Here is a 57,671-nt window from a genome sequence, read left to right as displayed (position 1 = left end):
AGCCTCCGAAATTTAAACAGATCAGCATCAAAGAGATGCTAAAACTTCTGGAAGTATTCGGTGCTAAATTTGTTATCAGGTCATAAGCATAGGGAATATAAGTGCCCGCCCCGATGCCCATGCAGATCATGGCGATGGAGACAGCGGTCATACTCTGAGCGTTTGCCATAATCAATAAGCCCGCACCAAGCATTACTGTACCGATAGGGCCGACAAATCTTTTAAATATCTGGAAGGAGTATTTAAAGATAAGTGACATAAACATATGAGCGGCGGACAGTACGGCAATAGCAACGGTCGCCGAGGAGGTATCGCCTAAACCTGATTGGACCATAAAAATTGCTGTATTTGTAAAGATTGCCATGTGTGCGACAAAGGCAAAAAATACAAACAGGCAAATTGCGATGACTGGGAAATTGATTTTATAAAAATCCTTCACTTTGGCTTTTGCGCCATTTACTTGGAGTTTAGGCGGCTCGGGAATATAGAAATATACAACCGCAAGAATAAGCAATCCGAACAGATATACCCAGAATACGTTTCTCCAGCCCGAAACAGCTAGAATCCCCATAAATATGGGAAAAATAGTTTGACCTAAACCGCCGGCTGTCGATTTAAAGCCAACCAATTGCGCACGGTCTGCCCCACCCTGAAAAAAGTCGCCAATCAGTGTCGTAGCAATGGGGTTCATTATACCGATTCCCGCACCCAGAACAGCCCTGGAAACCATCAGAGACGCAAAACTGCTGAAGAACAGCGGCCCTATCCCGCCTAATGTATACAAGGCAATACCCAATAATAACAGCTTTCGTTTGCCGACTATTTCCGCTGTAAGGCCCGTCAGCAAAGTACCGAACACAATGGCAAGCGCGGATATTGTAAGAACGCTTTGTACAACTGTAGGATCAACATGGGGAAACGCTTTGATCAAATCAGCCATAATAACCGAAATCGAGCTGTACGTCATTACCAGTAATGAAACAGAACTGATGGCCAACTTCAATGTAAAACCGGAATTTTTCATTTTCATAGAATCATCTCATCTCCTTTTTTATTAATCCGCCTGCCAAATTTCTTTAAACTATCACCCCCCATCTTGAGCACGACGTTCGGAACATTGCATTACTATTCACATAGGTGTTTGTTGTTCCGGTCCAAACACCCATATTGAGAACATGACAAAGAAAATCAAAAGAATTTCAATCTCTATGTTCTTGTGATAACTATAATCTACTAAAGGCAAAAACTCCGTTGTATTTACAACAGGTTTTACAGGATGTGAAAGATTTTATTATCGCTTTAATTCAGGTATCCTTATTTAATTTTCAAGCAGCCATTGTGAGTACTTTTGAGCAGATGTAAAAGCTGCCCCTTTGTCCGAGACCTTTCGAATAATGGGCGGCCTTACTGTAAATCTTTTGTTACTGTTGTAAATACAACAGCGTTTTTGTCTTTGATATACTATAGTGCAGTCAGGAAACCAAAGAGGGTTCACCAAATTAAAGTCGGAAAGAGGCGACCTGATGGATTCACAAACGCTTAAAGAGCAGGTAGAAATCAATGTATTTCATGTTCCCAAGGAAAGAAAAGTAGCCATGCATAAGCACCCCCAGCAAGTTGAGGTTTTTTATTGTTTTAACGGCTCGGGGGTTGGGGTTCTTGAAGACTCTGAAGTTGCCCTGGCGGTAGGCGGGGTATTTATTGCCCCTGCAGGAGCTATGCACTCTATACGGTCTGACGAATGTATCGATGTGTTATCATTTCTCATCCCGGTGATTAATAACTAGGAAAGCCGGGCGATTCTCTTTAAACCATTAATTGATGTTAGCCGACCAAAAAGTGACAACTCCTGGTCGGCTGAATTATTTATCATGCACACCAACACCTGCCCATTCTTTTGCGGCAGGTGTTTTTCACCTTTTTCTATTCGTTTGGTGCCAATACGAATGTCGTATTCAGTATGCTCTTGTTTTTCCGGACTGTATTGTATTATATTAAAGGCAACTATATGTTGTTTTTACAACATGGGGAGGAAACTATGAACGATCTATTGCCGTTTTTAACTCAGGTGTCCTTATTTAAAGGGATTCAGATGGCAGAATTGCCTGAAATGCTGACCAATCTGAATGCCCGCAAAGTCAGCTATAAAAAACAGGAGGTTATCCTGCGGGAGGGACAGTCAGTTTATTCTGTCGGAGTCATGCTGTCCGGTAAAGTCAAGGTTGTAAAAGTAGATTTCAGAGGAAATGCCAACATCATGGCCTTTATTGAGCCAGGTGAAATGTTTGCGGAGGCCTATGCCTGCACCCAGACAGCAAATCTGCCCTTCACAGTTCTCAGTGTGACGGAAAGCGAGATACTCTGGATAAACTATCGGAAAATCATTTCTACCTGCACGTCTGCTTGTCGGTCTCACGAAAAGTTGATCGAAAATATGATGAGAGCTCTGGCCTCCAAAAGCATTCTGCTCAATCAGAAAATCGAGCACATCTCCAAGCGGACAACCCAAGAGAAGTTGCTTGCTTATCTGTTTGACCAGTCAAAAAAACTGGGGGTCAATGAGTTTGATATTCCGTTAAGCCGCCAGGAACTGGCCGATTACTTATGTGTGGATCGCAGTGCCATGTCGAACGAGTTGTGCAAACTTCAACGGGAAGGCGTCCTGAACTTCCATTTGAATCATTTCAAGCTGTCAAAATCGAGTTCCGAAGAGGCACACAACCTGCCGATATCCCCCTGATCGTTACGGTCATCCCCTTGCACCCTCCACAAGCGCGGCGACTAAGCCGTCAATCGTGCTCCTGGCGGCTTCTTTATGGATCGGCAAACCCAATTCCCGGGCTGCCGCACTGGTAAGCGGGCCAATCGAAAAAAGCTTCACCCCGTCCAATAGCTCGGTTTGATTGTCAATCAGCCGGCAGAAATTGCGGACAGTGGATGAGCTGGTAAAGGTCACCGCCTGAATTTGCTTATCTTCCAACATGCTTTTTAACAGGCCCTTATTGGCCGATCCGCTCACCGTCTTATAAACGGGCACATCCCAAACCTCCGCGCCTAAAGTCTGCAAAGATTGGGGCAGTACATCCCGGGCCTCCTCCGCCCGGGCCAGTAAAACACCCTCTCCCGGCAGAATTCTGCCTGTCAATTCTGCAAGTATTCCCTCGGCCCGGTATTCTTCCGGCATACAAGTAACGCACAACCCCCGCTGCTCCAGGGCAGCCTGGGTGACGGGTCCGACAGCCACGATTTCCATCCCGCTCAAATCACGAATATCTTTCCCGGAATCTTTCAATCCGCTCAGAAATCTCTCCACTCCATTGGCGCTGGTAAAAACCAGCCACTTAAAGCGCCGGAGATCTTGCATAGCCCGGGTGAGAAGTTCGGGATCGGAGGGCTCCCTGATCTCAATAGCCGGAAATTCCCAAGGCTCACCGCCCAAGTCTTCAATGGCCTGCGCTAAAACACCGGCCTGGTGTCTGGCTCGGGTGACCACAATCCGGGAACCGAACAAAGGCTTTTTCTCAAACCATTGCAGCTTTTCCCGCAAAGAAACCACTTCACCAACAATTATCGTGGCCGGATTCGTAAAGCCCTGTTCCTGAACCAGGGAGGCAATAGTGTCCAGCCTGCCTACCAGAGTCCGCTGCTCCGGGCGCGTCCCCCATTGGATGATCCCCACCGGCGTCGCCGGATTCTTCCCATGCTGGATCAAGCGTTGGGCAATCAGAGACAAATTCTCCATACCCATCAAAAAGATCAGAGTGCCGTGGGCCGGCACCAGATGCTCCCAGGCAATGGCCGAATCATTTTTTCCGGGATCCTCATGCCCGGTAATCACGGCGAAGGAAGATGTCATCTCCCGGTGCGTCACCGGGATTCCCGCATAAGCCGGTACAGCAATGGCCGAAGTGATTCCAGGCACGATTTCAAAAGGAATCCCCACGGCCAGCAAAGCTTCCGCTTCCTCCCCTCCCCGTCCAAAAACAAAGGGATCCCCTCCCTTAAGACGGGTTACGACCTTGCCTGCTAAACTCTTTTGCACGAGCAGCTGATTGATTTCATCCTGCCGCAGGGTATGCCGGTCGGGTGATTTACCGACATAAATCATTTCGCAGTCCGGCCCGGCCAGACTGAGCAGGCGCGGTGAAGCCAGACGGTCGTAAATTAAGACATCCGCCCTGGCGATACATTCCGCTCCTTTGACGGTCAAAAGTTTGGGCTCCCCCGGACCTGCTCCGACTAAGTAAACGTATCCTTTGGCCAAAATGAACACTCCTGTTCTCGCTTATCTTATCTCCGTGAGAATATCGCCGGCAGCGGCTAAGCCGGCAGCTTATCAGCTTATGCTGGTTTTGGACTTGCTTCTGCGCCGTAATATGTGCATTGGCTTTGACAAGGGAACTCCCTGATAAGGCCTTTCTAAGCTAAACGATAGCACATTAAAGACAAAAATGACGTTGTATTTACAACAGGAATGAAGAGAGTAATTCAGTTCTCAGATAATTTTCAACAAATTTCTTATGAATATAGATCCGATTGTGCTCCATCTTAAGTTTCTCAGTTTGTTTAAATCGATTAAACATGCGGCATACCGTGATCCTGGAGGTATCGATGATCTCTCCTATTTGTTCATGGCATAAGTTTACCGGCAGTGCATACCATTCCCCATCCTCTTTCACTCCCTCGGATTGAAGCAATGAGATGAAATAATAAATCAATCTCTGTTCCGGAGTCGACAATGATGAGAAAATATTAGCGCCCTCTAAAATCGACCGCACCCGCATGTTGACAACCGAAACCATTTCAATTCCAAAATTAACGTCCTCCTGCATTGCCTGAATCAAGTCGCTCCGGGAAACCCTATACATTTCACAATCTTCCACAGCAACGATGCTGACCTTAACCGGAAGCTGGTCAAGAGCCGGACCCAGGCCAAAGCTTCTCAGGGGCCCTACTAAAGAGGCAATTCGCGCTTGCCCGCAGGGATTGCTTAAGTAATAGGCCGCCCACCCTTTAAAGATAACATAGGCATGCTGTACTATACTTCCTTCCTCAATAATAACAGTGCGTTTCTTGAACCTGACTTTGGTTCCTTTGCTTAAGGTATGTCTGACCACAATGTCTCTGACCGGCCGTTCAATCCACTGCAAATCCATTTGAGAGTTGGAGATAAGCATAATCTTCCCTCCTGAAAAAGGATTACTCTCTTGCCAAGTTTTGCTCTAAGAGGAATTCCATGGCCTTTCTGCGCAGAAGTTGCGTCTCCGCTTTCTTTAACGCTGCAACCGAATCAAACTCTTGATCGCCTTGCCGGTTTTTCGCCAACTTTTCTTGTTCTTTCTCTAATCGTTCGGCGGGAATCCGGAATCCTTCCGCTTGGATCACAGCATCCATGATCGCTTCGCCGAGAATTTTCCTGGCCGACTCCTGTTTGCACTCGGCGAGCAGCTCATCACTGGACAGTTTCCTGTACATGAGGTAATTGATCAGCTCCACGCCGTGAATGGTTTTCAGCTCTTCCGCGAATTGGCGATAGAGGTTTTCCGCCGCTTGATTTAACACCTCCGGGTCAAACTCATACTTGCACCGGCCGGCAATCGCCTGAAATACTCGATCGATATTTGCCCCTTGTGCTCTGGTCTTTTTTTCCTGAGTGATTTCCGCCGCCAATACTTCTTTAAATTCCTGCAGCGTACTCACTCCCGGTTCAATCCTCCGGATCACTTCATCCGTTAATTCCGGCTCTTTCAGGGCAAATACGTTGACAATCTCCACCGTAAAGGTGACCCGGTGCCCCCATAAATCCGCAAATTCAAGCAAAACAGGTTTTAAGACAACGTCAAAGGTTACGGTTTGACCTCTCTTCCTGCCTAATAGGTTGCTTGAGAAATCCCCCAACACATTTTCATCGCCTACCCTGAACTTAAAACTCTTTTGTTTGACACTGGGGATGGGGATGCCATTTTCTTCCCCTTCAATATTAACAACGACATAATCTCCCGGCTCAACCGGGTCATTCTCTTTTTCAATCCGGGTTTCCGTCAACGATTCACGGACATAAGCCATAGCTCCGTTAAACTCGTCTTCCTCAACGGCGATATTAAATTTTTTAACATTCAATCCTGTGTATGGTCCAAGTTCGAATTGTCTCATTCTTCAAGGCCCTCCATGTTGACAACGTCCTGTTTCCTCCTGGATAAGCTTTTCAGCGATCCGCCCGGATAATTCCCACGGATTGAAGCATCACGATAATGTGTGCTGCTCCAAGGAGCAGGATTAAGGCGGCAAACAGCAGATCTCCGGTCTTTAGCCTTTGCTGCTTTTCCAATGATTCCCCATTTGAACCCTTATTTGCTGGCATGCTCTCACTCCCTTATTCCGCCAACGATTGAGCAAGGTTAACAAAAAGCCCACGGGGCAGAAGAATTGACAGTAAAACCGGCTGATAAACAAGCTGATAAAGATAAAGACCGGCAGCATTAACCACATGACCCATACTGCTTTAAACAGGAAAAGCGCACTGAAGGGCTGGTAGTCCAAGGTTCCATAGTCTCCTAAAAAAGTGCCCAGCATCACGGCCAGCCATAAAAGAGTCGGTGCAACCAGCTTCATTCTCTTGATGGTTTGCGGGGATATCCCCCAGGATTTAAAACCGGAAACTTTGTTCAGAGCCTCCTGAACTGCCCCGAAGGGGCAAATCCACGCACAATACATGTTCTTGCCGAGCAGAACAATAAAGCCCAACGCTCCAATGATCAGCACGTACCAGCCCAGATCGGTCAACCTGGGGATTTGCAGGGTAATCAAAGAGAACAGATTGCTGACTGCTATGAATCGTTTCACATAGAAGCCCATGACAGCGAAGCTTGCCAGAAGCAGCCAAAGCCGGAAACGGACTAACTTTTTGAGATAAGCTGCGGCAAGTGCAATGAGATAAATCATCATCATCGCCAAGTCCTTCACAGTAAATTGAAAACGATCATAAGGATTATCCCAATGGGTATTAAAGAATTGCGAAGCGACATAAGCTGTTGATTTGTTGACAGACTCGGCAACAGCGTGAGACGAAAGCGTTGAACCTGTTATGGCATCAATGTAATTATCCGTTTCTCTGTTGTCCAGGTCACCGGAATAGCCGGAAGCTCCTCCCAAATAAATGGGCTCTCTGACAGAAAGGCCCTCAAACCGTTCAAACAGTTTTTGGGTATAAAGTCTTTCAAAGAAGATGGGCGTCTCGCCATGTTTGGTCACCACAGCCTTGACCACGGATCCGGCTGAACCGACGATAGTCATGACCTCAATCCGGGATTGATATCCTACAGCCGAATCGCAAACGGCATAATATTTTTCTCCTGCGGCCTCGACTTTGTAAGCCCGTTGGGTTCCTATGGTTTTTTCAATGGCTGTAACGCCGGGGAGGTTCTGCTGAAGCACCGCCTCGTAATCAATGGTTTTATCGCCCCAAATAATACTGTAAAAAATAGCCCCCATCCCGGATAAAAACAGGATTATCAGATAATAGAACTCCAGGTCTCTCTTCTTCTTAGCCATTATTTCCATCCTTCTTTGTCTTAAGCAAATGACGCAGCAAAGAACGTCAGCCACTTATAGCCAAGGCGACAAGTGACTGTACCTATTGAGTAAATTGTTATTTCTCCAGTTTAGCCAAGTCCTGGTCACGTGGAGAGGGTTTCAGAACGATCTTTAGTCTTTTTTAACGAGGGATTCAATAGCCTGTAGGTGATGATGGTGGGAATCAAAGTCAATCCGCCAAAAAAGACAAACCCCATCGCCACGGCCTGATATTCATGTTCCAGCAGGCTGGCATACCCCCAGGCCAAAGTAAATATCAATAAGAAATTGGCTAAAAAACCGCAAATCTGAATCGGAATTGTGTCTTTTCCCTTGCTTTTCGAATAACGCCAAATGCCGTATTGAATCAGAAGCATCAGCATACCAAAGAACATAAAGACAATTTCCATTTCCGCTTTCCTCCTTTACTTTGTGGGCTCGGTGTCTTTCCAGAAATCTTTGACCATGTTGGCAATGTAGCCGGATTCGATCCGTTCTTCAGGATTAACCGGGCCATTGTAACCAAACCACTCATCGAACTTACGGGCCGCATCTTGAACCAAGGGAATTTGGGTGGCAATTCTGGCCACATCATGCTGCCAGGCATCGATTTTGTTCCAGGAGCAGACCGCGATACAGCTCCCGCAGTCCCCGCCGTTATAAGCGAAGAAAGAGAGGCAGCGCTGGGAGTCGAATTGCCATTTTTCCGTATAGGGATTTTCCGAAGGGGTGCAATCTTCAGGCTGCAAAACCCAGGGGTCTTTCACATGGGAGATCGCCTGAGCCGGGCAGACGTCCGCACATTTCAGGCAGAGGCGGCAGAACTCCCGGGCGCCGATGTTGATCGGCTTGTCCGGAACAAGTTCCAAATCGGTATAAACTTTGGCGATCCGCACTCTGGGCCCGTACTTTTGCGTGATGAGCTGCCCTGATCTTCCGGCCTCGCCGAGACCGGCCTGAACGGCAATGGGCACGCTCATCCCGGTGTCATTTCCAGAAGGAACGGCATTGTAGCCAATCTCTCTCAAAAAAGAGGCAACCTTATAGGCCACTTCTCCCATGTTCGAGTAGGACTTGCCCGGTGCCGCGCCTTGCAGAACGGACGGCGCTGTGCGGTAGGCTTCGTAATCCATCTCGAAGGTCATGGCAATGACGGATTTGGGCGTGAAGCCGGCATATTTTTCCCAATCCGCTTCCACAGATGTCGATCCGTAAACTTCCACCTCTCCTTTCATCAGTTTGAAAGGATCAGTCGGAAAATACTCCGTTCTGCCATTAGGCAGTTTAAAGGGTTTCAGATTTGGTCTGCACCAGGTTGAAAACGTCCAGCGATCGTCATAAGGGGCAATGCCGGCCATATCCGCTCCCAAAAAGCGGGCGGCTTTTTTCACAATCCGGCTGGCCTCTTCCACCGACTCGAACTTCCATTGCCGTCCTTGCTCCCGCCTTTCCCGGGCTTTGGTATTATCCCAGCTATACATTCCCGCCAGAAACACCGGTTCCGTTCCCGTTTCATTGGTCATGGGATTGAACGGATAATGGGCAATCACCCCGCCCGGACCGCTGCCGGGGGCGGTAAATCCGTTGTAGTGATATTCCACCGACCAGGACGCTACCACCAGGGCCATATCCAGGGCGCGCCACCCCATTTCCTTTTCGCGCAGGGGTAAGACGCTGCCGTCATGATGGGAGAAGAAAATGGCTCCTGTTTCACTAAGGGTCGCCGGACGCCCTTTAATGCCGAGAGATTCGGCGTTAAGCAGGGGCAGGTCCTTGCCCGTATCCTTCTTACCGGTGATCTTGGAAACATCGTCAAAATGAAACTTGATCGGGCCTTTGTTCTCTTCCGGATCAAACATTCTTAGGTAGGCAAGCTTTTCCGCCGGCAGGCGTTGGTATTTGGGATCGACTTGGTAAGGAAATTCCGCGGTCTCCCTGATCGGCGCGATTATCTCCGCGGCCTCAGCTGTCAATGGGGCAAAGGTTTCCTTGGCCGCCGCAGCCGAAGCAGCGGCAACAGCCGCGACGCTCACCAGAGATGCTTTAAGAAAAGATCTCCTGTCTAAATTCATCTTCACGTAGTCTAACCTCCCTTTATTCTGCACAATTTACGGTTTTGCTTTATTGTAAATTATTCAGACGTATTGCCCCTATATCCAGTGATACAGTTCCGCTAATTTTGTGAAGGCATACACGTATTGGTTCATTCCACGGTAAAGTTATGCATATCTATCGGCGTTTCAGGTTCTGGAGGGGCGGGAGATTCCATGATGATTTTCTGGGAACTTAAATCCATAGTGATGTTGGACTCTATGTTCTGCCCAATGATCAAAGCGATCAAGAAAAGTGCCGCAATACTAAAAAAACAGCTCATAATACTGAATTTAGGAGTGCTCATAGTAAACCTCCCGCAACTTTGTTACACTATAGAAATTACTGCTTGACCGGCGTCTGGTCAGGGGAGGCCGGCTTAGCTAAGTGCCTGAAAGCTTTCCCCAGCCTTCGCCTGATGTTAAGACAGATCTCCAGAAACGCCCCCACCGGACAAAGGCAATCACACCAGAACCTGTAGATAAAGATAGATGCCACGATAATTACAAGCAATAACAGCCAATTGAGAATCGTCCCGGAGAGTCCGAATAAGGTTCCAAACGGTTCATAACTGCCAACCGCAGGGTTCCGGAAAAAGAAGATCAGCAGCAAACCAAACCACAGCAGTACTTTCGGTAATAATTTCAGAATTGGGTTGGCCACTCTTCGCCGTTGGGGTTCACTTTTAAGCATACTTGTTAATTCCTGCACCCCTCCGAAGGGACACAGCCAATAGCAATAGAGATTGCGTCCGGAAAAGACCACCATACCGAGGCCGCCGATCACGATCACATACCAAACAATATTGGGGCGCACAGCAGGCCAATACCCCAGAAATAATCCTGAAACAGACGATAATGAAATTTGGATTTTCAGCCAGAACCCTAAAACAACAACGGACACCAGTGAGGTAAGCAAACGGGTTTGCGGCTTCTTCCATACCAGACCAAGCATCAATACAGCCAGATACAAAAGGACTGCCAGAGCTTCGGCAAGCCCAAACTGCCATGATTCGGTCCTTTGCGGAACATTTAAACCGAGTTGCCTTACCGCTGCTTCATAGCTCCCCTGCCGTACGGCATCAGCGATAGCTCTGGTACTCACTGTAGCCCCTGTGACGGAATCAATGTCCGCACCCAGTTCAAGGGGGGCATTGGCTTCTCTGCCCTTAAACTGATCCAGATAGTTTGCTTTTAAGACTTTGTTCAAAAAACTGGGCGTCTCTCGATTCTCCACCACCACAACCTGTTGAATCTCTCCCAGTTGATTGATTACAGTGGCCATCTTTATTGGACCGCCATATCCGTTGGCCTCACCAAATACGACAAAAAAATAATTGTTGCCATCGCTTTGAACCGCTTTGAATATTGGCGGGCTGTCACTTGTTTTTGCGAAATCTGTTTGCGGCAAAATCTGTTTCAAGTAGATAAGTTCATTCTTCTCTGCCGTCAAATTGGCGTAGACCAAAACCCCCATCAACATGACAACTGCAACAACCACCATAACGCGCTTCAACATGATTACTTCCTCCAGAGACTTCTACAAACTAGTACAGCAAAACCATATCGTGAGCTGCCGGCTCCCGTTGGAGAGCCGGCAGTCTTTGTCGTTCCGCTTACTTCCTGGTGCTTCTCGGATGAAACTTATTCGGGTTCTGGGCCCACCAACTTGCCACATCTTTAGGCTCTGAATACCCCAGCGTTTCATCCATTTTAACAAGTGCGGACCCCAGAACCGGCGCCATATGGGCGGCCATTCTGTGCATTGCCGTATTGGGCTTGTTATAGGGACAATAATGGACACAGTTGCCGCAGGCGCTTATATTGTGGTCATCCCAATAGGCTTTGCATTTGCTGGCATCGATCGGCCACTTTTTAACACCATAATTCGTGGTGTTATAAACAGCTTCGGCTGTACGATTATTATCTTTGGGAATAGACTCGGAAGGACAATTATCGGCACAAATTGCGCAGGTCTCACAAAATTTAGCCACCCCCATATCGATGGGTTTATCCGGCTGCATAGGCATGTCGGTGATCACGCCGCAAATGCGCAGGCGAGGTCCCAGCTCCGGATTGATGAGGAGACCATTCCGCCCCATCTCCCCCAACCCGGCATCAACGGCCATGGGGATTCCCAATCCCGGTCCATAGCTGCCAAAGGGCCAGGCACGGTAGCCCATATAATTGATAAAGAGAGCCAAATGCATAATCAAGAATTTATCAAAGCTGTAGGCACGATATGTTTCAGCTACTTCAACGCAGGAAAGGGTCCGCCGGTAGGCCTCATAGTCCATTTCAATGCCGCAGACGACCACATTATTCATCTCCTGGGGCAATTCATCGTCAACATGGGGCAATTGCAGCGTCTTTCTTTCCTCAGGCGTCATGACCGGTCCCAACAGGCCTTTTTCAAGACCGAAAACTTTCGTAAATAAGTCTTTGGCATCCGTCTTCCAGTTCTCGTTGTGATATCTATGGCTAAAAAGCCAATTCCGATTAAGCTTACATGTTCCAACAACGCTGGCACCAAAATGCTTCGCCGCCATTTTCACCGTCTGGGCTGCTTCTTCCGGAGTCGTCTGATAGGGTTCTGTTAATCCCGGAGGCAGTTCCGGCTCCCAAATATGCGAGGTCGCAAAGCTGCCCACCTTAAATAACAGGGCAGAACTCATAAATAATGATAAATCACGATGATCTCAACTTTCGCACCCCAGTTGAGGGAATAGAGCCTTGATATAACTGGGTAATGCAGCAATCCACTTTTGTAATTGACTGAGTGATTCGTTATTCTCTGGTTTATTGGGTAGTAGATTAAGAACAAACGTCATTAACTGACGTAGTGCTGTTTTCAAGTCTAAATCCATAACCTCATCAGCAAAAAGATAAAAGAGTCCCCCAAGAGAGCGTTCATCATTGTTTTCTCTTCGTTCCCACTCCAGGATGAGGTAACGGGTAAAGACTATGGTTGTGTGACTAACCATCATATCGAAGGATCGGCCCTGAAATTCAGTTCCTAGCTTCAAATGCGATTTGGCCATTTTGAAAAACGTTTCGATACTCCAACGCATCCCGTAAATTCTTACGACTTCAGTAGTTTCTAAGGAAAGATCGGTGGTTAAGATCGCTAACCACTCTCTTCGGTTGTTTCGATTCTGGACGAAAACAACTTTTAAAGCTAAGCCTGAAGGGGTATGAACACGCACTGAACCCAGTATTTCTGCTTTCGGGTTCTTTGGGACTCTCGCGTAGAGCTCTCGTAAACTGAGTGATTTTCCTTCAAAGAGATAACGCTGCTTAAGTTCTTTAACCATTCCAATAACGTGAAGCTCCTTATCCCTTAGCTTTTGCAAAAGTGGAGCATGGGTAAACCAACTATCCATTAGGACGTAATCCGCTGAGAATCCGGCTTTGAGAGCTCGTTCAAGCATTTGAACCACGGTGTCCGGTTTAGGGCTCATCGCTTCCAGGCGACGCTTATAGCCTACGGAGCGTTTGTCTAAGTCCTCTCTCATTTCACAAAGACGATTTTTAGCTTTTGCAGAACTCATCAATGTAAAATCAAGGGGTGCGAAGCTGAACCCGTCAGACCAGCCCAAGGTTAGTAAGGTGTAACCGCGAACAAAGCGGCCCGAAACATGGTCAAACACTCGGGCTAAGAGTTCAACTTTCTTGCTTCGTTCGCGCTCCATTACAGAATCATCTACGATAAAAACACGGATACGCTGCGCAGAGGTGAGCTTTTCAAAGCGTCCGACCATCTTGAGGCTGAGTAACTGGTAAAAACGCCTCCAGTTATACCGAGAGTCATTGAGAAACCGATAAACAACATCTTTACCTGGAAGAGATTCTGCCCGGCTTCCTTCTAACAGCCGAAACAGATTTCGACCTTGAAAAACGAGTTGGAAAATGATTTGGAAGACAACGAAGCTTGAAACCCCATAGGACTTGCGGATCCCAGCGGCTCGAAGCAGCTGACTAAGCTTAAGGGAAGAAAAAATTAAAGAAAGCTGATTTTGATGCTGTTCAGGCAGAGAGTTGTGTTGTAACATGGAGATACGCACCTTTCTGTTTTGGAAATTATGGTTGTTTGGTCACTTCCATTTTACCAATTCGAAAGGTGTTTTTCTGTCAATGAACAAAATATTTTTAGCCTAATCCAGTAGTAGACTGAGTTTGAACAGATTTTCGCGCTGCGAAAGTTGAGACGATGATCAAATCCCGGTTCAGGTGTGCCGGCGGCAATATTTTTCACGGTATCATGAAGTGCCGTCATCCCTTGGGGGCCAAACATGTAATAAGATTGGCTTTCATCCCAATACCCACGGGAGTGAGCATTATTCCGATTATCGAATCGCCCGACTTCACCGACTGTCTCATAGGTTGGTTTGTCCACTCTGCGATATTCAAGGGCATCCGCAGCACCGTCACCCATCAGCTTTTCCCTGGCACCCGGTGTAAATGTAAATAAACCGGTCAACGCTCCCGTTAATGCTGTGCCCTTGAGAAATGACCTTCTGCTTACTTTTACGTCCATCTTATGCCTGCCCCTCCTTTGTTGCCTTATGGATCATTTTTCTGCCCGCCAATTTATTGAACACGAGTTGGGCTATCGCCACCATTGCCACACCAATCGCGCCAAATATGAACAATCCTACTACCCCGGGTTTAGGCTGCCCTTCCCATACTCCCATATAGACCCAATATACAAGGAAGCCGGCATAGAGCGAAACAAAAGCAGCCATTCCCCAGTTCCAGGCACTGAACTTGCGGTTCTTCATCGTCTCCTTCTTTTTGTACAGTTGGACAGCAAGGACAGTAACGATTCCCAATCCATAGCCAATGAATCCACTCATATCACTATCCATCTCCTTTTCTCTGCCTAATTATTGAAAAGCTCTCCCCTACATACGTCTTCGTGTCATTATCCCCTCCTTTATTTTCCGTTTCGGTTCTCATTATACGTTGTTTAGACATATTGCCCCTATATCCAGTGATACAGTTCTTTGGCATATCTGTGGAGTACCCCTCCAGTGTGCTGAACGTTCCAGCTATGGAGTAAAATGAATCAGAGGCTGAAACATGGTTTGTTAATAAATCATGCGGCGGATTATACGCCGCATGATTTCTATATAGGAAAAACGGGAAGGGGCTCTCAATATCAATAATCGAATTTATACAATTCCGGCCATTCCAGCCACCATTTATGTTTATCGACAATCTCCGTGCCATAACCGAACATGTCATCAATCCCTTTTAAGAGCTTTGAGGCGGCCTCTCCTTTGCTCCCCACCCATATGCCGGCTTCATGGAACCAGGAATCCTCTTTGGAACTCCACGGACATACTTTGATACACCTTCCGCAGCTGACTCCTTCATCGTTGCCTGCTCTGAATTCAGCGCATTTTTTATAATCACTGTTCCAACGCAGATAGCCGTTGTATTCAACCATGTCTTTGTCATGGGTGATCGCTTCAGCAGGGCAGTTATCGGCACACTTATTGCACACACGGCAGAAATCCGCCATGCCAAAATCGATGGGTTTATCCGGGACTAAAGGGAGATCCGTGGTGATCGCCGCCACTTTGTTGCGATACCCCATGCGCGGATGGGCTACCGTGTCCCCTGTCCGGGTAAGTTCCCCCATCCCTGCCGCGATCATGCAAGGCGCCATTACAGCCCCATAGTTGCCAAAGTGATGCGCTCTGGCATGATAACCCAAGCCTCTGATGTATTGGGCTATAATCAGGGCAATATTGGCTGTGGCATGATAACTTCGAAAAGATTGGGAGTCTGAAATGCCATCATAACCGGTCGAGGCCAGATAGGTCTCCAAGTGCTGCTCGACCGCCACAACGATGACATAGGGCAATTTCTCCTCATAGGGTACATCTTCGAAAGGTGTCCCCTTTGGCACCATACCCGCGATAACCCCTATCATCGAAGGCTGCATTTTATGGGAGTAATAAGCGTATTCCGGCATATTTCCGATCCCGACCTCATCCGCTCTCAGATAATAAGCAACATCCTTAATATGCATGGACATCTGCTCGGGATCAGGTATCGGGAGTTTTTCCGGCCTGGTATGACCTTCCACCCACATAGTATCGGAAATGGGTGCAATAGCCATTCCCATGGCATCACTCAGGGGATGTCTGAGCCCGATCGTATAGAACCCCGCCTGGGCCTTGGGGCCTAATTTCCCCTCCATAGCCAGTGTAAACCCCATATCGCTTTCTTTGGACTTGTTTACCGTCCCTACAATCTTCGAGGTACCAAGCCATTGGTCATTATGTTCGGCGAGCCTGACCGAAGCGCCTCCATAATTAGGCTTGGGTCTCAGCTTAGACCATTGCCCTTTTCCGGGTGGAATGTACTCATAGTTGTTTACCGCGGCTGCAGCTACTTTGGATGGCGCCTTAACCGCGCCAAGAACACCCAGGGCAGCGGCTGCCGCTCCGGTTTTCAAGAAACCCCGGCGGCTTAACTGAAGTTTTTGTTCCGAAGTATTTTGGTTTTTTGAAGAATCGGCCAACCTGATCAGTCCTTTCATGAAGATATTGACTCCATAGTTTTGCTTTTGTTATTACCGATGAATCCTAACACGCGTGCCAGAATCACAGCGATAACAACGGTGAGTCCTCCGAATAAGAAGATAGCTGTGCTGGTGGCCTTGGTGTGACCAACCGCGGCATTCAGATAAATAAAGGAAACGCCCATCCATAAAACGGCGCTCCCCACCCCGTATAAAGCCCAAATAAGCACGGTTTTCCACATTACATTCTTTTGGGCATAGGGTTTAATAAAAAGTATTCCGGCCAGAAATAATATTCCCGCCAAAAAAATCAGGATAGTTCCCATTTTTTCACCCCCTTTTTAAGGATATTGTACCTGATTTCTCTTTCTGCTTTATTTGCCATGGCTACTTTTTGCTGATTCGCCAAGATAATCTCAACAAAAAAACTGCTTTCAACGCTGCGCTGAGAAAGCAGTTCCTATCAGTCAGTTAATAAGCTATCCCCTCTTCGAGAAGAGCTTTTAGTTTTTCCAGATCATAAATAATAATTTTACTTTTTCTTTTTTTAAGAATTCCTGCCTTTTTGAGACTTCCTAATATCTTGCTTACGGTGACATAATGAAGTCCGGTGATTTCCGAAATCTTTTTATTGGTCAGTTCTATCTCAACTTTCCAAACTCCCTTGTCATATTCTCCTTTGGAGTGGCTCAGTTCATAAAATAAGCGCAAAAGCCTGACCGAAGGGGAATACAGATTAATTTCACTGTTTAGATTCATAAAGTAATACACCTTGGAATCATAATGCCGTAAAACATCAATAATGAGTTCTTCATCTTGCTTAAAGGCTGCCAAAAGTTGTTCTTTGCTGAAAAGGCAGACTTTACTGTCTTCGATAGCCACAATCTGCATATGGTCATTTTCAAATGTAAATAATCTGTCCATAAAGCAAAACTGCCCGGCAGAATAGACAAATTTTTCTCTGCCGTCTTCGGTGATCTTGGAGACATTGAGTTTGCCGGAAAGCACAAAAATAATTCTGCCCAGCACTTCGTCAGGTAATAAGACGGTTTCCCCCTTACAGTAACTGCGTTGTGAGCCTAAATAGATATAGTCTTTAAATTTAGGCACCGGATAAAATGTATCCGGAAAAATATAATTTTTAAGAATTTCTCCCATTGTTTTATCCTCCAGACCAGCTATAGATGACTTTGTTAATTGCTTCACCAGGAAAGGCGGGGTAAAATGCAGTAATGAAAGAATTATATTTGGAATTAATTATAGCTGTTTTGCCTGGATATTTATTTAGCCTGGACTAAATTCGTCAAATTGAGCCAGGGTGTGAAAGTAATAAAGCTGCTCAGCCTTTTCGTTTCAGGCCGCTTTGTTATAGTTTGTTCTGGGCAACAAGACCGGCCAGACCTTTCCTGACCCGATCCAGGTTTTCTGCCGAGTGGTTGACGAGCTCCATCTGAGCAGCCTGTTTTTTCGCTAAACCGGATACCTCTTCAGTACTGGCGGCTGTTTCTTCAGCAATAGCACCGATGCTTTGGATTAAGCCGGTGGTCTGCCCGGTTCCGGCCGCCATCTCCCGGGACGCTGCAGAGAATTGATTCAGCTGCTCTGCCAGAGTGTTGATTTCCCGGACAATAACCTGAAAGGAATCGCCGGCCAACCTGACCGTTTCAACACCTGCCGCCACTTCATCCTTCGATTTCTGCATCACTGCAACGACCCGTGCCGTCTCTTCCTGCATCCCCTCGATCAATTGGGCGATCTGAGCTGTGGAAGACGATGATTGTTCAGCCAGCTTCCGCACCTCCTCCGCCACAACGGCAAATCCTCTGCCCTGTTCGCCGGCTCGAGCGGCTTCAATGGCCGCGTTCAGAGCTAATAAATTGGTTTGATCGGCTATCCCCTTGATTACATCCACGATTTGCCCGATCCGGGTGGAGTGCTCTCCCAGCATGGCCACTACTTCAACTGTCTGAACCGAAAGGTCGCTGATTTCCTCTATTTTTTGCATCATATTTTCCGCCTGGAGCAAGCCCGCTTCCGCTGCCTCCGCCGCTTTGGCACTGCTATGGCCTACATTCCCGGTGTTTTTTGCCACCTCGTCGGCATGGACCGACAGCTTTTCGATAATTCTGGTGGTGTTTTCCAGAGTCAAGGCCTGTTCTTTGGCTCCGGCAGCCAGCTGCTCCAGGATACGAGCAATATCCCCGCTCACAGCAAAGGCATCTTTGACCGCCGCCGTCAGTTCACCGCCGGTCATTTCCAAATCAGCGGAGGTGTCGGAAAGTTTTTTGACCAGCATCCGGCGCCCCTGAAGCATTTTGAATTGCACTTCAAAAGCTTCACCGATTTTGGCCCGATACTGGTTGGCCATCTGCTCCGTAAGATTGCCTGTGCCTATCTGCTGGTAAAAATCATTGCTCAGATTCAACACTCTGGAATGGCGAAAAAGCAGATTGACAGCAATTCCTCCCAGCAACAAACCGGCCAGGGGCAGGGCGATGTTGAGCACAGCCGTCAGCTGAGACAGCTCCTCCCGGTGGTCCACCGCCGCACGCAGCAGGGCGATATTAGCTCCTGCCAGCACCAGGAATACACATAGAGCAGCCAAAAGGAACCCGAAGATCTTCTTTGATAAAGATAATTTCATGGACGGCATCCTTCCTTTGTAAATATTGGTACCAGAATAGTATAAAGAAAAACCCTTTTGAAATATTTAGCGTATACTAAATTTTTGATAATCGCCAATTTGGAAAATGAGCTGAGCGCCCAGCTTTTGCACGTACTCTTCTTTTGGAGGAAGATAAACATCATAGCTGTTTTTACTTAAATTAAAAATATGGAAGCCTCCCCACAAAATACCGTTGAATTTTCGTATTAAAACAGTGAATACGATTAAGGGAGGTACAATCTAGTGAAACGAAAGTTTAAAGCTCTATTCGCAACGGTCTGTATAGTGGGTTTATTCCTGTCTTCCTCATTGCCTGTGCTGGCGGCACCCCCATCCTGGGCTCAGTCCCATGAAAAATCCATCCAAAGCAGCTCCAAGGATTGCAAAACTCATAAAGTATCGGCAATAATTTTGAAGAAACGGATGTTCCTTAAGGTCGGGGATAGTGCTACTCTGGCCGTGAAAATCGCTCCCTCTAAAGCGAATCAAAAGGTCACCTGGACATCCAGCAACACAGAGGTCGCAACAGTGGACGCCAACGGAAAGGTCACCGGTGTCAAGGCAGGCAAAGCCTATGTCACTGTGACAACGGAAGATGGGCGCAAGTCGGCAAAATGTAAGGTGACTGTAGCTGATCCCCGGGGAACCGGGAAAATCAGTGTAACGGGCGTCACCTTGAATCAATCCGCCATGAATCTGTCGGCAGGGGGAGCAACAGGGACTTTAAAAGCCACTATATCCCCCAGCAACGCCACGAACAAGAAGGTAACCTGGACATCCAGCAACTCAAACGTAGCCACGGTTAACAGCAAGGGTGTGGTGACTCCCTTGACCCCAGGTGTGACAACGATTACGGTCACAACAGCGGAGGGCTCAAAGACCGCTCACTGCACGGTCAATGTCACAGCCCAACCCATCATCAGCAATGTAAAGATTTCCTCCAATAACGCCGATACGACAAAAGCTATGCATGGCGATACCATTGTTCTGACCTTTACCGCCAGTGTGCCTGTGACACAATTAAACAACTTCAAGATCAATGGAAGCAACCCGGATCGGTTCACACATACCGGCAATGTCTATACCGCAACTCATTTAGTGGATTCCGGCGATCCGATTACAGGTGTCCCGGCAACCTTCCAAATCAATGTCAGGGACGCCGCAGGGATCTACTCTCAGACTATTGAAGCCACATCTGACGGAAGTACAGTCACGATCATTCCTAAGTACGCCAGAATCTCCAAGGTAGCGATTTCTTCTGATAATACAGATCCCACCAAAGCTACTATCGGCGATGTCATTACTCTAAAATTCACTACGGATGAAGCTGTGGCCAAACTCAGCAACTTCAAGATTAACGGCAGCAATCCTGATAGTTTCGTGGAAGTCAATAATAACGACGGAACCTACACTTATATTGCCAAACATTTAGTGGATTCTGGAGATCAGGTAACCGGTGACCCTGCAACCTTCCAAATCAATATCAAAAACGCTGCCGGGATTTACTCGCCAACGATTGAAAAAACATCGGATGGCAGCCGGGTGACGATTCGGTAGTTTCTCAGCAAGACCGCAAACAAGACCCCGGAGAGAGCAAACATCTCTCCGGGGTCTTGTGGTCCGCAGTCAGCGTTCATAACACATATACCCGCTCCCGCAAAGCAGCCTGGCTCCCTTAGTCCTCCTGGCATAATCCCGCACTTCATCGGGCAGATGCTCTTCCCTTTGATAGTCCAAGACCTTCTTTAGCAGTTGGACGCTCTTGATTTTCTTGCTCAGAGGGGCCTCTCTGCCCACAATTTTCAAGGAGGTTATCCCCATATCCCGATATTCGGGCAAGGTGCACAGACCGCACATGCCCAGCGGATATTTTGCGCCGATATAGCCGCCGCCGTTCTTAATTCCGAGCCATTGCCACCTTTTCCATTCCTCCACATTGCCCTCAAAGGTCTCCCCGGCAATTTTTAAGTTTCTTAACTTCCAGGTCTCCAGAATCCCGCCCTCTTCCGGCGGGATCAGCTTATACCGCCAGGCCGGATTATGACAGAAGGCACCGCCGAACTGATGACTGACATGGCAGTGGGATTCCTCAAACATACACCCGTCGTTGAGGATAAAGACTTCATATTCCAGATCCTCCCCCGCCCTGTCCATGATCTTCTTAAGGGTCTCCGCCTCCAGATAACGGGGAAAAACGATGCGTTTGACGCCCAGCTTCTTAAAAAACAGGACGGCGGAGCTGTTTAAAACCCCGGCCAGGCTGCTGACATGAATCACCATATCCGGTTCCTTCCCGATCAGCATCCGGATCAGCCCCGGATCAGCAACGATAAAAGCATCCACCTGGCAGCTCTTTTTGACCTCTCTGACAAAAGCCAGAATCTCCCCATAGAGATCCTGAGCATAGCCCGGTTGATTCAAGGTCAGGTAGACCTTTTTCCCTTGGGCATGGGCGTGATCAACCAGCAGCGACAAGCTTTCCAGGTCGGGGATGTTGGCGTTGCCTGATTCACGGCGGTTGATCCAGATTTCCCGGTCCGTGTTCCCCGGCCTGTTCTTCAATGCCCCCAGCCCTATTCCGCAATAAAGTTCGTCGGCGCCATGGGCGATTAATTGTTCCGCTTCCTTTACGGAACTTACCGGTGCCAGGATGTTCATTATACACCTCCCTGAGCGATCAATGACTCCGTTTAGATTGGCTCCGGCTGGAAGATCATCCGGCTGACCCCGGTTTTTTCCGCCTCGGTCAAAATCTCAGCCAGGAATTCTTTGCTTTGACGATAAAAGACAGTGTTTCCCTTCTGCATGATTTGCCAATCCTGATCTTTCTTAACCCGGCCACTGGGGTCGGACAGCTCCAGCCAGCCTAACCGGCATCTCCGGGGGCACGGCCCGGTGGTTCTGAACTTTTCCCCGGCAGCCAATCCCCAGGATTGCATCAGACAAATCCGGCCTGTCATAATCACGCCATAAGGGATAGATAAGGAGATGTCATAACCCCAGGCGGGCAGATTCGGGTCCAGTCCCTGAGGGGGATAATCCAGTTCAATCCGTTTTACCTGATACTGGTCAAGCAGGTCCTTCATCTCTCCCCCGGCCAGATTGCAGGTCCGGAACTTGTGCATCACCGTTTGGTCCGGCGAATTCCGCAGGGAATCCGGCATCCGGGGGTCCCGGATAATTTTATTCATCAGCCGGCCCAGAACGGGGGTAAAGGTGGGGTGATGCTCTGTCACCCAATCCAGCACACCCCAGTCATTGATCACCACCTCAGCCTCAGGTTTTGTTTGGGCCAGGATGTCCAGCAGCAGCCGGACTTTAGTCAGTCCGGTCTCAGTCAGATAGGGGGTGACGTAAGTAAATCCCCAGCCACGTTCTTCGGCCGCAGCAACTGCCTCTTCCAAAGCTTTTCCCGTGGATAACGCCCTTTCGCAGAATTCCTCGCCAAAATAAAGCCTCGTAAAATGTATCGGGCCGTAGTTTGCTTCCAGAGTCTCTTTGATCCCTGTCAGGTAACTTGTTTTTGCCCCGCCCCAAGGTTCCTCCATTCTTTTGAACGCCTGTTCATGGGGAATAGCCAGGACCCATTCCAGATCACTCACCTCCGGTAGAGTTACTTGATTGATACCCTACTATAGTATGATTTTCGGCAGGGATCTGAGCCCATTCGTTTTGAGAATTGTTCCTTAAACAGGCATGAGCAGAGGAAAAAGCTTCCCGGAGAGGCATCGCTCTCCGGGAAGCTTTTGTTGTTCTATGCTTACCGCGCCGCCAGGGTTTTGGCCACATTATAGCCGAAGGTAACGCAGCGGCTGTGGCTGAGGCAATTCTGATTGTGGGGATAGGTCCCGGAAAACATACTGCCCGAAACATTGCCGATGGCATAGAGACCGGGGATGGCTTGGCCGTCGGCAGCCATCACTTCGCTCCGGGGAGTGATCTGCAGGCCGCCGGCGGTGCACAGGGCCTCCGCCATTTCCTTGGTTGCGTAGAAGGGGGCCGTATCTATTTTATGCATCATCTTGCCGGGGAAGTGGAAGTCGGTGTCTTCGCCGGCGTCGCACATGGCGTTCCAGCGTTTGATGGTGGCTACAAAAGCATCCGCGTCCACGCCCATTTTCCCGGCCAGCTCTTCCAGGGTATTGGCCACCAGGGCTTTGTCGCTGGTGGCGGCGGCGATCCAGACTTCTTTGGGAGCGTAGCAGCCGGAGGACGGGGTCCAGATTTTGTCAACTATGGCTGAACAATTGGCGTCCACAATATAGTAGTCGTAAGCACCTGGCTGGGATTGGATAGCATTGGACAGATGGTTGTAGGCTTCATATTCGGCGGTAAAGCGTTTGCCTGACTTGTTGACGCGCAGAAAGGGCATCAGCTGTTGGGGGTCCAGCATCAGAGGATGGGGGTATTCATCCTCCATGGCCCCGACGGCTTTGGCCATTTCATGACCGTCACCGGTATTGGTCTTGGTGCCGTTCATCCAACCGCTGAGGGCAAGGTCCCGGGGACGGCAGCAGGCATTCAGCTTCACCGGGTTGAACTCGTAACCGCCTGTGGCCAGGACGACTCCTTTGGCGGTCTGATACTTGACATAGCCCTGCTCGGTCTTGACCACAGCGCCGGTAACCTTGCCTCCTTCCCTGACCAGCTGAACCACCGGTGTATTGAAGAGAACTTCCACTCCCGCATCGGCAATCCGCTGCTGCATGACAGCGATGATTTCAGGGGCGGGGATGGGGATGTTGATGGAGGTGTTCCAGCTGCGGCTCAGGCTCAGCTCATCATAAGCGGCGTTGAAATCCCGGAAATCCCCGGCATTGAAGGTCAGGAAGTAATCTTCATCCTTAAGGGCCAGTTTGTCCAGAAACCAGTTTACAGCCTCGTCGCAGGTATTGATATACTGCTGGTAGATTTCCTGGCTGCCCCGGTAAGAGCAATTGATCATGGCGTCATCCAGCCATTGCTTCATATCAAAAGTGACGCCAAACTTCTTATGGATGCGGTCGTTAAAGGCGCCCATGGTGGCGCTGCGCCAGGTGGGATTCTTGCCCTTCTCCACAGCGGTCACCTTCAGGCCTTTTTCGGCGCAGGCCAGAGCGGAAGCCATGCCTGCCGGACCTTGTCCGCACACCAACACGTCCACGTTCACCGTCCTGACAAAGTCGGTAATGGGAGCGGAAACGAAAGCCACTTCCCCGCTGTTGATGGCCGCGTTGACAGCGCTGAGATCTTCGCAGGCAGGAAATGGATTATCGATGTCGGCCGGTTGGGCTGCTTCCACAGCAATGCCGAGGGCTTGGTTGATGCAGCTGGCGGCAGCCTCCTTCACGGCATCGGAGGTCATCGTTGCGCCGGAAACGCCGTCGATTTCGGCACTCTGGGCAGCCATCAAGGCTTCCTGCAGCCCGTTTGCTGCCGCACCGCCAATCTCGGCGGTCTCATTGGCACAATCCACCTTAACATCGGTAATGGCCGTTTCACTGAAGGTCATGGTAACCGTGACCTGGCCCATCCCTTTAGCTGTGCCGGTATAGGTGCCGGGCTTATACACCGCTGCTCCGGGATTAGTGCTTCCCGCATCGCTGGAGCAGCCTCCCAAAAAGCCGGCAGCGGCAACCCCCACAGCGCCGATGGCCGTATTTCTCAGAAACTGACGGCGTGATACCTTTGCTTTTTCCACCATAGCTCTCCCTCTTTCTTTTATTGAACTTGGATTTTGCCCATAGTATACTAAATTAGTAAGTGAAATCACAAACAAACTTTTTGCACAGGGGAACAACCCATTGTTGTGCCCTTAAGGGAGGGTGACATGGAATACAAGCAGCTGCAGGTTTTCCTGAAAGTATGTGAGACGAAAAGCATAACGAAAGCGGCGGAGCGGCTGTTTATCAGCCAGCAGGCAGTCAGCCGGATTATCGCCAATTTAGAAAATGAGCTGAATGCCCGGCTTTTTATACGTACTCCTCAGGGAGTTGAACTGACGGATTGTGGGGGGGAGCTGGAACAGCAGGCCTTTGAGTTTTTGCATCACCATGACTCGATTGTCACCCGGCTTGGCAACCTGAATCGAGAGGGCAGGAAAGAATATAAAATCGGCTTTTTTATGGGAATGCTGCAGATGCTGCCTGCCCATTTTCTTCCTGATTTAATGGATGCCCATCCCAGGCTGCAATTCCGTTTGCAAAGCTATCCGGATAATGAACGCAGCCGCTCCTTTCAGAATTATGGCTGCGATCTGGTTATGACCACATCCCCTCTGACTTCGGGAAATTTTGTGCAGATTTTTCACTACGAAAGCCCCATCGGGGTCATTCTGCAGCGCAGCCATCCCCTTGCCCAAAAGAGGGAACTGACCATGGCGGATTTAAAGGGGCAACGGCTCATTACCCTAAACTCGGACAACCGGTCCCAGTCACGGCTGATGAACCGGCTGCGGGAATGGGGCCTGGATGCGCATTCGGTTGTGGGGGATACCGAATGGGGCCTGACCTGGGATCTGCTGCGCCGGGGCTATATCTCCTTTTATGCCGGCAAGCTCAGTGTCCTTCCCGATGACATGCTGGGCCTGCCCCTTACGGACTTGAATCTGGCTTGGGAGTTTTTCGTTTATAAGCGGCAGAGCAAAAAGCTGTCTGCTCTGGAGAAGGAGATTCTGGCTAAAATCCGCGAGAATATCTCGGATTGAGCTGTACAGATGCAGAGCCGCAGACAAAAAAGAATTGAACACAAAAAAGCTTCCCTAAGAGTGCAACCTCCTGGGAAGCCTTTGTGATGCGTAAAATGTAAAGCTCGGCGAACCGGGTTTTCTTTATAGGCAGGGAACTGTTGTATGGTTCAGATGGAGTAAGTGCAGCGTTCTAGTTGCAGCCGCCAAAAGAGAACCCACTCACTTTTTTCCTGAATCCAGGGCCATCCTCGGGAAAAGAAATATAGAGATTCTGCACCTTGGCACTTTGACAAGCGGGGCAGACAGCCTTTTCTATGTCCTCTTCAGAGGCTTCAAGCTTGAATTCATGGCGACAGCTCTCACAGAGCATGGTATACTCCGGGAAGCGATTGGAAGGCACTTCATCCAGTTCTTCCATTTCTCTCGGCATATTGACCTCGTTGCAGCCAGTGCATCCATTACATTCTTTCATCTTCTTCCTCCCGTCAGCTTTGTTTTTCGTATCAAACGGTCTCCGCTCAGAGTTCAGGTGTTTCTGCAACTATGTGAAAATAACGAGCAGACCTTTGCCCTAATTCTATTTGCAAATAGTGTGCCAAGGCCTTTAGGAGGCTTGATACCCATGACTGCCGGGTTGAGCACTTAATGAGCCGGCAATGTAACGGGTCAAATTGGGATTTCTGTCGCAAAATAATCTAAACTACTGCGGGCAAATTTTTCTTTGAGCTTGCCCTTGGCCGCGGTCCAGGTCTCAGGGCTGATGGTGAATACCCCCCTCGGCCAAACCAAGGGAGCTCAGAAAAAAGCAGATTATACAGGTTAAACCCGTCATTGATTGAATAAGCTTCGCCTGGAGACCGTTCTTCACCAGCAGTCCGGTGATCCGCAAGGCTTCGTCATTCTTTTTGGTCAAGACACAGGTGGTGCCCGCCGGCCCTTCCCTGAGCATGTCCTTCACCAGCGGGGTAAAAAGATGATTGATTGCTATGATAGCGTACCAGCTTGATTTTCCCCAGATCCGTTTGCTTGGGGATAATCGGCGTATCCTTCAAACGGAGAGGAATCCTGGCGGCGAATTGATTGCTGAACTGTACAAGATTGCTTTTACTACGGTAGTTTTCCACCAGCTCGTACAGGGTTGCCTGCTTCTCCAGGATCAGATTCACCATATATTCCGAACTGGCCCCTCTGAATTCATAGATATTCTGCTCGTCATCCCCCACGGCAATGACCCGCATCTCCTCGTTGTGCTCCATCAAGGCCTGGATTAAGGCGTACTCATGAGCATCCATATCCTGGGCTTCATCGATAGCAACCCATCTCCTGGGCCTGTTCATTCAGCTCTTTAATATGAAAGATCCTTTCCTGATTTTCGATCACCGTTAAAAGACAGACTTGCTTTATCCGTCTCTTTTAGGTATCTTTCCGTTTTCGATAATATTCTCCTGATTTTTGTCAATTCCTGCTTGAGGAAGGGAATGAGGAATATGGGGTTTAGTAAGGAATTGAGCTAAGTGATATTGCATGATATAATTCAGATAGATTTAACTCTGAGTCGGGAGTGATTCTATGGCATCCCTAACTAAAACAGAACAAACGGCCTTAGACAAAACAATTCAACATATACGCGATGTTTGTGGAGATAATTTAATTTCTGTCATTCTATACGGTTCCAAAGCCCGAGGGGATTCTTTGCCTGAATCCGATATTGATATTATGATTCTGGTCCGCAATCGCAATAAAGTAGACAGAGATAAACTTTATGATTTTCTTTTACTTGACGATGTGGGTTATGACATAAATATTTCGCTCAATATTTATGAAGGGGAATATTTTAACCAGCTGTCAACAATGCACGTACCTTTTGTTGAAAATGTTCTTAAAGAAGGAGAAACATTGTGGGCCGTGGTGTGAAAACTATTTAAATTCTCACTATGCCGACCTTCAATGAAGCAAAGGCTTCCCCGAGAGAAATAACTCTTGGGGAAGCCTTTAAAGTTCAATTGGTTTTGCCTTGCCATAAAACTTTCTCACGCTTACAATTTGCTCTTTTCGTAGTTCCCAAAAAGTCGCTTGTACAAAAGTCCACGGGCAGCAGGCTTTATCGAATACCTTCTTCCAAGATTCTCGTTTAACTTGCTCCTGCTCTTGTGCCGGCAGGCCAGCAAACCATTTGTCCGCAAGTTCCTCAGCTTCATCATCATCTTCCGGCGCATCAGAAAAATAGCTGTCGTTCAGCACCAAGTGCCAGTATTCCTCATCACTCAGCAAGATCTTTTCGTCGGGTATTTCGGCTTCGATGACATAGTGTTCGCCGACATAATTTCTGAACTCAACTCTCCGCAAATCGGGTTTTACATTTTTGCCAAGCAGGAGATACCAGGCCCATACCGGATACTCAACGCCTTGGGGCGGCTCTCCGACACGCCCTTTCATTTCCCCAACAAGCCAGTCGTAGGATTTCCTGAACAAGTCGTCTTTCAACCACCCGGCTAATGCGGCATCGCAATGCAGAACGCCCTTTTCACAAAGGTCGTCATATGCCGCTTTATCTTGAATCGTCCATAAGCGCATATCAGCACACCTCCGCTATCAAGTTCGCCTTAGGCATGGTGTTGCCAACTATAGCTGAGCCGTTACATCCGGACTATCTTCATAAGCCGAATCGATAAGGCATAACTGATTCAACACTTCGGCAAAAAGAAAATAGAGCGTCTTCAGTCTATCCATATCTTTAATTATTCCGGGAACTTGAAAGTACAGTTCATCAACGCCCTCCGGGAATTCGCTGCCAAACCACCCCTCATCATCTTTGACTTCCAAGGAGATATCCGGCTGTATTTCGATAAGCTTGCGTATTCTTGAGTTTGAGAATAGACTCACTAACTTATCGCTATCGTTTCCCTTAATGATGAACTGATCATCAAACTCCGGGTACCCCACCTCTATATCCTGTAATCCGAGAAGCTTCCCGATATTACTGAAAATCCCCTTGCGATATATCCTGAATTTAAACCCATCTTTGTTTAGGTAGGGCGCCCTCATTCGGGTATAGGTTGTGGATGTTTTCCCGGTCGACACGGTATAGGTATCTAAAGTAATGACCCATTCTTTGATTTCAGCAACAACTTTCGTTCCTTTAAAAAAGCCTCCGTCAATAAAGTCCGCACCAATTTCCTGACATAATGCTTCCCAAACCTCATGCTGACTTGGACCAAATATTTCCCGAAGCAACCCCATATTGATTCCTCCCTCCCCTAATATAGATAGTACATGCTGATACGAATCATTCCCCCGAAATCAAACAAATGTTCTAGTGGCATTTTACACCATAGATATCCCTTTGGCAATAACGCGTTAGTCCATTGCCATCGGCAAGGGATGTATGAACTGTGACAACGTGATTTTACGCACATCGCCCCTTCCTGCATCATGTTAGAATGAAAGTAAAAATCCCCGAGGAGGAGCCAACAATGATCAGAAAAATTATTAAAATCGATGAGCAGTCGTGCGACGGCTGCGGATTGTGCCTTACCGCCTGTCACGAAGGGGCGCTGGTGCTGGTAAATGGCAAAGCCAGCCTGCTTCGCGATGATTATTGCGACGGGCTTGGCAACTGTCTTCCTGCCTGCCCGCAGGATGCGATCTCTTTTGAAGAAAGAGAAGCGGTGGAATTTGATGAAGAAGCCGTCAAAAAACATCTGGAAAGCCACCACCAGCATGACGACAATGAACATCATGAACACCAAGGGCATACCCTGGCTTGCGGCTGTCCAGGCAATCATGCCGAGCTGCTGAGCCGTCCCGAATCCACCTATAAACCGGAAACCCAGCAGGAGAATAAATCTCAGCTGAAACAATGGCCGGTGCAAATAAAGCTGGTTCCCCCAAATGCCCCTTATTTCGATAATGCCCATCTCCTGATCGCTGCTGACTGTACTGCTTACGCCTATGGGAATTTCCACAACGAGTTTATGCGTAACAGAGTCACCCTGATCGGCTGTCCGAAACTTGATTCTGTGGACTACAGCGAAAAACTGACGGCCATTCTGCAGCAAAACTCACTTAAATCCCTGACCCTTGTCCGGATGGAAGTTCCCTGCTGCGGTGGTTTGGAAAGCGCGGTGAAAACCGCTCTCAAAAACAGCGGCCAAATCATACCCTGGCAGGTCGTCACGATCACAACCAACGGCCGGATTCTGGAGAATCAGATTCATAACTGAGCAAAAAAGGCTTCCCGAAGAGTGCATACTCCCGGGAAGCCTTTCCTTATATATGACATGCAGCTCCGAGATTTCCCAAACTACCATCAGCGAGTTAAAAGCATACACTCCATCATGTTTTCCTGATAGCCCGGCCGCTTATATTCCTTCAGCAGTTTTGCCAAAGCGATCAGCTTCTCGTCCCGCAAATGAGTCAGTTGCTTCAGTCTCCGTTCACTAAGGGTTTCGGAAGTCTATTGCACGATATACCCTGCTGGCTTTCGTGTTTTTTTGATTTTCTGCTCTGCAAGCGCCCGTTCAAGCCAGATTTTCATTTGGTTTCCATGGATATGCAACATTGTGCATAGTTCTTCTTTGGTTCTTGCTTTCTGCAATGCACTCTCCAGATACGGCCAAATGACTGGAAAAAGGTCGATTCTTTCCTCATGATCCGATTCACCTGAATCATTGGAGACCTGATAATCCGTCTCTTTCTCAAGTAAATTTGAAACTGAAAACAGCGACCCCTGTTCATAATATTGATCAGCAAGGGAAGACAGCCTGTTGGCATTAAAGGATTCCGAGAAAAGATCTTTTGCCGACAAAGGGTTTGCACCCATTTTAAGCAATTTTTCATTGCCCTCCGGCACAATATCATCTTTCCTCACAAACAGCGGGACCCATTTATTTCTTAAATTCTCTGTGGCACCAGCCCAAGTCCCACCCTTGCTGTAATCAGATGAAACTACCACGGCGATATGAGATAATGCATAGATGTACTTATTGCGCTGCATGGCATTATAAACGGTAAAGGGTGCCCGGGGATGAAACGAAGTAAGCAGCAAAAGTCTTTGTTCCATAATCGCTTCTCTTGCTTCTTTATGCTTGATCTTTTGCGCTAAACTATCAGCAAGGATGCTGATGACTTTCCCGCCTTGTCTAAGCGCTTCATTCTGAGCCACTTCATCGACCCCTTTTGCACCACCGGAAATTACCGTTAATCCTTGTTTGGCCGACTTTGACCCAAGTTCTTTGGTAAATTCCAGTCCTTTAGGATCAATATTTCTTGATCCGACAATACCGATGCCTTCCATTTGAGTTAATTCGATATCGCCGGAATAGAACAAAACCGGGGGAGAATCTTTCTTCAATACACTCTTGAGTCTTTGCGGATAGCTTTTTTCGGCACGTGTCGTAACAAAGATGCCCATATTGTTTAAGTTCTCCAACTCGACGACGGCCTGCCCTGCCCTGCTCAAAAGAAATTGGATCCTCTGGCTTTCCTCGTCACTCAGACCTAACCTCTTTTTCAGGTCCTCTTTCCCCACCTCAAATAAAGCTGCCGGATTCTTTATTTCAGCATTGAACATTCTTCTTAGAAACTGATTCCATTGCTTAATCGTTAACGGCCTTATCTCCGTATTATCTTTACTGAGGCCGACCGTCGTACATAATAACACCATAGCCAGACTGTCTTGACTTAACATATTATTCATTATTCCCCACCTTCTAACCCTGACGCCTTTGCTAAGGCAAATGGATATACCGGTCCAGATCTCTCTCCCCTTAATAATATCCCACAAACCGTTAAAGTCCAACCAGAGTCGATGATATCATCCACCAAAAGGACAGGAGACTCGGGGACCCTCTCAATAACTGAAAAACCATGCAGGGCATTGCTGCACTGTTGATAGCTGTTTTCCATTTTCTTTTGATATGGTGTGTCTTCAGTCTTTCTTATTGCATCAATGTAGGGTAAGCCTATTTTTTCAGCAAGTCTCATGGCAAAATCTTTAACGAGTAAAGGTCTGCGAAGCGATGGCACTGATGTTACCCATCCCAAGTCTTCTTTTAACAATGTGTTTTTTAATAAGGCCAAAGAAGCATCAACCAGTTCATCACTAAAATACTCATTGCGGTATTTATCTTCGGCAACTACCCTTCCCCATCCTGCATCGCCATATGAACATAGTGCCTTTCCAGTAAAGTTTTGCTCTTCTTCAGGTATTTTTTTAGTTGCTTCAGCTTTAATTCCAGCAGGCCATTGCTTTCTGGGCTCAATATCCAGATACTCTCCTTTTAAAAACTGAATTGCCTCCAATACATTATCCCGAGAGACGACTTCACTGAAAAATTGAGTATCCAGGCAGTTACGGCATTTACCACAGTTTTTTAAATAAGGATCATCAAGCTTGGCGGAAATGTAACGCATGTAGCAGTCTTCCGTATCGACGAACTTTCTCATATCTTCCAGTTCATTTATTCGGAGTTTAGTGATTGCACTGCTTTTCGTTGAATCCGGCAGCCAGCTGACCGGAGATCGAAAATAACTGCTCTTTTCTTTATAAATTATTCCTTCGATTTCTAATGTTTTCAAACACTTTTCTACCCTTCCGTAGGACATATTTAATTCTTTGAGGATTTTGTTTTTGGTCATTCCTAATGAAGCCTTCTCTATAGCATTCACAACCGCATTCATTTCTTTTGGCGTAGGAAAAGCAGATTGAATAAAGTACTCTTCTATCTCATCATCTTCAGCACCATTCAGCAAAATCGCATAAGCTTTATCCAAAGCTCTCCCCGCCCGTCCGATTTCCTGATAATACCGAACGATAGATCCAGGACGTTGGTAGTGAATAACAAAACCCAGATCGGGTTTATCGAAGCCCATACCCAAGGCTACTGTGGCGACCAGTGCCTTGACTTCATTATTCAGTAATTTCCGTTCCCGTTCCTCTCTCAATTTTCTTTTTTCTTTAGCATCTTTTGACAAGTCGGCATGATATTCCAAAGCATTGATTCCCTTGCCGCGCAGCCATTTCGCAACCTTATTGCAGTCCGCAACGGTTAAACAGTAGATAATTCCCGACCCTTCCATCTTGTTTATATTTTCATGCAACCACGCTAACCTTTCTGCCTGGTCAGCTAATTTGATCACCTGCAACTGAAGAGATTCCCTGGTCAATGGCCCCCTAATACTATTTAACTCATCCCCCAGCTGAGCTTTAATATCATCAACAACTCTTTGGTTGGCCGTGGCAGTTGTTGCTATCAAAGGAACATTGGGCGGCAATTGTTTAATGATTCTAACTATCCTTCGATAATCCGGTCTGAAATCATGGCCCCAATCCGAAATACAATGGGCCTCGTCCACAACAAGCATGCCGATCCCTCCTTCTATTGAAGGAAGGACACGTTCCGTAAAATCCTTGTTGCCTAATCTTTCCGGAGATAAAAGAAGAATATCGACCGCCTTTCTTTTCAGCTTCTCTTCAATCTCTGTCCATTCATCCGTATTATCGCTATTAATGGTTTCAGCGGAGATTCCGATCTTAACTGCATTCTCGATTTGATTTCTCATTAAGGATAGTAATGGACTGACGATTATAGTTGGACCCAAACCTCTTTCCCTTAATAATTTGGCACCAATAAAATAGACAACACTCTTTCCCCATCCGGTTCGCTGAACAAGCAGTGTCTTTTTTCCCCGAAGAACTGATTCGATAGCTTCCCACTGTCCTTGATGAAACTCCGCATCCCTGCCAATCATTTTTCTTAGAAGACTTAATGCCTGAGCCTGCATATTTATTCCCCCCTTATTTGCTTTTCGGATGTGAGTAACAGATCTCATCAATTAGCTGTTTTCGATATAATTCTTCCAAATTTTATCTATTCCTGCTAATTTTACTAATAAATCGCTTTAACCTATACGCAAGGCAGGATTTTTGACCCCAGCTGTAAGCCTTCCAGTTCCTTCTGAGAATATATTGAAGAAGCCGAACCCCGGCTTTATATGGCCGGGGTTCGGCTTCTATGCAAGGATCTTGTTCAAATAAGCAACCATCCCTTTCTGGTGAGGCAATCTCTTTCTTCACCCTAAATAGGGAGATTCGTTAGAACCTGAACTCTGGTTGTCCGCTTTTCGAGAAGAGGGTCAATACCCTTGCTATGGTGGCAATGAGATGCGTGGATATGTGAACAGGTATAACCGTGAGGGTGAGTATCCGCTAATTGGACGACAAGGCGCTTTACTTATTTAAGCATTTCAAATTCTCCTTTAAATGCCCTTTTTCTGGGATGCATCTTTGTATAATGCTCGATCAATATCCTTCTGCCATTGGCCATCCCATTGGATTCCAGGGTTTCCCCTAAGAAGGCGACCAGTGCGGCGGCCTTATAATAGCTTTTCCGGTGACCCCCTCCTACGACAGCCTCCGTTCTTATATCCACTTCTTTTTTGAGCCACTCAATATACCTTTCATATTCCTCATCGGTTAGAATCGCTTTTTCCTTCCATCTTAAAAACAGTTCCCGAAAATCCGCCCCCTCCTCTTCTTCGAAGCCCAGTCTATAGTCTATCCCGTTTATAAGCTTTTCTCCGGCTTTGGTGATCTCCTTATTTTTACTGAGCAACAGCACAAAAAGGGGCACAGCAAGCCCCTTAAAGTCGCTGCTCCAGCCTAATGCGGTCTTATTCTTTTTACACTCCTCATAAATAGCAGCAAACTCTCTGTTGAAAAACCGGATGACAGCTTTATGCTCCCGGGAAAGATGATTGACCAGCATCTGTCTGTTGTTATAACCTTCCGCCGTAGAAGGTCTTTCCGGTAAGGTCTTGGCATAGTTTGCCGCTCTGTCCGCTATATTCCGGTGATCGGGGAGTTCAAATAACTGCAGATAGTGATTCAAGGTTGGTTCAGAATAAAAAGCAGCTTCCCAGCATTGCCTAAGGATGTCGGGATGCTCCAGTTGTTCAGCGGCTTTTGCCGTTATAGCGGCGATTTTCCCCCGGACAATCAGCTGCTCAGGCAGCATGCCCAGAGCTTCCAGTCCTACCCGTTCGCACTCAAGCGCCTTATTCCCGTTTAATAGATAGTCACAGGCATATTTATATAAAATGGGATGCCTTGTGCAGACTTCCTTGGCTACGTCACATAAACGGACAATTCCCCCACGACATAGACAGGCTTCGATTAATAAATCCCCCGCTCTATCGCCAGGGATATCTTTGAGGAAGTCAAGCCATTCCTCCATGAATACGTCGAGCCCTTTAAGTTCTTCCGGCCCTGCAGTAAATAGTTCTTCTATACTTATGTTCTTACACATATCCCAGGCGAGATAGGTGTACAGCGCAGCTGATCTTTCTCTGCCCTCAGCAGCCTGATAGCGCGCATAGAGCAGATTCAGGGCAATCTGTTTCAAGTTCAGGCTTACCAGTCCTTCACTGACAAGCTCTTCCAGACTCAATTCGCTCCATTCTTCCGTTTCGTCTTCCAGGGTTGGAAAGGATAATCTGCAGAGCCGGTCATAAAGCGCTGCCGCCCGGCTATAGTCTTTTTGAAATAACAACCCTTCCGCAATCTTAAATGCTCTTAAAAGATCTTTTCCTATTTCAAAAATATCAGTATACTCATAGACGTCATCACTACCCCAATAGTCCCCGCCATATTCTTCATAGCTGCACTCGAAGTAGATTTCCTGATTATCTATCTTTCTGCACCAGGCTTCTATCCATTCCCTTTCAGAAATGACCGGAAAATGCTCTTGTTTTCCCATTAACGAATTTAAAAATGCAGCCCGTTCGTGCTCTGACCTGGTCCGGGCCATATTATGTATCCATCCGCTTTTTTCTGCTTCAGACATGAGGGCTAATTTCTTATCAACTGCTTCCATAAATTCATGATAATTCATGCTCTGTACCTTCTTCCCTCTATACTTTGCCGATAAGCTTTAGCCAACCCGAATACCCTCCTGCTCGACCCGCTTCCGATAGCTGAGCAACAGCCCGATCACCTCATGCCAATCACTATAGCCGGGATCACTTAATAAGGCTGCCAGCTTCTTGGCCTGATCCTCTCCAAAAGGCAGGCCTGCACTTTCGTACTCCAGATAAGTCACCCCATCCATCCGATAAGGCTTTAAATTAGGAAAGAAATTTCTGCGCAGGTATTCAAATATGCGAATGCCGCCATAGTCTATATCGCCCCAATGGAAGATCTCCAGCCCTTGGCCCTGGCGGCGGTTCTCTAAAAAGCCGGAGACCTTCTCCAGCAGCTTTTGGGCGGACTTGTGGGGAAATCCTCCTGTATAGATGGCCAGCACCGGTGCCGGGAGGATGGGCGGTGCCTGCAGAACTTCATGATAAGTGGTCAGATTTTCAATCAAGAGGATGGTTTGGGCCGGGATATCCTGAATGATCAGCTCCTTCACCGACTGGGCCGACAGACCCAGACCGCCGGAAAAATGACTGAGATCCCGATCCGGGTGGATGATCAAGGGACCGGCAAGCAGGGTCAGCTTCGGATTATTGACGATGCCCACTTGGTCCAGATAGTCTTCGTCTTGATCCAGTTCCTCGGGATAGATTTTGCGCAGGAGGCTGATCAGCCGTCCTTCCAGCTTCTTTTCAAAGTACTTGCTGTCCTGAAAAAGGCTTTGGCTGAATACCCGCTTTGGGGTGCTGTCCTCAAGTTCCGGAAGTGCCTTAAGGACCTTAACCAGATCATCATAGCCCTGGGGATTATCTGCATCCAGTCCGGCGGATTTTCTTTCCTCCAGCCTGGCACAGGTCTCCCTTTGCCAGCTTCTCACCCAGACCCAGGGATGAGCAGCCAGGGGAGACAGGCTCTCCTTCAGCCGGCGGAGTTTATCTTCCAGGGGTGTTTCCCCCAGCAGCTGATAAGCCCGCTCTACCCCTGCAAAATTGAGATAGACCTTATGGACTTGAATATGCTCTTTCAGCTTCGGCCAGGTTACCTGGATGATCCCTTCCCGGCTGAGTTCCTTCAAGGCGGCATGGATCCACTCCCGTTTGCGGAAATCCAGCTCGTCTTCATAATCCGCGGCCAGTTCAGACTTGGCCATAGTCAGTTGAGGACGCTGCTTGCCGGGGGTTCCCGTTTGGAAGCTGAGGCTGTTTTGGTATTTTCTCAATAAAAGGGTGAGAATCTTCTTTTTGTATTCCCTGACTTCCTTGTCCTCCATCCTTCACATCCCTCCCGGCAGGTATGATAGAAAGTGTTTATAGTTCTAGAACAGACTGGTTTGTAAATCCTGGTTTGCCTTGGCATCTGGGTCTGTGTCTGTATTTTTGCCTGTATTTATGTTTGTCTCTGTATCTGATTCTGCATTTGAGCCTGCATCCGAATCTGCATCCATGCCGGATCTGCGCTCACGCCTGACTCTGCCTCCTGCCCGGCATCCGTCTCCGTATCTGCCCCTTTCCCCTCAACGCCATCGTCCTGGGAATCCTGAGCATTCTCTTCATCTCCATTCAGGCTATCCAGCATTTCCTCACGGCTGATCATATCGATAAAGCAGTGGTGACCGTCCCGGTGGACAATTAGGGTGGTGGAGACTTCCGGAGCCATATGCTGCATTTTCTCATCGGGGACTGCGGCAATCAGCTGAAGACCCATTTTCTTGATCAGGCGGAGGCTGGTCTGAATCCGCTCTTCGTCCATTTTATTGAAGGCTTCGTCAAACACCACTAAGCGCAGGGTTTTTCCGGAGTTGTAAAGATAATAAAACGAGGCTAACACGGCGATGTAAAAGGGGGTTTGGGTCTCTCCCCCGGATTTTTCCTTGAGGACTTGCGAGAAATAGTAACGCCCCGTCTCGGTGGTGACGGCGATATCGAAATCCAGATAGCGGCGGTAATCGGTAAATTCCTCCTGGTCTCCGGCCTCCCCCCGCACCAGGCGTTCAAAGAGTTCGTGGAGAGTATCGGCTTTATCATCAGCTAAGGAATCGAATAAGGAGCCCCGGTTCACGATGTCCGGATCCATGATCACATCGTAAAACCGTTTATAGTGACTGCTGGGCCGGACTTCAAAATGGTACTTATCCTGATGGAAGGGGAAGTTCTTCAGGGCCAGGTTCAACTGACTGAATTCGTGACGGGCCATCTCAATGGCTTCCCGGAGTTTGGCCACGAAATCAGACTTAAATTCTTCCTCTGACTGCTTGAGAGCTTCCGCCAGCTTGACTTGATAGTCCGGGATATCCACCCCCGCCACTTCATCCAGGAGGCTTTGGTAAGAGGCGTTGTCTTCCCCATCCAGACTGCCATTATAGGTATAACGGATATTATAATCCTGTCTCAGGTCGCGGAGTCTGCCAAACTCCTGAAGTTTACGGGTAACATTCCCTTTTTGGCTGCCTTCCCAGTTCACCAGCTTCGTGGACGCAGGCTGGGTTTGTCTTTGGGCTTCCTGCCAGCGCTCCGCGGCTTTTTCCCAGAGTTCCGGGGCATACTCGGCTTTCCAGCCGTCCCACAGCTCTTGGGCCTCTTGCTCCCGGCGGGTTAAGAGATAGAGGTCGGTTTGCTTTCGGCCGATCTCAAGATCCAATCCGGTTATTTTCCCGCTGAGCTCCTTCATGGCTTCCACCAGCTGACCTTCCCGCCGGTGCCATTCCTCATACTCCTGCTTCAAGCGCTCCACTTCAGAAAGATCCAGCTCTTCCAGCTTGATCTGCACCTCCAGCAGTTCATACTCCTGCTGCTCCACCATCTTGGGCAGCTCCAGCCCTTGAGCCAGTCCTTCATAAAGGGTTTTCCTGTCAGCAAGGCTGCTCACCCATTCCTTCATGATGATGAGCTCTGCCTGGAGCTGTCTGAGGTTATCCTGAACGGTCCTCAGTTCCCGGCGTTTGATTTCCAATTGCCGGACGATGGCCTGGGAGCCGATATAGGGAATCTCATAGCGTTCCTTTTGAATCTGGCGGGCCACCAGATTGGTGTAGGACATGCAGGTCCGGGTTACCGCTGTGTGATGACGGCGGAGATCCTGCTCGTCAGCCGCTTGCATGACCCGGCCCAGCAAATGATCGATGCGGGCCTGAATGATGGGATTATCTGTCTGCAAAAGGGCGGCCAAAGAGCCTGACTCCCGCTTGCCCAGATACCGTTCTTCTTTTTCCGTATCCACCAAACCCACCCCCTGGAGGCGATGGATCCATTTTTCCTGCTCATAGATGCGGAGGGCTTCGGAGAAAGCCTGAGGTTTGACGAGCAGGTCGAATCTTTGGGTGTGAAGATAGCCTTCAATGGCATTGCGCCAGGCTTCGGCCTCGTCCAGAACTTCCATCTCTTCACAGAAGATCCAGACCGGCGATCGTCCCGCCAGCCGCTCTTCCAGCAAGGCTTTGAGCCGGAGAACCTCTTCACGGTAGGGGCGCTTCTTCTGCTCCAGTCCGCGGATTTCCTGATTCAAGCGCTCTTGCTGGGCTTCTTGTTCCCTGATTCTATCTTCCAGGCGGGTTTGGGTCTGCAGAAAACCCATCTGCAATGCAGCCAGAAAAAGACCACTTTGCCGGATTTCTTCCCCTAATACGTCCTGGTCTTCCTGGGCCCATTCAAGGTTGGGCCGGCCGGCTAAGTCCAAGGCAGTCCGCAGCGCACCCAGGACGTTTTCCAGCTTTCGCCGGTCTTCCTGCCGCCATACTTCCCCATCTACCGCAAAAGCGGTGGCCAGACCTTCCAAAAGCCGGATCTCCCCTTTGACTTTGGCGACCCAAATCTCCAACCGGCGTTTTTGATCGGCAAGGGTCTTCTGCATGTCCTCAATCTGTGCTTCCAAGCTTTCCTTTTCCTTCTGGAGCTGGTGGGTGGACCATTGACGGTAATACTCCAAGGCCCGTTCCCGGGCCTCCCGGTGCTGCTCCTCGGTGAGAGCCGCCCGTTCCTTAACACTCTTGAGCTCATTTTGGGAGGATTCAATGTCTTGCTCCAGGTCTTCCCTTTTCTCTGTGAGCTCCAAATGCTTTAAGCCCCGGATCACATATTCCTGGGTGGCAGCGATATCCCGGTATTTGATGGCTTGTTCATGCTGCCGGGAGATTTTTTCCAGGACGGTTTTCCGCTCCTCTAAATCCTTCAGCTCCCGTTGATAGCGTTCATGAAGTTCGAAATTCTCCTTCATGATGTTAAGCTGGAGCTCCCGCTCGTCCAGGATATACTGATACACAAATTCCCGGATATCCTGAATCGGCTTAAAGGATAAGGCCCTTAAAAAGGTGCGGTAAAAACGCCGTTCCAGCTGTCCCATGCGGTTGAGGAAGGCCTTCTGATACTCCTGCCTGCCCCGGAAAAACTGGGTCTTGGGCCTGATGCCCAGAGCATAACGGTGGAATTCTTCTTTATTGCGATAGGTTCTTTTGCCCTTTTGAATCTCCAGCTCAGCCAGTTCCAGATCGGGAATGATGAAAAATTCATCGTCGATCTTGTTATCGCTGTACACGTCCATCACAGCGCCGATGGCAAAGGATTTGCGGGCTTTGTCATCGTAGAATTCCCCCAGAATATAGGAGGTAAAATCCCGCTCCCGGACGAAAGATTTTTCATCACTGCCTATTTTCCCCCGCAGATAATTGAGCAGGGAGCGTTTGGCCTCTTCATGGGCGGCCGGATTAAAGCGGATTTGCCGCTGATCGGCGATGAAAAGCACCTGCAAAGCGTCGATAATGGTGGATTTGCCGGCGCTGTTGCGTCCGGAGATCAGGGTTTGCCTGCCGAATTCCAGGGATTCATCCTGAAAATAATGCCAATTAACGAGCCGAAGCCGTTTCATCCATTTCATACAATAACTCCTCTTCATCGATCTCCAGATCGTAGGCTCTGATCCGTTCGTGAATCCGCTCGATGGAATCCGCATCTAAAGCATAGAGCAGGGTGTGAAAGAGACGGAAACGGCACTCATCCAGGTTCACCTCATCATCGAGGGACTGAAGCAGTTTATATTGAGTAAAGAGTTTAATCGTCTCTAAAAAGCGGGTCTTCCCCGGAAAGGGCAAGCGGAAGGTCTCATACTTGGCCCGGATTTCATATTTGGTGGTGAGAGGAAAGGCCGTGAGCAGCACCCCCTGCCGCTTCTCCTGATAAATCAGGCGCAAAACCAAAAGGGCAATGCTTTCTTCCTGGGAAAGCCTCAGCCGGTGAGCTCCTTCCTTGGAAAAGACATAGATACATTCATGGCGTTCATCCAATTGGAAATCCCAGTTCAGGAATTTAAAAAACTCGTCCAGATAAGGGCGGAGCTTGCGGGCATTCTGGTAATGCTCTCTCTCCAATTCTTTGACGAGAAAATTAACGTTGAGCAAACGGTTGATGAGATCCCGCAGTTTTTCCCGATCCTGTTCACTGAGTTGCTCGAACACGGTGAGATCCCTCCTTTTTGGCGGTCAGGCGCCGGATTTGCCGATCATGGAAGCGGTAGCCGCCGATCTCCAGGACGCGGTTGTACTCCCGCTCCAGGGTGTAGCCGGCTCCCCCGTCGTAACCGTATAAATAGACATAGGTTAGGTAGAGGAATTCCTCCAGATTCTGCGGAGCCAGTTCGGCGATCCCCATGGTTTCCCGCTGGCCCAGGTGAGCCAGGACATAGTCCCGTACCTTTTCCCGGGTGATGTTCCGGCGCATTTTGCTCAGGGATTCTTCCCGCAGCTGAGCTTTGAGTTCCGGGGATAGCTGGATGACCTCGATATCTTCCGCTTGGTGAGGCAGGCGTTTTTTGCGCGGTGTAAAAACAGAAGGTTCGCTCAGCTGGGAAAGGGTGAGGAAGCGGAGCCCCTCCGGGCCAAGGATTTTTGCTCCAATATCCTTGCTTGAGGACCTTCGCTCCGACAGCCAATCCAAAATTTCCGCCAGACGCTGATCCACCCCTTGGGAGTGCTGGCTCAGATAGCGGGCCCGGTCGAAGGAGGCGCGCAAATACTGATTGTGCCGCAGGTCAATGCGGTTAAAGACCTCATCCAGTTCCCGGTAGACTTCTTCAACACTTAACAGGGCCTGGCGCAGCTTATGCTCGGCCTCCTCCCGGGTGGCAAAGAACTCGCTGCGGATTCCGTCCTCCACCGCTTCCTGAAAGATTTCCTGATCGATGAGCAGGGTCCGGACCCGCTCCAGGATCTGGTGCCGGTAGCGGGAGACATGATCTGAAGTTTTCAGACGGTGGTAGCTCTTGTCGACAATCTTGGTTTTATACTCATCAAAATGATGATCCAGAACTTCCTGGATGCTGGTCTTGGCCGCCACCTGTTCGGCGTGGAACTTCATATTGTTGGCGAGCAGGGTTAACTCGCCGGTAAATTGTTCGGTGGTCTTCTCGGCCTCGATCATGGCAAAGGCCGGACGTCGTTTGGCTTCTTCACTGGTCAGCAGCTGATAGGTGACAAAAGCAAAACGCTGGAATTCCACGGTCCGTTCTTCACAAAGCTCTTTGAAGACCTGCAGGATGCGGCTGGAGTAATGGGGCAGAAGGATGTACTGTTTAAAATTGTCCCGGGTCTCCACATCCAGCCAGCCCAGAACTTTCAGGCGGCGCAGGATGGAATTGACCTGGGTCCGGAAGAGGTCCGCCTCCGGAGCTTCCTCCCCTTCTTCAACTTCAAAGGAATAGCCCAGGCTTTCCTGGGTCTCGATCAGCTCTTGCAGAAGATCCCGCATCACTTCATAGTCAACGCCAAAGCGGTTCACCTGATATTGCTCATAGAGGAGCAAGAGGGCTTCCGCATAAACTTGTCTGTTTTTTCCCGTAAAAAGCTGAAAAAAACTTTCCGGCAGAATCTCAAAAAGCTTCATGTTCACCTCCGCAATACGGTGTTTTGCTACTATTATAGATTCAATTTAACCCTATTTAAACCAAGAGGCGCAAAGGGTGGAGAATATAAGGTTCTCCACCCTGCTATCTCACTGTGTTTGCTTCAATAAAAAGACAGATTATCTCACCGGGGGGTTTAAAGCTGGACAATCTATGTTTCCCTTTGTTCTGATCTCTTCGCGATAATCCAGCAATTTCCTTCTTATTCTGCAATGATTTTTGCCCTGACAGGGATTTTGCTTTCTAAGCTACAGTTTACGTCAAAAGGACAATCTGGTATCCTCAGCTTATACGCTCATCGAGAGGACGGGTCGCCAACTATGAAAGATAAAGAAGTCTATTAGAATCTGCTTATTGCATTAGACCAGATGAAAAGCGACGCTGCGGAATATCTGGATAAGAAGCTTTGGAAAGAGATTACCCTGCCTCAGACCTATGAAGAACTTCTGCTGGCCTTGAGCAAAGATGAACTCCAGGACATCTCCCGGCACTATGGCTTCAGAAATATCAGCTCGCTGAAGAAGAAGGATTTGGTTCATTATCTCGTTCAACAGCTGCCTTGCCGAATCACCCAGGAATTGAAGCTCATGGATGAGCATCGCTATCTGTTTCTGAAACAATTCGTCAGTGAAGATAATAAAGTCTTCCAAGCCGTCCTGGCCGATAATTATGACCATAAACTTGTTAATTATTGGCGAAAAACCGGGCTTGTCTTGTCCGGTTCCTCCCAGGGGCAGAAAGTGCTTTTTATGCCCAGTGAACTTCAGGATGTCTTTCAGACTCTCGAGCATGATGCGGCCCTGCAAAGCAAACTCAAACAGAATACGGAATGGCTGGGGCTGACCTACGGAATGTTATATTATTATGGGGCAATGGGCCACATGACCATACTTTCCAAGCTTGAAGAACTCACGGGAGTACGGCCTGATTATCAGGAGTTTCACACCATTTTGCTTCGTGGGGGTGAATATTATGATGCCCCCAGGAGGGACTCCTATGGCTACTGGGCCCATCAAAACGTACCCGACGTGGATGCTCTGCTGAAAGAGCAGCGGGCTCGTATCGATGTTGATTATTATCGATTCAGCAAAAGCAAACTGCTCAAGGCAGGCGCGCCCGATTATTTTGATGACACTCCCGCCTTTCAACGCTTGCATGATTACTTTTCGACTCACTATCAAATGACTGAAAAAGAAGCCAAGGATCTCGCTGCAGAATGCCAGCATATCGTCAATCAGATTAACGAGCCTTCCGCCATTTTTGATCTCTTAAAGACGACAATAGAGTTTCCCAATGTTGAATCCGTACAGCATCTGGCTGATGTGATTATGTTCTTCTGGAATAATACCCGGCAATGGGCACTGAAAGGACATTCCCCTGCCGAACTCGGCACCGGGGCCAATCCCGGCCTCTCTTCACAGCCCAAGAACCTTCATATACCTTTTGATACAGACCTGCCCTTTGCCACTCCTGCAGTCCGGCCGGCCCCTTCCGGTCAAACCCTGGGCAGTTCTCACTCTAAATCCTCTAATCCTACTGTCATCGATCTGAAAACCCGCCAAAAAATCGGCCGCAATGACCCCTGCCCCTGTGGAAGCGGCAAGAAATTCAAGCACTGCTGCGGAGGACTTTAATGCCCTCCTAATCGTCCCAGCCGCGATTTTCTGTGCAAAGGTCGTCCATCCAGCCTTCGTCATAGGTTGACCCATCGCCCTTGTAGGGTACGGCGCGGGGTTTGCCCATTTTATAAAGTTTACACGACTTGGGTCCGTAGCAAAAACTCTCAAAGCGGTACTTCTTGCTCACGCCCCAATTGTACTCAATCTCCACAGCCGACATGGTGGCCCACGCGCATTGAAAGCACTTACCCCTGTAACTGGCGGCACTCAGCATTCTCGCACCGCGCTGTGCGTAGGTCGCCAGATCAGGGGGCTCAATCAGATAGGGGGGCGGCGAAGTTTCGGCGTGCTCAGCTTTCCTGGTGATTTTCAGGCCGCCGGCGCGGTAATAGTCGGCGTAGTCGCTGACGTCGTACATTTTCGTCCACGCCGTTCCTTTGGCCTCATCACCGATACGGAACATCAGTTTCTTCTGCTGAATTTCTGAGATGGCAACGGAAAACGAAGCTTTCATCCCTTTTGCTTTGCCATCAATGAAGAGATTGTAGCCCCGATGATAATGAGTGCGGTTATCAAGCCGATATCGCCACACGGTGGTGCGTGGTTGAACCGACAGGATTGTGCCTTGCCATTCAATTTTTTCCGGTTCGCTGACTTTCATTTCCTGGCCTCACTTTTGACTTAATTTGAACTTGTAAGAATTCTTTACACGTTGCTTTTTCGTTTAATTCTTCGTCTTCATCGATATTCTTGATGTGAATGGTTATGTTAACCCGATAGAAAAGCGCTTTCCGACACAGAACATATATTCCATTATAAAGTGATATCCTTCTGACTGCAACTGAGCAAAGAAAGGCTTCCTGAAGAGTGCATACTCCCGGGAAGCCTTTACTTATAAGCAGCACTCTTCACAGCTTCTCCCGCAAGGCATTGTGGAGGAAATCCTGGATCTTCTCCTTGTATATGGCATGGAGCTCCGGGTTTTTGCCGGCAAACTTGGTCATTCCATAGGCCAATTCCTTAAAGGTCTTGAAGAAGCTGTCATATAAGAAGGCGATCTTATTGGCCTCAGCCTTGCCATAGGCTTCATCCAGGGATGCCTCCATCTTTTTGATAGCTTTATAACCTGAGCGCTCTTTCAGCTTGTCATAGGAAGCCTTCTTATTCTCGATCTCCTGCTCCAGCTCTCCCTTTACCCTCTCCAAACCATGGATTTCGGCTTTCAGGCTGTCCCGTTCTGCGGCCAACCGGGCATTTTTATTCTTTTCCTTGTCCAGATCATCACGAAGAGCTGTGCTCTCCTGCCTGGCCTGATCCCGCTCGGTCACGGCTTGATCTGCTTCCCGCCGGGCCTCTTGCCGCTGCTCAACGGCCTGTTTCAGCTGCCGGGTACTCATGCCTTCCACATCCATCTCCATCAGGAACTCAGCCCGCTCTTCCTCGGGAAGCTCCAAGAGAGTCAAGGCCTGAACAAAGGTCAGGTTGGGCAGCGTCCGGTTCTGAGAAGATTCCCCGGCTGGGGGCAAGGAAAGATATTCACCATAAGCGTCAAAAAGGGCCATAAGACGCTGGGCGGTTCTTTGGGAGTAGTTGACGGATACTTTCAGCCAATCCCCCCATTCCCCATAGGGAATCATGGCTCTGACCTCTTTGAGCCTGCGCCCGATTTCGATGGCATGAACAAGGAGGATTTTCTCCATCTGCCGCTTCATGGTATTGATCTCTGAGGCAATCACAACGGGGGTCCGGCCGGTCGTCAATTCATCGATCATCTAATCCATCCTCTCTTGCACCTGGCAAAATCTACTGTTTTACTATCTATAGCATATGATCTGCCTGTTAAGAGTGACAGCCGACACAAGCATGTCCAAGAATGCGACAACGTTGTCGCATTCTTGAACATGCTTTAGTTCTATTTTTTCTAACCGGCCAATTGAAATCGGCAAGTTTCAATGTCTTTGAGATAACTATTTCTTGCCACGATGTATCCAAGCGGCTGTACATAAACAGCAAATTTAGCCTTTACCATAGACTCTTTTCAGCTGCTAATATGCGCTGAAAGATCCCGCCCCATGAGTAGATAGCCGATAAATGGGAATGACTAATAAAAACGTGAATTGCGGGATGAGTCCTTGACAAACAGTGTAACAAACAGACAGTTGTTTTTTATTATCATCATTTCCACAGTTGGCCTGAGCGCGGTGGTCATGCCGAAAATCATGAGCGAGGCCGCCGGAACAGGGGCGTGGCTGAGCCTGCTCATCGCTGCCGTCTTTTTCGTGGCCGACGTTCTGCTGATCATCCACTTGGGCTGCCTCTACCGCGGGAAAGCGCTGGCGGAATACAGCGAGCTGCTGGTGGGGAAAGCCGTATCCCGTATTTTCTGCGGTATCTATCTTATCTACTTTTTTATTTTTCTCGCCTTTTTCGTCCGGTCCGCGGCTGATATCATCCAGGCGGAGATTTTATATAAAACGCCCATTTGGGCCACGATGCTGCTGATTATGAGCGTCTCCCTATACGCCGCGTCAAAAGGGCTTACCAATTTGGGCAGGATTCTTGAATACCTGGGCCTGATCGTGCTGATAACGGGCTTTATTTTGCAGATTATTGCCTTTACCCAGGGAAACCCGCTGAATAACCTGCCCCTGATCGACCCGGCGGAGATAAGCCGCTATATCCGGGCGGTTCCGTCTGCTATCTTTGTTTTTTTGGGCTTCGAGGTCATCACTGTCATCCCCCTTTCCAGACGCAACGGTTCCCAAGCGCTGCTCACGGCGGGGATTGCAGTTCTGGTCGCCTGCACGTTTTTTATTGTTCAGTTGGAAGGCTGCTATTCTATTCTAAGCATCGATGATATCGTCAATTACGATTATCCGGTTCTGACCGCGATTCGCAGGCTGGACATCGCCGCCCTGCAATTTGCTAAGCGGCTGGATCTGTTTTTCATCATGGGGTGGCTCACCTCCATCTTTTGCACCACTTCCCTGATCATGTTTGCGTCGGCGGCCTATGCGAAAAAGCTGATTCCCAAGCTGACCGGGATTACGCCGATGTTCGCCATCGGCGGGGCGGCTTATGCTACAGGCCTGCTGATTCCCAACGCAGAGGATGTGCTGCTGGTGTTCAATCGCTTCACGACGTATACCGGGCTGCTGCCGGCCTTTGTCATCCCCTTTGTCTTGTGGGTTGCCCATCTGCTCCGGTCCCGTGGCAGTACGTAAAGAGGGTGGTGATAAAGCCTGAATAAGCTCATAAAATTAACCGCTCTTGCCCTCTGCCTGCCGCTGCTGTGGGGCTGCTGGGATTCGACCGATATCCAGCAGGAGAATATTCACATCGCAGAAGTGATCGATTATCAGGATGGAGAGTACCATTTCTATGGGGAAGTCGCCGATCTGGGCGGTCAGTCACGAAAAGGCGGCACCGGCGGACAGGGCAACCTGAACTTTTCGATCATCAAGGCCAGCGGGGAAACGTATACCCAAGCCCGGGATGATCTGAATCGCAAAAGCAGCAGGCCGGTTTATCTGGGCGCCTTAAAGGTGCTGATTTTTACCGACAGACTGGCATTCCAGGATGTGGAGGAATATCTGAACCGGAGCCGGACCCAGCGCAACACCAGAAAATCCCTCAAAATCATCACCTCCGCCGACGAGCCGGAGGATTTGCTGAAGGCCGAGCTGGACAACGCGTCCTCGGTGGGGCTGGCCATTGATAACATACAGGACAACCTGATGAAGGAGGGCTCCTCATTTTTTGTGGATATCGGCGATCTGTTGGAGGCGCTGGCGGTAAAAAAGGTGGGGTTTTTGATCCCCGCCATGGGCGTCGTGGACTCCCATATCACGCTGACCGGATATACGGTTTTTGAAAACGGCAAAAAGGTTGGCTTTATCCCACAGGACCAACGGCGTGGCGTGGTGTTTTTCCTCAATCCCCACGGCAGTTTTCATTACGAAGTCATTTTGAATTCGAACCGGTATGAGCTGGATGTTACGCTTAACAACAAAAAAATCACCACGACGTATGCCGATGAAGAGCTCATGATCCAAATTCAAATGGGGTTTAAGGCCGTGCTGAACTATGCGTCCACGGCGCAGCCGGCCACTATAGGGGACCGGGAGGCCTTGCAGCGCCTTCTTGAGGAGGCGGTCCTGCAGGATATCGTACAGGCCCTGGATACCTCACAAAAGGAATACGCCTTGGATTATCTGGGGATTTACCGGTATTTTCGGGCCCAGCATAACAGTACCTTCAAAACTATCGATTGGAAGCAGGCCTATAGTGACGCGGCGTCGGAGGTCACGACCGAGGTCACACTCGTCCGGAGCGAGCTTCCCCAGGAGCCATAAGCCATGACAAAATCAGCAATCCATCCTATCGACATCGACAAAATCAGTACGCGGCTCAGCGGCATTTCGGCGCGGGTCGTTCCCTGTACGGGCGGGGATGCTATCACGGTTTTGTTTATCCGGCAGCTCACCGACCGGGCGCTGCTGTCCGAGTGTATACTCAAGCCGCTGATTGCCCGCGCCGCCGCTGGGAAAACGCCCCCGGCGGAAGAGCTCCGGGATCGGGTCCTGTATGTGGATCATTGCGCGCTGGATGACAATCCCGACGCCATAGACGCTTATCTGCTGGATGGATATACCGTGCTGCTGGGTCCCTGGGGCGGGCGCTATCTGGTGTCAGATATCAAAAAGATTGAAAGCAAAAGCATTGACAGCCCGGAACTTCAATACACGCTGCGCGGGGCGCGGGACTGCTTCATTGAGAATCTCGACACCAATCTGTCCCTGATCCGGTACCGAATCAAAGATCCCCGCCTGAAAATCGCCATGCTGGAAACGGGGAAACGAACCAGAACATCGGTGGCCGTGGTCTATATCGAGGATATCGCCAATCCCGGCATTGTGAAGGATATCCTACAGAGGATTGCCAGGATAAGGATAGACGGCATCGTCGAATCCGGCGAGCTGCAAAAGCAAATCCTCAACAGCAAATGGAGCCTATTCCCCCAAACGGGCATTGTGGAACGTTCGGATATGGCCTGCGGCGCACTGCTGGAGGGAAAGGTCATCATCCTGGTGGAGGGCAGCGGGCTGGGGCTGATCGCCCCCAAGGTTTTCCATGAGTTTCTCATCTCCTGCGACGACATCTACGACAATAAATACCTGGCCCTCCTCACCAAGGGCCTGCGGTTCATCGCCTTGTTTCTTTCCATTACCCTGGGTGCGCTGTATATCGCCATCATTTCCTTTCATCATGACACGCTCCCCTCGGAATATATCCTGACCCTGGCGGCTATGCGGGCCAACGTGCCCTTTAACGCCTTTACAGGCATTGTACAGCTGGAAATCATCGTGGAAATCATCCGGGAATCCTTGCTGCGCATTCCCAAGAAGATCGGCGGGGCCATCGGCATTCTGGGGGCCATTATTATCGGACAGGCCGCCATGGCCTCCGGCATGTACAGCCCACTGCTGCTGATCATCGTTTCCACCGAATTGCTCGCCTCGTTCATGATCCCGGATTATACCCTGATGAACCCCTTCCGGATTTTGAAGGTTCTCATGATTCTGCTTTCCGCGGTCTTCGGCTTGATCGGCTTTACCCTGGGCCTGTGCCTGATCGTGACCGTGATCGTTTCGTCGAACAGCTTTGGCGTCGCCTACGCCGCACCCAGCGCGCCTTTCAACCGCGAAGATTTTTTAGGAAAGCTTTTTCCGGACAAAAGTATTTCACCTAAGCGCCCTAATTTTCTAAAAACCACCGATCAAACGCGCATTGAATCGGATGAAAGGAAACAATGATTATGAAGGTTGCCATCATAGGAGCGGGAATGGCGGGGTTATCCTGCGCCATCACCTTGGAAAAGCACGGCATTACGCCGTTCATCTTTGAGAAAAGAGCCGGCGTCGGGGATCGTTTTGTCAACGCGGAGAGCATGTTCCACATTCTCAACCGGCCGGTAAAAAACTGCGTCCCCTATCTGCGGGAAAAATTCGGCATCCGGCTGGACCCACTGACGAAGGTCTCCCGAATCGAGATCCACTCCAAACACGAGAAGGGCGTCATCAGCGGGGATATCGGCTACCTGAACATACGGGGAAGGCACGAGGATTCCTACGACAGGCAACTCAGGGACCAGGTCTCAGCCCCCATCGAATACCATTCGGAGCAGGAATACGAGACCCTGTGCAAGGGCTTCGACGCAGTCGTGCTGGCGACGGGGGATGCCGAATATGCCTGCCGCCTGGGCAACTTTCGGGCCGACTTCACCGGCTCCGTCCGGGGCGCTACCGTAACGGGCAGTTTCCAGGCGGATACGCCCCATGTCTGGTTTGACTGCGACGTGCTCCCCAAGGGCTACGGCTGGGTCATCCCCTATTCGGATCAGGAAGCCAATGTGGTGATGTTCAGTCCGGATTATCCCAGCAATATCAAGCGGGATCACGAGGAGATGTGGAATCAATTCTACGGCATGGTCAGCCAGGATTTGCATCAGCCATTCCGCATGACGGATCAATTCTCATTCAAACATTATATCGTCGGCATCTGCAATCAACCGAAGCTGGAAAACACGTATTTCACGGGCAATTGCTTCGGGGCGGTATCCCCCGGATTTGGCTTCGGTCAATTCACTTCCATTCTGAGCGGGGTCTACAGCGCTTACGACATCTGCGGTCTCGGGGACTACGCCGAGCTTACCAAACCGCTGCGGGCCAATTATGAGAACTCACTGATTCTCAGGCGTTTTTTGGAGAATATGACTAACGAGGATTTTGATTTTGTGGCGAAAAATATAAATATGAAGCTGATCAGCCGTTTTGTGAACAACCTCTGCGACAGCGAGGGACGTATGGATCTACTCAAGGACGTGACGCCGCTCATGAAGCTGTTCAACCGACTGCAAGAGGGCAAAAACAGGTAGCCTCTCCTGACCTGGCCGGCAAATCTTCTGCACCTTCTATCCATAGCCTATGGGCCGCCGGCCGAAGTGACCGCCGCCTAAACAATGTCCAGGAACACGACAACGTTGTCGCGGTCCTGGACAAGCTTTTTTTCCATATTTTTTTACTCCGGCTGTAACCTCCGGGGGAACCAGATCATAGAGTATAGAGACAGGCCGGATATCCGGTCTGATAATGAAAAAAGAGGAGTTGAATTGAATGGCCATTGTGTCTGAACCACTCAATTCTGCACTGGTAGTGGTCTATCAGGACGGCTACACACCTGCCGGAGCGCCGGTGAGCCGTCAGAAGAGTATAAGCTATGTACGTCCCGATGCTTCCGAGGAAGCGCTCTATGAAATCGCCCAGGCCCTGTTCAGCCTCTCCCTTCACCCGGTTCTGGATGTGCAGTTGAAAAAGAATTTCCGGCTGAAGGAAGAATAATGGGCGGGAAAATCAAAAACGAAAGGATGGAGCTTAATGGCGATTTCAACGAATAAAATCCTCCGGCTCAGTTTCAGTACTGCCGGAGGAAAGACATTCACCCTGTCGATTCTCAACCCCCGGGAGGATCTGAGCCAGGCTGAAATTCTCTCCGTTATGGATCGGATGATCGAGGAAGATATTTTAATGACGACCAGCGGCGCCCTTACGGGAGTCAAGGACATCAAGGTCGTCAGCACCGTCGTCAATGATTTGTTCGATCCAGTTCAGCCTTAAAGAAGGCTGCGTGGAGTCTGAGCCTTAAATAAATCCCTTGGATTGCCGGCTAAGGTCACTTGGCCGGCGGTCCATTGTCTTTTTCTTATTCAGAATCAGGCAAGGGTTCCTTGTTCATAAAAAGACCGCTCAGAGTAACGGCCGGCACGAAACATGTCCAAGAATGCGACAACGTTGTCGCATTCCTGGATAAGCCTCTTGTCAAATGGTCACCGCAATTTCTTTAAGCAGAACCCTCTGAAATTCCGGCTCCGGCAAAGGTTTAACTTTAAAGTGGAATTCCACTTCACTGACATCGTCCGGCAAGGGCGGGGTCACCACGAAGGAATGCTGCATTGTTTTGCCCGAACCGCCCCCTCCGTTTGGGGTGCACAGGTATTCCGGTGCAATAGACAGTTCAAACATGGCATGGCCCAGATGGCCACCAAAGGGTTCAGAGGTGATCACTTCTGTTTCGATATACACAATACTGGCATTGCTGTATTGTTTTAGATAGGTTACAGTATGAGACAATTTATCAACGGTCACTGATCTTAAAACGGGAATGAATTTCAGAAACTCAACGGGCTCTACCGGTATGTGGATCTGCTTTTCACTGAGCAAATGGGAAAAAACCAGGCATAACCAATATTCCTTAAGGCCAAAGGCTTTGCTCCACTGGGCAATCAGGTCTGGATCGGGAAAACCGGGATTTTGATTGGACAGCTCTTTGCGTTTGGCAAGGAGGGAGCAGATCTCTTCGTCCAGAGGAGCTAACTCTTGGCAGTAATAATCCGTAGGCGGGTGAAAAGGCATAGCATTCATGAACTCAACCTTCTTTCCAGTTATTTATGAATCCTTTTTTTGTATACTTCCACCATGATCTGCTTTTTCCTGCCTGCCCATGGGGGCTTACAGCCGGCATAAATTTGTCCCCAAACACGACAACGTTGTCGCGTTTGGGGACAAATCCGGCTTCCGCGGTTTTCTAATTAAGTCCAAAACTTTCTTAGTCATAATCACAGCCTTCATCTTGAATGACCACGGCTTTGCTCTCAGGAAACATTTTAAGCAGCGGCAAGGCTCCGGGTCTTGAACCGGTCCTGCCGTTTTAACTTCCTTTGCACACGAGCCACGGATTGTCATTTATTCATTTGCCACGTCCCTTAATCACTCAATACATAGGTTATCTTATATTATTTTGGTGATCACGAAATCTGTATATGAATAGCTTTACCGTAAAGGTCGTTTCTCTGTGTTTTTAACTGTATCCCCAACATGCTTGGATTGATTGATGTTGTAAACTTGGAGAGCAATGGTCTCATGCTTCTGACACTGCAAGTACATCTCCTCAGTCTGGCGCTGAATATCCTGAAGTTCTTCAATAATATCTGTAATCTTGTTGAACAAAATATGATACATCTCGCTGTAATTTGCCACCAGTAATCACCTCAAAAATACTCTCCTCTACATATTATGCGTTTTTCGCATAAAAATCAATATGCGATTATTGCATACTATAGAATGAGCTCGAGGTGATTCATGATGTATCAACGGTTGCGCGATTTACGGGAAGACCGGGATCTGACTCAGCAGGATTTGGCAGATTTACTTAAGGTGAGTCAGGCGACTTACTCCAGGTATGAAAGCGGGGCACTCGATATTCCCAGCACTTCGCTGATAAAGCTTGCGCGGTTTTATAAAACCAGTGTTGATTATTTGCTGGGGTTGACGAATGATAGGAAGCCCTCCCGTTGAATTGGATCCTGCTTCGTTTCATAATAATGTTTATTACAGTTGGCGGCAGACTTAAACGGTAAGCCTCAATGCTATAAATAATACATTAGCGGCCAAAGGCACGGTTTAATAGGGAACTTATTGAACTACACCCCAAACCGGTACGGAAAGGCAAGAGATAGGCGTTGTTCTAAAAGGGATGACGCCTATCTCTTTTATGCTGATGACCGCTCGAGCAATGCTGCATTGGTATTCCGGTGCAATAGACAGTTCAAACATGACATGTCCCCAAACACGACAACGTTGTCGCGTTTGGGGACAAATCCGTATTTCCGTGTTTTTCTAATTAAGTCCAAAACTTTCTTAGTCATAATCACAGCCTTCATCTTGAATGACCACGGCTTTGCTCTCAGGAAACGGCTCTCCATCCATGAATTCGGTTTCTCCCTCCTGCTGTGCCTTTAAAAGGAGATCCATAGCATCAGCAACTTTAGCCGCCAGTTGAAAATACATTTTTTTATAGTCCGTCATTCCAGTCTCTACCCCCTATTTCAAGCAGCGGCAGGGCTCCGGGCCTTGACCCGGTCCCGCCGTCTGCTTTGATAGGGGAAATTAAAAAGCACATGCGAGGTTTTTTTCACCCTACACATGTGCCATGCTTCGTTATCTGCTGAATCCTAACACCTAACCCCAATCAACCGAAAACAAACCGGCTGTGAACAGAAAAGCGGTCCGCATAATCGGTATGCGAACAAACCCTTTCCGCTGGCTGGGTCAGGAATAGGCTGAATCTCCTGCTGCGTGAAGCCGCACAGTCTGCTCTGTTCCTTACCGACACCTTACCTTATTACAGTCACTTCACCCGAGGCACAGGCGCTTTGCTTGTGCGGAAAGGGGCGGCATTGTATAATAAGGATGTCGTCGTGGACAGCTGGACTGTTACGTGTAGGTGCTCATATCACCTGCTCGTGCCTGAGGGTGCTGCAACACTCTTAGGTCACGGCGACTTTTTAATTTCCACCTAGTGTTAATTATAGCTGGTTTGAGGGGAATTGCAAGGTGTGGGGGTGGGGAATTTCTCCCCGCTGGCGCATAGTATAGATTTTCATATTATCCCAGCCTCATTTCCAATCTTGTAACCAATTTCTTTATTTCGCAATCGATAGGCCTCAACAACCAATTCATCTTTGCTTTTTCCTCCTTCCAAAATATCAAAGATACTTGTTTGATTTCTATCTGGAAAGTATAAATCAAGAAGTCTTTCTTCTAAGCTTTTTTGGTTTTCAACGCTTCCATCCTCATGGATATTCAAAACCTCAAACGCCTCATCCTGGAACGCTCTTCCGACCAAAATACTTCTATGGCAATCTAAAGGATCTTTTTCAGTACACATAAAAGCTATCTTATAACCTTTATTTAAACCACTTTTAACTCTTTTGACGCCCGCCTGGAAAAGAGCGCTTCTGATTACCTTTTCAAAATCAAGTAGGCCGTCAATATCATATAGTGAAGATTCAGAACGACGTGCCCCAAATTCCTCTCCCATAAAAATATAAGATTTATGATTAATACTTAAAAACTTCCTTAATTCATTAGTATTAAACTGGGGTGAATACTTGGAATATGGTGTACTTCTTACGTCTATCACACAGTTAATAGCCTGACTATTTAGCAGTTTATTAAATTGCTCGATAGAGTGTAGTGAATGCCCAACAGTGTAAAGCCTCGGCACGACTAAGCCCCCCTTATGCAACCCTCAATTGCATTATGACTCCATCCCATACTTGTTAGCATGCCTTTTTCAAAAACATAACGGATCGAGGAACACGTCCATATACTTCTTACATTGACGAATCCTGTTCAAAGACACAAGCAGCATCCAATTAACCTAATCTCCTGGCCCTAAACTCTTCACGTGCTTGTTTTAGTGAAAGTGGATTTTTTCCATCGAGGCTTTCGGGATGTCCATTCTGATACGGGTCATCAATCCATCCACACGTCAGGCAGGTCTCATATTTGGTTTTTACTGGGATAGTGTATTCACCACAACATGCGCACTTTTTAAATAGGCTTGGTGGCGTTATGCCGCCCCCACCTCCATCAGCTAGGGCTTCTCTTTGCCTTTTGCTCTCTTGAATAATATCTGCTATCTCCTGACGCTCGATCTGATCATAAATTGTCGTTTGTCGGGCTACTACTCCAGAATGTAGGCCTCTGCCACCCATTACTTTCCCCTCCTAATTGTTTCAAAATATGGTACACTAATAACTTCTTCTCCCATCTCACAAAATGCTGTTCCATAGCAAAGCACCTGTCGGGGATTAATGCGTCTTTTCATTTCCCAATACCCTTCTAAAAAGAGCTTTTTAAACTCTTCTTTGGATAATTTGTTGTTTCTCAGCCCTCCTACCGTAGATACCGCAACAACTGAACCTAATTCAATGCCGTCAAAGCAAAAATCATAGCTTTCACTGGTACTCCAACTTACAGTAGGAATAACTGATAATCCATAATCCTGCCAATCTGCTCCACAATAACGACTTCTAAATGTATTATATATTTGTATTGATAATGGCATATCTATATACAAACTATAGTCCGGTGTAAGGACGTGGGCATACTGAGCTAGACGCAACCTATAATTCTCGGGATTGTCATAATATCTGTCCAGTTTATTATCTTCGACAAAAAAATGTACAGTTTTATCTGCAACTGCTCTATTATCTTTCCTTCGAATATGGTCAGCCCGAATTAACTTAACTCCAGTGATATCAACCTCACTCTTTTTAATAATTGGCATATCCCATTTTCCACTGGTAGGATAACTATTTCTCAACAGACTAGGATCTTGCCGTAATACTTCACTTGTAAATTTACTATTATTCACAAGGTATACGCCTCCTTGTTGTGTTGATTTTCAAGTCAAGTTTTTGCCTAAAATTTTTTCCTTAAAATAATGACATTTGTCCTATGGCCTCTGCTTGACTCATATATACCTTTTGATTAGCAATATACAATAGACCTAACTGTTGCACTCGATTTGTTAATGCCGATATACTTACTTCAAAATCATCCTTTAGTCGATAAAGATCAGGAAAATCGACTTTACCACGCTCTTTCAGGCGATTAACAGCACCTGTTACAATCTTTCTGGGCATAAGTAAAGAAGCTGCAAACATATCTGCTTGTACCTCTTCTGGGGGACGCTTTGAACCCCCTCGACAAAAGTATGCTTCGCTATCATCAAAGCTAAGTTGCTCATAATCTTGCTGTTCGAGCACATGTAGAATCCAATGACCTAATTCATGGGCTTTAGAAAAGTTCATAGTCCCCATCTTTGACATAAATAGCTCCATCTTAGTTTCATTCATGCAAATCTGCTTACGTTTCGGCATTATTGCAGCAAGAACAATACCATCTTCCGAAAGATAATCAATATTTTGCCACACAATTTCCAAACCGTATTCAAATTCAATCAGCGTGTCAATATCGACCTTTACAACCGCTCCTTGCCATTCGGTGGATAGACCGGCTTGTGATAATACGGACTCAGCAATTATATCCATTTCATCATTTGTAATATATGGTCTGCGCATTAATTACACCTCGTCGATAAGGTCCTTAATTATCTTTCGTTGTTCTTCTGAAAATCGTGGTACTTTGCGTAAAAAAGCGGCAGCTAAATCATCGTCAACAATTGTTTCGCGGATCGTTTCCGGAACTTTTTTGGCTAACAAGATCAACTCGTCTGCATTGGTTCCCAAGACTTTGGCAATCTGAATAATTGTCTTCTCTGAAGGAGGATTCGCAATTGCCCCTGTTTCAATCTTGCTAATATAAGTAAAATCCACCCCAACCCTTTCGGCTAAATCACGTTGAGTGATCTTGTGTTGCTTGCGAAGATTTTTTAATGTGTTTCCAAAATCACTCATTAATCTCACCTTCCTGATATAATCAGTCTAGTATATATTGACTTTTTAGTCAACACGCATAAAATGAAATATTCATAATAAGGCACTATCATAAGCCATTGCCTCAGGAAAAGGGGTAAACAGGAGTCAAAGGAAAGACTGCATATTCTGCGTGTTCATTCCATTCGGAGATGGATAAGACTTCAAAATCATCAACCAATTTTCGCTGTCTTCCTTGCTGCATTTTAAAAGGGAGCTTATTGGCGATGGCATTACGGAGCATTTTTCGCTCAGTCACACCTGCTTGAGGATATTCAACAATGTATACATATCTCAGGGGTTTATTTTTTGCTTCCAGCGTTAAATAATGCAAACTGTCATAAAACTTACGTGCGATATTATCAATTTTCTGCGGCGAA

At 48.2% G+C, this 57,671-nt stretch carries 57 protein-coding genes (2 of these 57 only partly in view); 14 read left to right on the top strand and 43 right to left on the bottom strand.

The features are described 5' to 3' along the window. Positions 1–1,030 carry the 5' portion of an MFS transporter gene (locus tag DHAF_RS03570; RefSeq protein ID WP_015942963.1) on the bottom strand. The gene continues 155 nt to the left of window position 1, outside the view, so the window shows 1,030 of its 1,185 coding nt (coding positions 1–1,030); its start codon is at positions 1,028–1,030; its stop codon lies off the left edge, out of view. Between the two features lie 493 nt (positions 1,031–1,523). On the opposite strand from DHAF_RS03570, the gene DHAF_RS03565 reads away from it, so the two are divergent. Together DHAF_RS03565 and DHAF_RS03560 are read left to right on the top strand one after the other, a co-directional pair. Continuing rightward, entirely contained in the window at positions 1,524–1,787 is a 264-nt protein-coding gene (locus DHAF_RS03565; RefSeq protein ID WP_015942962.1) for a cupin domain-containing protein, read from the top strand. Positions 1,788–2,038: 251 nt separating this feature from the next. Continuing rightward, positions 2,039–2,740: a Crp/Fnr family transcriptional regulator gene (locus DHAF_RS03560; RefSeq protein ID WP_015942961.1), complete on the top strand. Its 702-nt coding sequence runs from the start codon at positions 2,039–2,041 to the stop codon at positions 2,738–2,740. Positions 2,741–2,749: 9 nt separating this feature from the next. Here the strand turns inward: DHAF_RS03560 and cobA are convergent, their stop codons facing one another. The 17 genes from cobA to DHAF_RS03480 form a co-directional block, all read right to left on the bottom strand. Next, on the bottom strand, positions 2,750–4,264 hold the full coding sequence (gene cobA, locus DHAF_RS03555) for a uroporphyrinogen-III C-methyltransferase (RefSeq protein ID WP_015942960.1): 1,515 nt from the start codon (positions 4,262–4,264) through the stop codon (positions 2,750–2,752). A gap of 199 nt (positions 4,265–4,463) precedes the next feature. After that, positions 4,464–5,177: a Crp/Fnr family transcriptional regulator gene (locus DHAF_RS03550; protein ID WP_015942959.1), complete on the bottom strand. Its 714-nt coding sequence runs from the start codon at positions 5,175–5,177 to the stop codon at positions 4,464–4,466. A 22-nt stretch (positions 5,178–5,199) separates the two neighbouring features. Beyond that, positions 5,200–6,153: a trigger factor gene (locus DHAF_RS03545; RefSeq protein ID WP_015942958.1), complete on the bottom strand. Its 954-nt coding sequence runs from the start codon at positions 6,151–6,153 to the stop codon at positions 5,200–5,202. Between the two features lie 52 nt (positions 6,154–6,205). Continuing rightward, a complete protein-coding gene (locus DHAF_RS26530; RefSeq protein ID WP_018214242.1) occupies positions 6,206–6,328 on the bottom strand; it encodes a hypothetical protein in 123 nt (40 codons plus the stop codon). After that, positions 6,307–7,551: a 4Fe-4S binding protein gene (locus DHAF_RS03540; RefSeq protein WP_018307566.1), complete on the bottom strand. Its 1,245-nt coding sequence runs from the start codon at positions 7,549–7,551 to the stop codon at positions 6,307–6,309. The genes DHAF_RS26530 and DHAF_RS03540 overlap by 22 nt, the downstream gene beginning before the upstream one ends. A 125-nt stretch (positions 7,552–7,676) precedes the next feature. Further along, positions 7,677–7,982 (bottom strand): hypothetical protein, encoded by a 306-nt coding sequence (locus tag DHAF_RS03535; protein ID WP_015942956.1) that lies wholly within the window; start codon positions 7,980–7,982, stop codon positions 7,677–7,679. A gap of 15 nt (positions 7,983–7,997) precedes the next feature. Beyond that, on the bottom strand, positions 7,998–9,650 hold the full coding sequence (locus DHAF_RS03530) for a reductive dehalogenase (protein ID WP_015942955.1): 1,653 nt from the start codon (positions 9,648–9,650) through the stop codon (positions 7,998–8,000). A 125-nt stretch (positions 9,651–9,775) separates the two neighbouring features. After that, complete coding sequence (locus tag DHAF_RS03525) at positions 9,776–9,970, bottom strand: hypothetical protein (RefSeq protein ID WP_015942954.1); 195 nt, start codon at positions 9,968–9,970, stop codon at positions 9,776–9,778. A gap of 35 nt (positions 9,971–10,005) precedes the next feature. Beyond that, positions 10,006–11,181, bottom strand: a complete 1,176-nt coding sequence (locus DHAF_RS03520; RefSeq protein WP_015942953.1) for a 4Fe-4S binding protein — start codon at positions 11,179–11,181, stop codon at positions 10,006–10,008. Between the two features lie 97 nt (positions 11,182–11,278). Continuing rightward, positions 11,279–12,337 carry a reductive dehalogenase gene (locus DHAF_RS03515; protein WP_015942952.1) on the bottom strand — a complete coding sequence of 353 codons (1,059 nt, stop codon included), beginning with the start codon at positions 12,335–12,337 and terminating at the stop codon, positions 11,279–11,281. Positions 12,338–12,361: 24 nt separating this feature from the next. Next, the gene (locus DHAF_RS03510; protein WP_005808317.1) at positions 12,362–13,714 is read right to left on the bottom strand and encodes an IS4-like element ISDha5 family transposase; all 1,353 of its coding nucleotides are present in this window, start codon (positions 13,712–13,714) and stop codon (positions 12,362–12,364) included. A gap of 53 nt (positions 13,715–13,767) precedes the next feature. Beyond that, entirely contained in the window at positions 13,768–14,199 is a 432-nt protein-coding gene (locus DHAF_RS03505; protein ID WP_015942951.1) for a twin-arginine translocation signal domain-containing protein, read from the bottom strand. Position 14,200: 1 nt separating this feature from the next. Beyond that, the gene (locus DHAF_RS03500; protein WP_015942950.1) at positions 14,201–14,518 is read right to left on the bottom strand and encodes a hypothetical protein; all 318 of its coding nucleotides are present in this window, start codon (positions 14,516–14,518) and stop codon (positions 14,201–14,203) included. 305 nt (positions 14,519–14,823) lie between these two features. Further along, positions 14,824–16,215, bottom strand: coding sequence for a reductive dehalogenase (locus tag DHAF_RS03495; protein ID WP_015942949.1), 1,392 nt, complete (start codon positions 16,213–16,215; stop codon positions 14,824–14,826). Further along, positions 16,212–16,523: a reductive dehalogenase membrane anchor protein gene (locus DHAF_RS03490; protein ID WP_015942948.1), complete on the bottom strand. Its 312-nt coding sequence runs from the start codon at positions 16,521–16,523 to the stop codon at positions 16,212–16,214. The genes DHAF_RS03495 and DHAF_RS03490 overlap by 4 nt, the downstream gene beginning before the upstream one ends. Positions 16,524–16,668: 145 nt before the next feature. Next, the gene (locus DHAF_RS03485) at positions 16,669–17,355 is read right to left on the bottom strand and encodes a Crp/Fnr family transcriptional regulator (RefSeq protein WP_015942947.1); all 687 of its coding nucleotides are present in this window, start codon (positions 17,353–17,355) and stop codon (positions 16,669–16,671) included. Between the two features lie 208 nt (positions 17,356–17,563). Further along, on the bottom strand, positions 17,564–18,841 hold the full coding sequence (locus tag DHAF_RS03480) for a methyl-accepting chemotaxis protein (protein WP_015942946.1): 1,278 nt from the start codon (positions 18,839–18,841) through the stop codon (positions 17,564–17,566). A gap of 264 nt (positions 18,842–19,105) precedes the next feature. Here DHAF_RS03480 and DHAF_RS03475 point away from each other — a divergent pair, with 264 nt between their 5' ends. Further along, the gene (locus tag DHAF_RS03475) at positions 19,106–20,419 is read left to right on the top strand and encodes an Ig-like domain-containing protein (RefSeq protein ID WP_015942945.1); all 1,314 of its coding nucleotides are present in this window, start codon (positions 19,106–19,108) and stop codon (positions 20,417–20,419) included. Between the two features lie 69 nt (positions 20,420–20,488). Here DHAF_RS03475 and DHAF_RS03470 read toward each other — a convergent pair whose 3' ends face one another. The 3 genes from DHAF_RS03470 to DHAF_RS03460 form a co-directional block, all read right to left on the bottom strand. Further along, positions 20,489–21,520 (bottom strand): peptidase U32 family protein, encoded by a 1,032-nt coding sequence (locus DHAF_RS03470; protein ID WP_015942944.1) that lies wholly within the window; start codon positions 21,518–21,520, stop codon positions 20,489–20,491. Positions 21,521–21,552: 32 nt separating this feature from the next. Next, entirely contained in the window at positions 21,553–22,464 is a 912-nt protein-coding gene (locus DHAF_RS03465) for a hypothetical protein (RefSeq protein WP_018214248.1), read from the bottom strand. A gap of 158 nt (positions 22,465–22,622) precedes the next feature. Then, complete coding sequence (locus DHAF_RS03460) at positions 22,623–24,545, bottom strand: FAD-binding protein (protein WP_015942942.1); 1,923 nt, start codon at positions 24,543–24,545, stop codon at positions 22,623–22,625. Between the two features lie 126 nt (positions 24,546–24,671). Here DHAF_RS03460 and DHAF_RS03455 point away from each other — a divergent pair, with 126 nt between their 5' ends. Further along, entirely contained in the window at positions 24,672–25,547 is an 876-nt protein-coding gene (locus DHAF_RS03455; RefSeq protein WP_015942941.1) for a LysR family transcriptional regulator, read from the top strand. A gap of 172 nt (positions 25,548–25,719) precedes the next feature. Here the strand turns inward: DHAF_RS03455 and DHAF_RS03450 are convergent, their stop codons facing one another. Together DHAF_RS03450 and DHAF_RS24900 are read right to left on the bottom strand one after the other, a co-directional pair. Beyond that, positions 25,720–26,001 carry an FmdB family zinc ribbon protein gene (locus tag DHAF_RS03450; protein WP_005814718.1) on the bottom strand — a complete coding sequence of 94 codons (282 nt, stop codon included), beginning with the start codon at positions 25,999–26,001 and terminating at the stop codon, positions 25,720–25,722. Positions 26,002–26,425: 424 nt separating this feature from the next. Continuing rightward, positions 26,426–26,866, bottom strand: coding sequence for a UvrD-helicase domain-containing protein (locus DHAF_RS24900; protein WP_026198891.1), 441 nt, complete (start codon positions 26,864–26,866; stop codon positions 26,426–26,428). A 232-nt stretch (positions 26,867–27,098) separates the two neighbouring features. Between DHAF_RS24900 and DHAF_RS03440 the strand changes: the two genes are divergently transcribed. Continuing rightward, on the top strand, positions 27,099–27,443 hold the full coding sequence (locus tag DHAF_RS03440; RefSeq protein WP_015942940.1) for a nucleotidyltransferase domain-containing protein: 345 nt from the start codon (positions 27,099–27,101) through the stop codon (positions 27,441–27,443). A 78-nt stretch (positions 27,444–27,521) separates the two neighbouring features. Here DHAF_RS03440 and DHAF_RS03435 read toward each other — a convergent pair whose 3' ends face one another. Together DHAF_RS03435 and DHAF_RS03430 are read right to left on the bottom strand one after the other, a co-directional pair. Next, a complete protein-coding gene (locus DHAF_RS03435) occupies positions 27,522–28,103 on the bottom strand; it encodes a DUF3841 domain-containing protein (protein WP_011459262.1) in 582 nt (193 codons plus the stop codon). A 48-nt stretch (positions 28,104–28,151) separates the two neighbouring features. Further along, a complete protein-coding gene (locus tag DHAF_RS03430; protein ID WP_015942939.1) occupies positions 28,152–28,769 on the bottom strand; it encodes a hypothetical protein in 618 nt (205 codons plus the stop codon). A 233-nt stretch (positions 28,770–29,002) separates the two neighbouring features. Between DHAF_RS03430 and DHAF_RS03425 the strand changes: the two genes are divergently transcribed. Continuing rightward, complete coding sequence (locus DHAF_RS03425; protein ID WP_015942938.1) at positions 29,003–29,752, top strand: ATP-binding protein; 750 nt, start codon at positions 29,003–29,005, stop codon at positions 29,750–29,752. 233 nt (positions 29,753–29,985) lie between these two features. On the opposite strand, the gene DHAF_RS03420 is transcribed toward DHAF_RS03425, so the two are convergent. The 7 genes from DHAF_RS03420 to DHAF_RS03390 form a co-directional block, all read right to left on the bottom strand. After that, positions 29,986–31,227: a DNA-processing protein DprA gene (locus tag DHAF_RS03420; protein ID WP_015942937.1), complete on the bottom strand. Its 1,242-nt coding sequence runs from the start codon at positions 31,225–31,227 to the stop codon at positions 29,986–29,988. Then, a complete protein-coding gene (locus DHAF_RS03415; RefSeq protein ID WP_015942936.1) occupies positions 31,227–33,314 on the bottom strand; it encodes a RecQ family ATP-dependent DNA helicase in 2,088 nt (695 codons plus the stop codon). The genes DHAF_RS03420 and DHAF_RS03415 overlap by 1 nt, the downstream gene beginning before the upstream one ends. A 449-nt stretch (positions 33,315–33,763) precedes the next feature. After that, complete coding sequence (locus DHAF_RS03410) at positions 33,764–35,422, bottom strand: hypothetical protein (protein WP_011459257.1); 1,659 nt, start codon at positions 35,420–35,422, stop codon at positions 33,764–33,766. Between the two features lie 39 nt (positions 35,423–35,461). Beyond that, on the bottom strand, positions 35,462–36,715 hold the full coding sequence (locus tag DHAF_RS03405; RefSeq protein WP_011459256.1) for a Wadjet anti-phage system protein JetD domain-containing protein: 1,254 nt from the start codon (positions 36,713–36,715) through the stop codon (positions 35,462–35,464). A gap of 116 nt (positions 36,716–36,831) precedes the next feature. Further along, a complete protein-coding gene (locus DHAF_RS03400; RefSeq protein ID WP_015942935.1) occupies positions 36,832–40,311 on the bottom strand; it encodes an ATP-binding protein in 3,480 nt (1,159 codons plus the stop codon). After that, positions 40,280–40,888, bottom strand: a complete 609-nt coding sequence (locus tag DHAF_RS03395; RefSeq protein WP_015942934.1) for a DUF4194 domain-containing protein — start codon at positions 40,886–40,888, stop codon at positions 40,280–40,282. Before DHAF_RS03395 ends, DHAF_RS03400 begins: the two co-directional genes overlap by 32 nt. After that, entirely contained in the window at positions 40,869–42,311 is a 1,443-nt protein-coding gene (locus DHAF_RS03390) for a Wadjet anti-phage system protein JetA family protein (protein WP_011459253.1), read from the bottom strand. The genes DHAF_RS03395 and DHAF_RS03390 overlap by 20 nt, the downstream gene beginning before the upstream one ends. Before the next feature lie 387 nt (positions 42,312–42,698). Here DHAF_RS03390 and DHAF_RS03385 point away from each other — a divergent pair, with 387 nt between their 5' ends. Next, complete coding sequence (locus tag DHAF_RS03385; RefSeq protein ID WP_015942933.1) at positions 42,699–43,964, top strand: YecA family protein; 1,266 nt, start codon at positions 42,699–42,701, stop codon at positions 43,962–43,964. A 7-nt stretch (positions 43,965–43,971) separates the two neighbouring features. Here DHAF_RS03385 and DHAF_RS03380 read toward each other — a convergent pair whose 3' ends face one another. Together DHAF_RS03380 and DHAF_RS03375 are read right to left on the bottom strand one after the other, a co-directional pair. Beyond that, a complete protein-coding gene (locus DHAF_RS03380; protein ID WP_015942932.1) occupies positions 43,972–44,610 on the bottom strand; it encodes a hypothetical protein in 639 nt (212 codons plus the stop codon). Between the two features lie 247 nt (positions 44,611–44,857). Further along, positions 44,858–45,721 (bottom strand): DUF3102 domain-containing protein, encoded by an 864-nt coding sequence (locus DHAF_RS03375; RefSeq protein ID WP_015942931.1) that lies wholly within the window; start codon positions 45,719–45,721, stop codon positions 44,858–44,860. 360 nt (positions 45,722–46,081) lie between these two features. Here DHAF_RS03375 and DHAF_RS03370 point away from each other — a divergent pair, with 360 nt between their 5' ends. The 6 genes from DHAF_RS03370 (at position 46,082) to DHAF_RS03345 (ending at position 51,625) form a co-directional block, all read left to right on the top strand. After that, on the top strand, positions 46,082–47,173 hold the full coding sequence (locus DHAF_RS03370; protein WP_015942930.1) for a GerAB/ArcD/ProY family transporter: 1,092 nt from the start codon (positions 46,082–46,084) through the stop codon (positions 47,171–47,173). Positions 47,174–47,191: 18 nt separating this feature from the next. After that, positions 47,192–48,304, top strand: coding sequence for a Ger(x)C family spore germination protein (locus DHAF_RS03365; protein WP_338009695.1), 1,113 nt, complete (start codon positions 47,192–47,194; stop codon positions 48,302–48,304). Between the two features lie 3 nt (positions 48,305–48,307). Beyond that, positions 48,308–49,765 (top strand): spore germination protein, encoded by a 1,458-nt coding sequence (locus DHAF_RS03360; RefSeq protein WP_015942928.1) that lies wholly within the window; start codon positions 48,308–48,310, stop codon positions 49,763–49,765. 2 nt (positions 49,766–49,767) lie between these two features. Beyond that, positions 49,768–50,886: an NAD(P)/FAD-dependent oxidoreductase gene (locus tag DHAF_RS03355; protein WP_015942927.1), complete on the top strand. Its 1,119-nt coding sequence runs from the start codon at positions 49,768–49,770 to the stop codon at positions 50,884–50,886. Between the two features lie 238 nt (positions 50,887–51,124). After that, complete coding sequence (locus DHAF_RS03350; RefSeq protein WP_015942926.1) at positions 51,125–51,349, top strand: DUF1659 domain-containing protein; 225 nt, start codon at positions 51,125–51,127, stop codon at positions 51,347–51,349. Between the two features lie 36 nt (positions 51,350–51,385). Beyond that, positions 51,386–51,625 carry a DUF2922 domain-containing protein gene (locus DHAF_RS03345; RefSeq protein WP_015942925.1) on the top strand — a complete coding sequence of 80 codons (240 nt, stop codon included), beginning with the start codon at positions 51,386–51,388 and terminating at the stop codon, positions 51,623–51,625. Positions 51,626–51,826: 201 nt separating this feature from the next. Here DHAF_RS03345 and DHAF_RS03340 read toward each other — a convergent pair whose 3' ends face one another. After that, entirely contained in the window at positions 51,827–52,429 is a 603-nt protein-coding gene (locus DHAF_RS03340) for a hypothetical protein (RefSeq protein ID WP_015942924.1), read from the bottom strand. Between the two features lie 408 nt (positions 52,430–52,837). Further along, complete coding sequence (locus tag DHAF_RS03335; protein WP_015942923.1) at positions 52,838–53,044, bottom strand: hypothetical protein; 207 nt, start codon at positions 53,042–53,044, stop codon at positions 52,838–52,840. 105 nt (positions 53,045–53,149) lie between these two features. Between DHAF_RS03335 and DHAF_RS03330 the strand changes: the two genes are divergently transcribed. After that, entirely contained in the window at positions 53,150–53,362 is a 213-nt protein-coding gene (locus DHAF_RS03330) for a helix-turn-helix domain-containing protein (protein ID WP_026184197.1), read from the top strand. Positions 53,363–53,704: 342 nt separating this feature from the next. Here the strand turns inward: DHAF_RS03330 and DHAF_RS26005 are convergent, their stop codons facing one another. From DHAF_RS26005 to DHAF_RS03300, 7 genes are all read right to left on the bottom strand, one after another. After that, positions 53,705–53,872: a hypothetical protein gene (locus tag DHAF_RS26005; RefSeq protein WP_015942922.1), complete on the bottom strand. Its 168-nt coding sequence runs from the start codon at positions 53,870–53,872 to the stop codon at positions 53,705–53,707. Between the two features lie 574 nt (positions 53,873–54,446). After that, positions 54,447–55,073 (bottom strand): DUF488 domain-containing protein, encoded by a 627-nt coding sequence (locus DHAF_RS03325; RefSeq protein WP_015942921.1) that lies wholly within the window; start codon positions 55,071–55,073, stop codon positions 54,447–54,449. A 151-nt stretch (positions 55,074–55,224) separates the two neighbouring features. Beyond that, positions 55,225–55,566 carry a CPCC family cysteine-rich protein gene (locus DHAF_RS03320; protein WP_015942920.1) on the bottom strand — a complete coding sequence of 114 codons (342 nt, stop codon included), beginning with the start codon at positions 55,564–55,566 and terminating at the stop codon, positions 55,225–55,227. Continuing rightward, on the bottom strand, positions 55,566–56,228 hold the full coding sequence (locus DHAF_RS03315) for a DUF4417 domain-containing protein (protein WP_015942919.1): 663 nt from the start codon (positions 56,226–56,228) through the stop codon (positions 55,566–55,568). The genes DHAF_RS03320 and DHAF_RS03315 overlap by 1 nt, the downstream gene beginning before the upstream one ends. A gap of 61 nt (positions 56,229–56,289) precedes the next feature. Further along, entirely contained in the window at positions 56,290–56,937 is a 648-nt protein-coding gene (locus DHAF_RS03310; protein ID WP_015942918.1) for an ImmA/IrrE family metallo-endopeptidase, read from the bottom strand. A gap of 3 nt (positions 56,938–56,940) precedes the next feature. Continuing rightward, a complete protein-coding gene (locus tag DHAF_RS03305; RefSeq protein WP_015942917.1) occupies positions 56,941–57,273 on the bottom strand; it encodes a helix-turn-helix domain-containing protein in 333 nt (110 codons plus the stop codon). Between the two features lie 103 nt (positions 57,274–57,376). Then, on the bottom strand, positions 57,377–57,671 hold the 3' portion of the coding sequence (locus tag DHAF_RS03300) for a hypothetical protein (protein ID WP_015942916.1). The gene runs 224 nt beyond the window's last position; only the last 295 of its 519 coding nucleotides appear in the window; its start codon lies beyond the right edge, outside the window — the gene reads right to left on this strand; it ends in the stop codon at positions 57,377–57,379.

It is taken from the genome of Desulfitobacterium hafniense DCB-2, from assembly GCF_000021925.1.
In the GTDB taxonomy this organism is placed as follows: domain Bacteria; phylum Bacillota; class Desulfitobacteriia; order Desulfitobacteriales; family Desulfitobacteriaceae; genus Desulfitobacterium; species Desulfitobacterium hafniense.
Note: the sequence above shows the minus strand (reverse complement) of the source record. Positions and strands in the feature narration are given on the sequence as shown.

Bases quoted from the DNA above. Each gene is read 5' to 3' on its own strand.
- DHAF_RS03565 (WP_015942962.1), top strand. From the start codon at position 1,524: ATGGATTCACAAACGCTTAAAGAGCAGGTAGAAATCAATGTATTTCAT.
- DHAF_RS03560 (WP_015942961.1), top strand. From the start codon at position 2,039: ATGAACGATCTATTGCCGTTTTTAACTCAGGTGTCCTTATTTAAAGGG.
- DHAF_RS03550 (WP_015942959.1), bottom strand. From the start codon at position 5,177: ATGCTTATCTCCAACTCTCAAATGGATTTGCAGTGGATTGAACGGCCG.
- DHAF_RS03545 (WP_015942958.1), bottom strand. From the start codon at position 6,153: ATGAGACAATTCGAACTTGGACCATACACAGGATTGAATGTTAAAAAA.
- DHAF_RS03540 (WP_018307566.1), bottom strand. From the start codon at position 7,551: ATGGCTAAGAAGAAGAGAGACCTGGAGTTCTATTATCTGATAATCCTG.
- DHAF_RS03535 (WP_015942956.1), bottom strand. From the start codon at position 7,982: ATGGAAATTGTCTTTATGTTCTTTGGTATGCTGATGCTTCTGATTCAA.
- DHAF_RS03525 (WP_015942954.1), bottom strand. From the start codon at position 9,970: ATGAGCACTCCTAAATTCAGTATTATGAGCTGTTTTTTTAGTATTGCG.
- DHAF_RS03520 (WP_015942953.1), bottom strand. From the start codon at position 11,181: ATGTTGAAGCGCGTTATGGTGGTTGTTGCAGTTGTCATGTTGATGGGG.
- DHAF_RS03515 (WP_015942952.1), bottom strand. From the start codon at position 12,337: ATGAGTTCTGCCCTGTTATTTAAGGTGGGCAGCTTTGCGACCTCGCAT.
- DHAF_RS03510 (WP_005808317.1), bottom strand. From the start codon at position 13,714: ATGTTACAACACAACTCTCTGCCTGAACAGCATCAAAATCAGCTTTCT.
- DHAF_RS03505 (WP_015942951.1), bottom strand. From the start codon at position 14,199: ATGGACGTAAAAGTAAGCAGAAGGTCATTTCTCAAGGGCACAGCATTA.
- DHAF_RS03500 (WP_015942950.1), bottom strand. From the start codon at position 14,518: ATGAGTGGATTCATTGGCTATGGATTGGGAATCGTTACTGTCCTTGCT.
- DHAF_RS03495 (WP_015942949.1), bottom strand. From the start codon at position 16,215: ATGAAAGGACTGATCAGGTTGGCCGATTCTTCAAAAAACCAAAATACT.
- DHAF_RS03490 (WP_015942948.1), bottom strand. From the start codon at position 16,523: ATGGGAACTATCCTGATTTTTTTGGCGGGAATATTATTTCTGGCCGGA.
- DHAF_RS03485 (WP_015942947.1), bottom strand. From the start codon at position 17,355: ATGGGAGAAATTCTTAAAAATTATATTTTTCCGGATACATTTTATCCG.
- DHAF_RS03480 (WP_015942946.1), bottom strand. From the start codon at position 18,841: ATGAAATTATCTTTATCAAAGAAGATCTTCGGGTTCCTTTTGGCTGCT.
- DHAF_RS03470 (WP_015942944.1), bottom strand. From the start codon at position 21,520: ATGAACATCCTGGCACCGGTAAGTTCCGTAAAGGAAGCGGAACAATTA.
- DHAF_RS03460 (WP_015942942.1), bottom strand. From the start codon at position 24,545: ATGGTGGAAAAAGCAAAGGTATCACGCCGTCAGTTTCTGAGAAATACG.
- DHAF_RS03455 (WP_015942941.1), top strand. From the start codon at position 24,672: ATGGAATACAAGCAGCTGCAGGTTTTCCTGAAAGTATGTGAGACGAAA.
- DHAF_RS03450 (WP_005814718.1), bottom strand. From the start codon at position 26,001: ATGAAAGAATGTAATGGATGCACTGGCTGCAACGAGGTCAATATGCCG.
- DHAF_RS24900 (WP_026198891.1), bottom strand. From the start codon at position 26,866: ATGAACAGGCCCAGGAGATGGGTTGCTATCGATGAAGCCCAGGATATG.
- DHAF_RS03440 (WP_015942940.1), top strand. From the start codon at position 27,099: ATGGCATCCCTAACTAAAACAGAACAAACGGCCTTAGACAAAACAATT.
- DHAF_RS03435 (WP_011459262.1), bottom strand. From the start codon at position 28,103: ATGCGCTTATGGACGATTCAAGATAAAGCGGCATATGACGACCTTTGT.
- DHAF_RS03430 (WP_015942939.1), bottom strand. From the start codon at position 28,769: ATGGGGTTGCTTCGGGAAATATTTGGTCCAAGTCAGCATGAGGTTTGG.
- DHAF_RS03425 (WP_015942938.1), top strand. From the start codon at position 29,003: ATGATCAGAAAAATTATTAAAATCGATGAGCAGTCGTGCGACGGCTGC.
- DHAF_RS03420 (WP_015942937.1), bottom strand. From the start codon at position 31,227: ATGAATAATATGTTAAGTCAAGACAGTCTGGCTATGGTGTTATTATGT.
- DHAF_RS03415 (WP_015942936.1), bottom strand. From the start codon at position 33,314: ATGCAGGCTCAGGCATTAAGTCTTCTAAGAAAAATGATTGGCAGGGAT.
- DHAF_RS03410 (WP_011459257.1), bottom strand. From the start codon at position 35,422: ATGAATTATCATGAATTTATGGAAGCAGTTGATAAGAAATTAGCCCTC.
- DHAF_RS03405 (WP_011459256.1), bottom strand. From the start codon at position 36,715: ATGGAGGACAAGGAAGTCAGGGAATACAAAAAGAAGATTCTCACCCTT.
- DHAF_RS03400 (WP_015942935.1), bottom strand. From the start codon at position 40,311: ATGAAATGGATGAAACGGCTTCGGCTCGTTAATTGGCATTATTTTCAG.
- DHAF_RS03390 (WP_011459253.1), bottom strand. From the start codon at position 42,311: ATGAAGCTTTTTGAGATTCTGCCGGAAAGTTTTTTTCAGCTTTTTACG.
- DHAF_RS03385 (WP_015942933.1), top strand. From the start codon at position 42,699: ATGAAAAGCGACGCTGCGGAATATCTGGATAAGAAGCTTTGGAAAGAG.
- DHAF_RS03380 (WP_015942932.1), bottom strand. From the start codon at position 44,610: ATGAAAGTCAGCGAACCGGAAAAAATTGAATGGCAAGGCACAATCCTG.
- DHAF_RS03375 (WP_015942931.1), bottom strand. From the start codon at position 45,721: ATGATCGATGAATTGACGACCGGCCGGACCCCCGTTGTGATTGCCTCA.
- DHAF_RS03360 (WP_015942928.1), top strand. From the start codon at position 48,308: ATGACAAAATCAGCAATCCATCCTATCGACATCGACAAAATCAGTACG.
- DHAF_RS03355 (WP_015942927.1), top strand. From the start codon at position 49,768: ATGAAGGTTGCCATCATAGGAGCGGGAATGGCGGGGTTATCCTGCGCC.
- DHAF_RS03350 (WP_015942926.1), top strand. From the start codon at position 51,125: ATGGCCATTGTGTCTGAACCACTCAATTCTGCACTGGTAGTGGTCTAT.
- DHAF_RS03345 (WP_015942925.1), top strand. From the start codon at position 51,386: ATGGCGATTTCAACGAATAAAATCCTCCGGCTCAGTTTCAGTACTGCC.
- DHAF_RS03340 (WP_015942924.1), bottom strand. From the start codon at position 52,429: ATGAATGCTATGCCTTTTCACCCGCCTACGGATTATTACTGCCAAGAG.
- DHAF_RS03330 (WP_026184197.1), top strand. From the start codon at position 53,150: ATGTATCAACGGTTGCGCGATTTACGGGAAGACCGGGATCTGACTCAG.
- DHAF_RS26005 (WP_015942922.1), bottom strand. From the start codon at position 53,872: ATGACGGACTATAAAAAAATGTATTTTCAACTGGCGGCTAAAGTTGCT.
- DHAF_RS03320 (WP_015942920.1), bottom strand. From the start codon at position 55,566: ATGGGTGGCAGAGGCCTACATTCTGGAGTAGTAGCCCGACAAACGACA.
- DHAF_RS03310 (WP_015942918.1), bottom strand. From the start codon at position 56,937: ATGCGCAGACCATATATTACAAATGATGAAATGGATATAATTGCTGAG.
- DHAF_RS03305 (WP_015942917.1), bottom strand. From the start codon at position 57,273: ATGAGTGATTTTGGAAACACATTAAAAAATCTTCGCAAGCAACACAAG.